The 57,671-nt window shown below is 69.8% G+C and carries 46 protein-coding genes and 1 tRNA gene (2 of these 47 running past the window's edge); 25 read left to right on the top strand and 22 right to left on the bottom strand.

Annotation, left to right across the window (positions count from 1 at the left end; all coding sequences use genetic code 11):
- The 4 genes from FH610_RS25145 to FH610_RS25130 all read left to right on the top strand — a co-directional run.
- Positions 1-360, top strand: the 3' portion of a protein-coding gene (locus FH610_RS25145; protein ID WP_139577288.1) for a cyclodeaminase/cyclohydrolase family protein. Its footprint begins 261 nt before the window's first position; the window shows 360 of its 621 coding nt (coding positions 262-621); its start codon lies beyond the left edge, outside the window; its stop codon occupies positions 358-360.
- Positions 357-1,214 (top strand): bifunctional 5,10-methylenetetrahydrofolate dehydrogenase/5,10-methenyltetrahydrofolate cyclohydrolase, encoded by an 858-nt coding sequence (locus tag FH610_RS25140; protein WP_139577287.1) that lies wholly within the window; start codon positions 357-359, stop codon positions 1,212-1,214. Before FH610_RS25145 ends, FH610_RS25140 begins: the two co-directional genes overlap by 4 nt.
- Positions 1,215-1,514: 300 nt before the next feature.
- Positions 1,515-1,829 (top strand): YciI family protein, encoded by a 315-nt coding sequence (locus tag FH610_RS25135; protein WP_139577286.1) that lies wholly within the window; start codon positions 1,515-1,517, stop codon positions 1,827-1,829.
- Complete coding sequence (locus FH610_RS25130) at positions 1,826-3,064, top strand: RNA polymerase sigma factor (protein WP_139577285.1); 1,239 nt, start codon at positions 1,826-1,828, stop codon at positions 3,062-3,064. The genes FH610_RS25135 and FH610_RS25130 overlap by 4 nt, the downstream gene beginning before the upstream one ends.
- Before the next feature lie 13 nt (positions 3,065-3,077).
- Here FH610_RS25130 and FH610_RS25125 read toward each other — a convergent pair whose 3' ends face one another.
- Positions 3,078-3,896, bottom strand: coding sequence for an alpha/beta fold hydrolase (locus FH610_RS25125; RefSeq protein WP_139577284.1), 819 nt, complete (start codon positions 3,894-3,896; stop codon positions 3,078-3,080).
- Positions 3,897-4,215: 319 nt separating this feature from the next.
- Here FH610_RS25125 and FH610_RS25120 point away from each other — a divergent pair, with 319 nt between their 5' ends.
- On the top strand, positions 4,216-7,611 hold the full coding sequence (locus FH610_RS25120) for a phosphodiester glycosidase family protein (RefSeq protein ID WP_139577283.1): 3,396 nt from the start codon (positions 4,216-4,218) through the stop codon (positions 7,609-7,611).
- 184 nt (positions 7,612-7,795) lie between these two features.
- Positions 7,796-8,170 (top strand): DoxX family protein, encoded by a 375-nt coding sequence (locus FH610_RS25115; protein WP_139577282.1) that lies wholly within the window; start codon positions 7,796-7,798, stop codon positions 8,168-8,170.
- On the opposite strand, the gene FH610_RS25110 is transcribed toward FH610_RS25115, so the two are convergent.
- The 4 genes from FH610_RS25110 to FH610_RS25095 form a co-directional block, all read right to left on the bottom strand.
- Positions 8,103-9,083, bottom strand: coding sequence for a WecB/TagA/CpsF family glycosyltransferase (locus tag FH610_RS25110; RefSeq protein ID WP_139577281.1), 981 nt, complete (start codon positions 9,081-9,083; stop codon positions 8,103-8,105). The genes FH610_RS25115 and FH610_RS25110 overlap by 68 nt on opposite strands.
- Positions 9,083-10,030, bottom strand: coding sequence for a glycosyltransferase family 2 protein (locus FH610_RS25105; protein ID WP_139577280.1), 948 nt, complete (start codon positions 10,028-10,030; stop codon positions 9,083-9,085). The genes FH610_RS25110 and FH610_RS25105 overlap by 1 nt, the downstream gene beginning before the upstream one ends.
- A complete protein-coding gene (locus FH610_RS25100) occupies positions 10,027-10,950 on the bottom strand; it encodes a sulfotransferase family protein (protein WP_240809177.1) in 924 nt (307 codons plus the stop codon). Before FH610_RS25100 ends, FH610_RS25105 begins: the two co-directional genes overlap by 4 nt.
- A gap of 130 nt (positions 10,951-11,080) precedes the next feature.
- Positions 11,081-11,770 (bottom strand): helix-turn-helix transcriptional regulator, encoded by a 690-nt coding sequence (locus FH610_RS25095; protein WP_139577279.1) that lies wholly within the window; start codon positions 11,768-11,770, stop codon positions 11,081-11,083.
- Between the two features lie 128 nt (positions 11,771-11,898).
- Here FH610_RS25095 and FH610_RS25090 point away from each other — a divergent pair, with 128 nt between their 5' ends.
- From FH610_RS25090 to FH610_RS25075, 4 genes are read left to right on the top strand one after another with little or no spacing between them, the layout of a single operon-like run.
- The gene (locus FH610_RS25090; RefSeq protein WP_139577278.1) at positions 11,899-12,432 is read left to right on the top strand and encodes a DUF2231 domain-containing protein; all 534 of its coding nucleotides are present in this window, start codon (positions 11,899-11,901) and stop codon (positions 12,430-12,432) included.
- 34 nt (positions 12,433-12,466) lie between these two features.
- Entirely contained in the window at positions 12,467-12,895 is a 429-nt protein-coding gene (locus FH610_RS25085; RefSeq protein WP_139577277.1) for a hypothetical protein, read from the top strand.
- A 1-nt stretch (position 12,896) separates the two neighbouring features.
- Positions 12,897-13,496: a GTP cyclohydrolase I FolE gene (gene folE / locus FH610_RS25080; RefSeq protein WP_139577276.1), complete on the top strand. Its 600-nt coding sequence runs from the start codon at positions 12,897-12,899 to the stop codon at positions 13,494-13,496.
- 17 nt (positions 13,497-13,513) lie between these two features.
- Complete coding sequence (locus FH610_RS25075) at positions 13,514-14,746, top strand: NAD(P)/FAD-dependent oxidoreductase (protein WP_139577275.1); 1,233 nt, start codon at positions 13,514-13,516, stop codon at positions 14,744-14,746.
- A 227-nt stretch (positions 14,747-14,973) separates the two neighbouring features.
- Here the strand turns inward: FH610_RS25075 and cysN are convergent, their stop codons facing one another.
- Genes cysN through FH610_RS25055 form a run of 4 tightly spaced genes read right to left on the bottom strand, consistent with a single transcriptional unit; the run spans position 14,974 to position 19,402 of the window.
- Complete coding sequence (cysN, locus tag FH610_RS25070; protein ID WP_139577274.1) at positions 14,974-16,236, bottom strand: sulfate adenylyltransferase subunit CysN; 1,263 nt, start codon at positions 16,234-16,236, stop codon at positions 14,974-14,976.
- Entirely contained in the window at positions 16,236-17,150 is a 915-nt protein-coding gene (gene cysD / locus FH610_RS25065) for a sulfate adenylyltransferase subunit CysD (protein ID WP_139577273.1), read from the bottom strand. The genes cysN and cysD overlap by 1 nt, the downstream gene beginning before the upstream one ends.
- Before the next feature lie 11 nt (positions 17,151-17,161).
- Positions 17,162-17,935: a 3'(2'),5'-bisphosphate nucleotidase CysQ gene (locus FH610_RS25060; RefSeq protein ID WP_139577272.1), complete on the bottom strand. Its 774-nt coding sequence runs from the start codon at positions 17,933-17,935 to the stop codon at positions 17,162-17,164.
- A gap of 3 nt (positions 17,936-17,938) precedes the next feature.
- Complete coding sequence (locus FH610_RS25055) at positions 17,939-19,402, bottom strand: sugar transferase (protein WP_420813734.1); 1,464 nt, start codon at positions 19,400-19,402, stop codon at positions 17,939-17,941.
- 75 nt (positions 19,403-19,477) lie between these two features.
- Here FH610_RS25055 and FH610_RS25050 point away from each other — a divergent pair, with 75 nt between their 5' ends.
- On the top strand, positions 19,478-20,125 hold the full coding sequence (locus FH610_RS25050; protein ID WP_205826044.1) for a 3'-5' exonuclease family protein: 648 nt from the start codon (positions 19,478-19,480) through the stop codon (positions 20,123-20,125).
- Here FH610_RS25050 and pth read toward each other — a convergent pair.
- Positions 20,100-20,711 carry an aminoacyl-tRNA hydrolase gene (gene pth, locus FH610_RS25045; protein WP_139577271.1) on the bottom strand — a complete coding sequence of 204 codons (612 nt, stop codon included), beginning with the start codon at positions 20,709-20,711 and terminating at the stop codon, positions 20,100-20,102. The genes FH610_RS25050 and pth overlap by 26 nt on opposite strands.
- Before the next feature lie 81 nt (positions 20,712-20,792).
- Positions 20,793-21,389, bottom strand: coding sequence for a 50S ribosomal protein L25/general stress protein Ctc (locus tag FH610_RS25040; protein ID WP_139577270.1), 597 nt, complete (start codon positions 21,387-21,389; stop codon positions 20,793-20,795).
- A gap of 291 nt (positions 21,390-21,680) precedes the next feature.
- Here FH610_RS25040 and trpS point away from each other — a divergent pair, with 291 nt between their 5' ends.
- Positions 21,681-22,760 (top strand): tryptophan--tRNA ligase, encoded by a 1,080-nt coding sequence (trpS, locus tag FH610_RS25035; protein WP_139577269.1) that lies wholly within the window; start codon positions 21,681-21,683, stop codon positions 22,758-22,760.
- A gap of 55 nt (positions 22,761-22,815) precedes the next feature.
- Here trpS and FH610_RS25030 read toward each other — a convergent pair whose 3' ends face one another.
- From FH610_RS25030 to FH610_RS25020, 3 genes are all read right to left on the bottom strand, one after another.
- A complete protein-coding gene (locus tag FH610_RS25030; protein ID WP_139577268.1) occupies positions 22,816-23,793 on the bottom strand; it encodes a ribose-phosphate diphosphokinase in 978 nt (325 codons plus the stop codon).
- Positions 23,794-24,044: 251 nt separating this feature from the next.
- A complete protein-coding gene (gene glmU / locus FH610_RS25025; RefSeq protein ID WP_139577267.1) occupies positions 24,045-25,523 on the bottom strand; it encodes a bifunctional UDP-N-acetylglucosamine diphosphorylase/glucosamine-1-phosphate N-acetyltransferase GlmU in 1,479 nt (492 codons plus the stop codon).
- 182 nt (positions 25,524-25,705) lie between these two features.
- Positions 25,706-25,776: transfer RNA gene (locus FH610_RS25020), tRNA-Gln, on the bottom strand.
- Positions 25,777-26,338: 562 nt separating this feature from the next.
- Between FH610_RS25020 and FH610_RS25015 the strand changes: the two genes are divergently transcribed.
- The 4 genes from FH610_RS25015 to FH610_RS25000 all read left to right on the top strand — a co-directional run bounded on the left by FH610_RS25015 (position 26,339) and on the right by FH610_RS25000 (position 31,822).
- Positions 26,339-27,277, top strand: a complete 939-nt coding sequence (locus FH610_RS25015) for an acyl-CoA desaturase (protein WP_139577266.1) — start codon at positions 26,339-26,341, stop codon at positions 27,275-27,277.
- Between the two features lie 286 nt (positions 27,278-27,563).
- Entirely contained in the window at positions 27,564-28,541 is a 978-nt protein-coding gene (locus tag FH610_RS25010) for a TetR/AcrR family transcriptional regulator (RefSeq protein WP_205826043.1), read from the top strand.
- 229 nt (positions 28,542-28,770) lie between these two features.
- Positions 28,771-30,867, top strand: coding sequence for an RNA degradosome polyphosphate kinase (locus FH610_RS25005; RefSeq protein ID WP_139577265.1), 2,097 nt, complete (start codon positions 28,771-28,773; stop codon positions 30,865-30,867).
- A 4-nt stretch (positions 30,868-30,871) separates the two neighbouring features.
- Positions 30,872-31,822 (top strand): NUDIX hydrolase, encoded by a 951-nt coding sequence (locus FH610_RS25000; RefSeq protein ID WP_240809176.1) that lies wholly within the window; start codon positions 30,872-30,874, stop codon positions 31,820-31,822.
- A gap of 78 nt (positions 31,823-31,900) precedes the next feature.
- On the opposite strand, the gene FH610_RS24995 is transcribed toward FH610_RS25000, so the two are convergent.
- Together FH610_RS24995 and FH610_RS24990 are read right to left on the bottom strand one after the other, a co-directional pair.
- Positions 31,901-33,370: a CYTH and CHAD domain-containing protein gene (locus FH610_RS24995; protein ID WP_139577264.1), complete on the bottom strand. Its 1,470-nt coding sequence runs from the start codon at positions 33,368-33,370 to the stop codon at positions 31,901-31,903.
- A 57-nt stretch (positions 33,371-33,427) separates the two neighbouring features.
- Complete coding sequence (locus tag FH610_RS24990) at positions 33,428-34,186, bottom strand: trans-aconitate 2-methyltransferase (RefSeq protein WP_240809175.1); 759 nt, start codon at positions 34,184-34,186, stop codon at positions 33,428-33,430.
- A gap of 83 nt (positions 34,187-34,269) precedes the next feature.
- Here FH610_RS24990 and FH610_RS24985 point away from each other — a divergent pair, with 83 nt between their 5' ends.
- The 8 genes from FH610_RS24985 (at position 34,270) to FH610_RS43830 (ending at position 49,968) form a co-directional block, all read left to right on the top strand.
- Positions 34,270-34,794, top strand: coding sequence for a MarR family winged helix-turn-helix transcriptional regulator (locus FH610_RS24985; protein WP_139577263.1), 525 nt, complete (start codon positions 34,270-34,272; stop codon positions 34,792-34,794).
- A gap of 502 nt (positions 34,795-35,296) precedes the next feature.
- Positions 35,297-37,069 (top strand): trypsin-like serine peptidase, encoded by a 1,773-nt coding sequence (locus FH610_RS43850; protein WP_205826042.1) that lies wholly within the window; start codon positions 35,297-35,299, stop codon positions 37,067-37,069.
- Between the two features lie 1,048 nt (positions 37,070-38,117).
- On the top strand, positions 38,118-39,620 hold the full coding sequence (locus FH610_RS43845; RefSeq protein ID WP_205826041.1) for a trypsin-like serine peptidase: 1,503 nt from the start codon (positions 38,118-38,120) through the stop codon (positions 39,618-39,620).
- 416 nt (positions 39,621-40,036) lie between these two features.
- Positions 40,037-41,533 carry a trypsin-like serine peptidase gene (locus tag FH610_RS24965; RefSeq protein WP_139577262.1) on the top strand — a complete coding sequence of 499 codons (1,497 nt, stop codon included), beginning with the start codon at positions 40,037-40,039 and terminating at the stop codon, positions 41,531-41,533.
- Positions 41,534-42,104: 571 nt separating this feature from the next.
- Positions 42,105-43,652, top strand: coding sequence for a trypsin-like serine peptidase (locus FH610_RS43840; RefSeq protein ID WP_205826040.1), 1,548 nt, complete (start codon positions 42,105-42,107; stop codon positions 43,650-43,652).
- A gap of 1,072 nt (positions 43,653-44,724) precedes the next feature.
- Positions 44,725-46,293 (top strand): trypsin-like serine peptidase, encoded by a 1,569-nt coding sequence (locus FH610_RS24950; protein ID WP_139577261.1) that lies wholly within the window; start codon positions 44,725-44,727, stop codon positions 46,291-46,293.
- Between the two features lie 204 nt (positions 46,294-46,497).
- Positions 46,498-48,078 (top strand): trypsin-like serine peptidase, encoded by a 1,581-nt coding sequence (locus tag FH610_RS43835; protein WP_205826039.1) that lies wholly within the window; start codon positions 46,498-46,500, stop codon positions 48,076-48,078.
- 435 nt (positions 48,079-48,513) lie between these two features.
- Positions 48,514-49,968, top strand: a complete 1,455-nt coding sequence (locus FH610_RS43830) for a trypsin-like serine peptidase (protein WP_205826038.1) — start codon at positions 48,514-48,516, stop codon at positions 49,966-49,968.
- Between the two features lie 99 nt (positions 49,969-50,067).
- On the opposite strand, the gene FH610_RS24930 is transcribed toward FH610_RS43830, so the two are convergent.
- The 5 genes from FH610_RS24930 to FH610_RS24910 form a co-directional block, all read right to left on the bottom strand.
- Positions 50,068-51,876: an ABC-F family ATP-binding cassette domain-containing protein gene (locus FH610_RS24930; protein ID WP_139577260.1), complete on the bottom strand. Its 1,809-nt coding sequence runs from the start codon at positions 51,874-51,876 to the stop codon at positions 50,068-50,070.
- A gap of 12 nt (positions 51,877-51,888) precedes the next feature.
- Complete coding sequence (locus tag FH610_RS24925; RefSeq protein ID WP_139577259.1) at positions 51,889-52,815, bottom strand: 4-(cytidine 5'-diphospho)-2-C-methyl-D-erythritol kinase; 927 nt, start codon at positions 52,813-52,815, stop codon at positions 51,889-51,891.
- Between the two features lie 239 nt (positions 52,816-53,054).
- Positions 53,055-54,560 carry a trypsin-like serine peptidase gene (locus FH610_RS43825; protein ID WP_205826037.1) on the bottom strand — a complete coding sequence of 502 codons (1,506 nt, stop codon included), beginning with the start codon at positions 54,558-54,560 and terminating at the stop codon, positions 53,055-53,057.
- Positions 54,561-54,951: 391 nt separating this feature from the next.
- Positions 54,952-55,983, bottom strand: coding sequence for a M4 family metallopeptidase (locus tag FH610_RS24915; RefSeq protein ID WP_139577258.1), 1,032 nt, complete (start codon positions 55,981-55,983; stop codon positions 54,952-54,954).
- Positions 55,984-56,089: 106 nt separating this feature from the next.
- Entirely contained in the window at positions 56,090-56,758 is a 669-nt protein-coding gene (locus tag FH610_RS24910; RefSeq protein WP_240809174.1) for a TetR/AcrR family transcriptional regulator, read from the bottom strand.
- A 96-nt stretch (positions 56,759-56,854) separates the two neighbouring features.
- Here FH610_RS24910 and FH610_RS24905 point away from each other — a divergent pair, with 96 nt between their 5' ends.
- Entirely contained in the window at positions 56,855-57,445 is a 591-nt protein-coding gene (locus tag FH610_RS24905; protein WP_139577257.1) for a TIGR03086 family metal-binding protein, read from the top strand.
- Here the strand turns inward: FH610_RS24905 and rsmA are convergent.
- Positions 57,421-57,671 carry the 3' portion of a 16S rRNA (adenine(1518)-N(6)/adenine(1519)-N(6))-dimethyltransferase RsmA gene (gene rsmA, locus FH610_RS24900; RefSeq protein WP_139577256.1) on the bottom strand. Its footprint extends 637 nt past the window's final position, so 251 of the gene's 888 nt are visible here — the last part of the coding sequence; its start codon lies off the right edge, out of view; the stop codon is at positions 57,421-57,423. The two genes, FH610_RS24905 and rsmA, sit on opposite strands and share 25 nt — an antisense overlap.

The raw sequence follows: 57,671 nt of genomic DNA, 5'->3' as shown, positions 1-57,671 counted from the left end.
TACAAACTGCCCAAGGACACTGACGAGGCGAAGGCGGCCCGATCGGCCGCCATCGCCGAGGCGCTGGTGGGGGCGGGCAAAGTCCCTGCCGAGGTGGTCGCCGTCGCGAGGAAGGTCGTCGGCATCGCCGAGGAACTGCTGCCCATCGGCAACCGCAACGTCGTCTCTGACATCGCCGCCGCCACCGAGGCCGCGCGGGCCGCGGCGACCACCGCCCGGGTGAACATCGAGATCAACCTCGGGGGGATCAAGGACGAGCGGGCCCGCGCCGAACTGGCCGCCGAGGCGGCCGGGGTGGACGAGGTCGCCGCGCGGGCCGAACGCGTCACCGCCGCCGTCCGTGAGGAGATCGCCAAGTGAGCGCCCGGGTTCTGTCCGGCAAGGAGCTCGCGGCGTCGATCCGGACCGAGGCCGCCGAGCGGGCCGCCGCGCTCGCCGCGGCCGGCACGCCGCCGAAGCTCGCGGTCGTCGTCGCCACGGCGGACGAGTCCAGCGCCTGGTATGTCCGCTCGATCGCCCGCGCCGCCGAGAAGGCCGGCATCACCTGCGACATCGTCGACCTCGGCGCGAACGCCGCCCCCGGCCTGATCCGCGACAGGCTGGCGGCGCTGAGCGACGACGACACCGTGCACGGGATCATCCTCCAGACCCCGCTGCCGCAGGGAGCGAAGCTGGAGGACCTGGCCGGCGCGATCGCGTTCGAGAAGGACGTCGACGGCGCCAACCCGCTGTCGCTGGGCCGCCTGGCCGCGGGCCTGCCCGCCTTCGCTCCGGCGACCGCCGAGGCCGTCGTGGCGATCCTCGACCACCACGAAGTCGACCTGGTCGGCAGCCACGTCGCCGTGGTCGGCCGGTCCACCGTGGTCGGCAAGCCCGCCGCCCATCTCCTGCTGGACAGGAACGCCACCGTGACGGTCTGCCACTCCCGTACGCGGGAGCTGGCCGCCGTCACCTCCGCGGCCGACGTGGTCGTGGCCGCGGTCGGCCGCGCCGGGCTGATCACGGCCGAGCACGTGCGGGCCGGGGCGGTGGTCGTGGACGTCGGCACCAACCCCACCGAGGACGGCGGCCTGGTCGGCGACGTCGACGCGGTCGCGGTCGCGGACCAGGCCGGGGCGCTCACGCCCGTGCCCGGCGGGGTCGGCCCGGTCACCACCGCGCTGCTGCTGCGGCACACCGTGAATGCCGCCGTGCAGGCCGCCGGACGCGGCTGAGCGCGCGCCCTGCCCCGGCCCCCGCGCCGTCAGAGCGTGCGCCGCGGCCCCACCGGTGAGCGACCCGGCCACGGAGCCGATGCTCCACGCGGCGAAGGCGTGCGGACCGCCAAGGCGGCGATCAGGGCGCCGTTCACGGCGAACACCGCCGTCACCGCCGCGCGTGCCCGTCGCACGGCTCTCTCCTCCCGGCCCTCTCGTCGTCGCTCCACGGGACCGGATGTCGATTTCGGAGACTCACCGCGTCGTAGAGGAGAGCGGCCGTGCAGGGCGGCCGCCGTGTCCCGGAGGAGAGGACCGATGAAATACCTGCTGTTGATCTGTGCCGAGGAGTCGGTTGAAGTCAGCCCCGAGCAGGCCGACCCCGAGCCGTGGATCGAGGAGACGGAGCGCCGCGGAGTGCGCCTCGACGGGCATCGCCTATGCCCCGTCAGCGACGCCACGACGGTGCGAGCCGGACTGGTGACCCAAGGGCCGTTCGCCGAGACCAAGGAGCAGATCGCCGGATTCGACATCATCGAGTGCACCGACCTGGACGAGGCCATCGAGATCGCCTTGAAGCATCCCGTGGCGTCGTTCGGCTCGATCGAGGTGAGGCCGTTCTGGCCGGAATGAGCGGCGCCGACGTCACCCGGGTCGTCGAGGAGGCGTTCCGCGAGGAGTGGGGCCGCCTCGTCGCCACGCTCATCCGGCTGACCGGCGACTGGGACCTGGCAGAGGAGTGCGCCCAGGACGCCTTCGCCCAGGCACTCGCCCGCTGGCCCCGGGACGGCGTTCCGCGCCGTCCCGGGGCGTGGCTCACCACTGCGGCCCGCAACCGGGCGCTGGACCGGCTCCGCCGCGGCACGACCGAGGTGGCGCGGCTCCGCTCAGTCGCGGCCATGCCGGCCGGCCCTGATCCGGAGCCGGTGGAGGAGGATCACGTGCCCGACGACCGGTTGCGCCTGATGTTCACCTGCTGTCACCCGGCCCTGCCGCTGGAGGCGCAGGTCGCCCTCACCCTCCGTACGCTCGCGGGGCTGACCACGGCCGAGATCGCCGCGGCGTTCATGGTGCCGGAGACGACCATGGCGCAGCGGCTGGTCAGGGCCAAGCGGAAGATCCGCAACGCCGGCATCCCCTACCGGGTGCCGCCCGCGCGCCTGCTGGCGGAGCGGACGGCAGGGGTGCTCGGCGTGCTGTACGTCCTGTTCACCGAGGGATACTCGGCCAGCGGCGGACCGAGCCCCGCCCGGCCGGAACTGACCGCCGAGGCCATCCGGCTGGCCCGGGTGCTCGCCGGGCTCATGCCGGGCGAGCCCGAGGCGCAGGGGCTGCTCGCGCTGATGCTGCTGCAGGACTCGCGGCGCGCGGCACGGTTCGACGCGGCGGGCGACATCGTCACCCTGGAGTTCCAGGATCGCGCGAAGTGGGACCACGACGAGATCGAGGAGGGGCTGCGGCTGCTGGACGACGCGCTGGCGTGCCGCCGCCCCGGGCCCTACCAGGTGCAGGCGGCCATCGCCGCCTGTCACGCCACCGCCCTCGACCCGGACGACACCGACTGGCCGCAGATCGCCGGGCTGTACGCACAGCTCGCACGGCTGACGCCGTCTCCGGTGATCGAGCTGAACCGGGCGGTGGCCGTGGCGATGGCCGACGGCCCCCTCGCCGGTCTGCGACTGGTCGACGAACTGCGGGCCGGCGGCGCGCTGGCCGGGCACCACCTGCTCGCCGCGACCCGTGCCGACCTGCTGCGCCGGCTGGGCCGTACGGCGGACGCGGCGCAGGCCTACGAGGAGGCCCTGGCGCTCGCGCCCACCGACGCGGAGCGCCGCTACCTCGCCCGCAGGCGTGACGAGACCGGGTAGCGGCGGTGGCGTGTCATCGCGCCGTGATGAAGGCGAGCAGGTCGTCGTTGAACTGGTCTCGGTGGCTGACGTACAGGCCGTGCCCGGCGGTCGGGTATTCGTGGTAGACGGCCCCGGGGATCAGTTTGGCGGTGCGGCGGCCGGTGACCTCGACCGGAGCGGAAAAGTCGGCGGCGCCGTGGACGACCAGCGTGGGCACAGCGATCTCGGGCAAGGTGGCCCGGTGGTCGAAGTCGACCACGTTGCGCTGGCACTGGCGGGTCGCCCAGGGCGAGGTGTCCAGGCACTGGCGCAGGGTGAAGTCGATCTGTGCCGGGGAGACGTCGTTGCCCAGGTGCGTGGCGAAGAACGCCTGCGCCTGCCGGGCCAGCCACTTGGGGCGATCGGCGTCGAGTGCGGCCAGCGACGCGTCCAGGAGCACGCCGGGGACGCCTTCGGGGTTGTCGTCGGTCTGCCGGAGGAAGGGCAGCATGGCCGAGACCAGCACGGCATGCGTGATCCGGGCGTCGCCGTGCCGAGCCAGATACCGGGCCACCTCGGCGCCGCCCATCGAGTGGCCGACCAAGGTGACCTCGTGCAGGTCGAGCTGCTCGATCAAGGCGGCCAGGTCATCGGCTCCGGTGTCCAGGTCGTAACCGCTGGAGGGGCGGTCGGAGCGGCCGTGCCCGCGCCGGTCCAGAGCGATGCAGCGGTAGCCCCGCTCCACGAAGTACGGAATCTGGTACTCCCACATATCGGAGCAGAGCATCGAACTGGCCACGAACACGATTGGCCGGCCCTGACCGTAGTCCTCATATGCCAGGCGGGTTCCGTCATGAGTGTGGAAAAACATGGATAGCTCCTTGGTGATGCCGCTCGTTAGTGGCGCCGACGTGGACAATCTTCGCGATGCAGGGGTAGGCGCATCAATTACGTCCGACGTAAGCGGCAGATGCCGGGAGCGGCACCGGCGCACCCGTCCACCTCGCCTGCGCCTCCACCCGCCACCCCAAGGACACCGACAAGGACACCGACGTCCGGGAAGCTCGCCGTTCACGGGGTGGTCATGACGGCGTCATGCCGTGGACGGAAGATCGGTTTCGGGATTGTCTACCTTCAGGCCCGTTATTGCTTGGAGGTACAAAATGCGCAAATTTGCGCACATTGTCGCCGTGGCAGCGGTCGTCGCCGCGGGCTCGGTGGCCGTCGGCGGGACGGCGCGGGCCGAGGCGCCCCCCGGTGACAGGCCGGCCGAACCGCCCGGCTACCAGACCACCGTCTCCGGCGAGTCCGTCGAGGCGGCCCGCACCGACCATGTGATCGCCCCCGGCATCGTGCTGACGTCGTTCGACACCTTCGGCCGTACGGGCTGGACCCGCACCCACGTGCTCAACGCCGACCTGGCGGACGACCGGGTGGACGTGGGCATGGTCGGCGGCGCGCTGACCGAGACGCGGGCGCTGTCGAAGTCGGCGGACGCCGCGGGAGCCGTGGCCGCGGTCAACGGGGACTACTACGACATCAACCAGACCAACGCGGTCATCGGCCCCGAGGTCAGGGACGGCCAGGTGCGCAAGGCGACCACCCAGCCCGCCACGGTCGCCTCGGTGGGCGAGGACAAGATCGCCCGGCTCGCGAGCGCGCTGCTGGAGAGCACGGTGGCGGTGGGCGGCACGGACCATCCGGTCGCCTCGCTCAACTCTGCGTCCCTGCCCGCGAACGCCGTCTCGGTCTTCACCGACCAGTGGGGGCCGGGCCTGCGCACGCTGATCGGCCACGGCGCGCCCGTCACCGAGGTGGTCGTCTCCGGCGGCGTCGTCACGGCGGTGAACGACGCGGTCACCACGACGCCGGTGCCGGCCGGAGGCCTGGTGGTCGTGGGCGTGGGGAGCGCGGCGGCCCCGCTCGCCACCGCCAAGGCCGGCGACCCGGTGACGCTCACCACCGGCCTGCGCACCGACTCCCCCGCGAAGCTGCGCACCGCGCTGGGCAGCGGAGCGGTCCTCGTGCGGGACGGCCAGGCCGTCGACTTCCCGCCCTCGACGGGCAACGACGCGCCGAAGCCGCGTACGGCGATCGGCTGGCGCGACGGCGGCAGGCGGCTCCTGCTCGTGACCGTCGACGGCTCGGCCAACTTCTCGGCCGGTCTGAGCTTCGACGAGACCGCCAAGCTCCTTGTGCGGCTCGGCGCCGACGAGGCGTTCATGCTCGACGGCGGCGGCTCGTCCGATCTCGTCGCCCGCACGCCCGGCGACGCCGGGGTGAGCGTGGTCAACACCCCGTCGGACGGTGGTGAACGGCCCATCCCCAGCGGAGTCGGGCTGTTCGCCGCGAAGGGATCGGGAGCACTCAAGGGCATCGCGGTGCGGACGAGCGCGCCGCGCGTCTTCCCCGGGCTCACCCTCGGCGTCTCCGCCGCCGGGTACGACGAGTCCTACGCCCCGGTCGCCCTCGACGGCGGCAAGAACGACAAGGGCGACAAGGGCGGCAAAGACAGCACGGTCCGCTGGGACGCCGGGAAGCTCGGCACGGTGCGCGACGGCGTCCTGCACGCCGAGCGTTCCGGGGAGGGCGAGATCGAGGCCCGCTCGGGGCGGGCGCACGGCGCGGCGGACGTCCGCGTGCTCGGTGACCTGTCCACCGTCGCGTTCACCGCCACGAGCCTGACCCTGGACGCCGGCGGCTCGGCCGTCGTGGGGGTCACCGGCACCGATGCCGACGGCTTCGACGCGCCGATCGCCGCCCGCGACGTCGACCTGGACTACGACACGGCCGTGGTGAAGGTGGAGCCGCGCGACGACGGATCGTTCACGGTCACCGGGCTGGAGGCGGCCGACGGCCGCGGCGCCGTGATCACCGCGACCGTCCAGGGCAAGGTCGCGCACCTGCCCGTCGCCGTCGGGCTGAAGCGCGGCTCGCTGGCCGAGTTCGACGGCGGCCAGCCCTGGGTCGTCTCGACCGCCAAGGCCACCGCGTCGGTGGCGGCCGTCGACGCGGCGGACCGCCCCGGCGCGGCGGCCGGCAACCAGGCCCTCGCGCTCACCTACGACTTCACCGGCACCTCCGGCACCTCGGCGGCGTACGCGGTGGCCAAGCCCGGGCCGCTGACCCTGCCGACCGGCACCAGGCGGCTCGGCCTGTGGGTGTACGGCGACGGCCGCGGGCACTGGCTGCGTGCCACGCTGCGGTCGCAGGGCACGACGAACGTCCCCTTCACCTTCGCCTCCGTGGTCGACTGGACCGGATGGAAGTGGGTCGAGGGCGCCCTGCCCACCGGCTTCACCGAGCCGATCACGCTGCTCAACGTGTACGTGGTGGAGACCTCCAACCTCGCGAAGGACGCGGGACAGCTCAGGTTCGACGGGCTCACCGCGCTGGTCGGGCAGGATCTCGCCACCGGCGACACCCGGATCCCCGATCCGTTCGTCCTTGAGCAGGCCGACATCGACCGTTCGCGCTGGCGGTTCGCGATCATGTCCGATCTGCACGTGGGCGCGGCCGGGGGCACGACGTCGTTCGCGGCGCAGCAGGCGGCCGCCGCGCTGAAGCAGGCCGTCGCGACGAAGCCCGACTTCATCGTGATCAACGGCGACTTCGTGGACAACAACACGCCGGCCGACTTCGCGCTCGCCGAGGAGATCCTCAAGGCCGACGTGCCGGCGGACCTGCCGGTCTACTGGACGCCGGGCAACCACGAGTCCGGGGCCACCGCGACGGGGACCCTGGACGGCTTCATCGCCACCGGGCGGCCGGCCCACCAGGTGTTCGACCACAAGGGCACCCGATTCGTCCTGCTCAACACCACGCTGGGCGGGCTGCGGACGTCCGACTGGTCGCAGGTGCCGGAGCTGCGGCAGGACCTGGACGCCGCGGCGAAGGACAAATCCGTGAAGTCCGTCGCGGTCGTGTTCCACCACCCCCTCCGCGACCCCTCGGGGGCGGGCGCGTCCCAGTTCTCCGACCAGCGGGAGGCGGACCTCGTCGAGAAGTGGCTCGCCGACTGGCGGGAGTCGTCGGGCAAGCCGGTCGCGTTGTTCACCGGCCACGCCCACACCGCCGCCGCCACCAGGTCGGACGGCGTGCTTGAGGTCACCACGCCGCCGGTGGGCAAGACGCCCTACAGCTCCCCGGACAAGGGCGGGTTCTTCGGGTGGGACCTCGTCGGCGTCGATCCCCGGCCCGGCGAGGTCGAGGCGGGCCGTCCCAGCCCGCAGACCCGCGACTGGGTCGTGGCGCGGACGAACCCGCTGATCGACAAGATCTCCCTGTCGGCGCCCGGCGCGCTCGCCCCGGGCGCCTCGGCGGAGGTCTCGGCGACGGGCACCACCAGCGGCGCGAACCTGACGTTCCCGCTGGCGTACCCGGCCAGCGTGACGTGGAGCGGCGACCGCGCCCTCGCGGTGGCCGAGTCGGCCGCGGACGCGAAGAAGGCGGCACGCCGCCACGGCGTCGTCGCGGTGCTCGACCTGTCCACGCACACGCTGACCGGCGTACGGCCCGGCCAGGCCACCCTCACGGTCACGTCGGGAGGGCAATCCGCCTCGGCCACGATCACGGTGGCCCAGTAGGCCCGATGAGAGCGGGCCGGCAGGCCCGATGAGAGCGGCGGGCCGGTCTCCCTCACCGAGGGCGGCCGCCCGCCGTTCCGTATCCGCACTCGCGGCCGGGACAGCCGTGCCGGCGATCCGCGGCGATGGCCGCGGCTCGCCCATCCGCTACATTTCGCTCTGCTGCCGCAAGAACGGACTCCCCATGAACATCGTCCTGTGGGTCATCGCCGGCCTGCTCACCCTCGCCTTCCTCGTCGCCGGGGTGATGAAACTCGCCCAGCCGAAGGACAGGCTGGCCGTGTCCGGCATGGCCTGGACCGAGGACTTCTCTGCGGGCGCGGTCAAGGGCCTCGGCGCTCTCGAGGTGCTGATCGCCTTCGGCCTCGTCCTGCCCGCCGTCACGGGCATCGTCCCGGTGCTGACGCCGCTCGCCGCGCTCGGCATCGCCCTGCTCATGGCCGGAGCGGCCGTCGTCCACGCCCGCCGCGCGGAATCCCCGGTCATCGTCGTCAACCTGGTGCTCCTGGTGCTGGCCGCCGTGGTCGCCTGGGGCCGCTTCGGCCCGTACGCCTTCTGACCCCTGCTTCCTCGCTCCTGCTTCGCGACCGGAAAGCCCTGCGCAGCAGGGCGCCCGACAGGAGGCGGAGGGCGAAGGGGAGGTCGTCGACCAGGTAGCGGCGGGCGAGCCGCTGGGGCTCGCTGATCAGGCGGAACAGCCATTCGAGCCCGTGGTCGCCCATCCAGCCCGGGGCCCGGCGCACCGAACCGGCGGCGAACGCGATGGCCGCGCCACACCCCACGAACCAGGCGCCCGGCAGGTCGGCCCGCAGCTCCGCCACGAGCCGGTCCTGCCGCGGGAACCCAAGCCCCACGAAGACCAGGGACGGCCGCGCGGCGATGAGCCGCCCCCGCACCTCCGCCAGCGCCGCCGCGCTGGTCTCGAACCCGTACGGCGGGGCGTGGACACCCGCCACGACCAGACCCGGATGCCGCCCGCACAGCGCGTCCCGCGCCGCCTCGGCGACGCCGGGCGGTCCCCCGACCAGGTAGACGGGCAGGCCGCGGGCCGCGGCGGCCCCGGTCAGCGACCAGATCAGGTCGGCTCCCGTCACCCGTTCCGGCAGCGGACGCCCGAGCAGGCGCGACGCCCAGACCAGCGGCATACCGTCGGCCACGGCGAGTTCGGCCGCGTCGATCAGCGCGCGCAAAGCGGGGTCGCGGGCGGCGGCACGGCAGATGTCCACGTTCGGCGTGACGACGTGCCCACCCGTGCCGCGCTCGAGCGCGCCCATCACCCGCGCGACCACCTGTGCCTCGGTGAGCGGATCGAGCAGCACTCCGCCCACGCGAACCCTGTCCCCATGAGCCCTGTCCACACGAACCCTGTCCACACGAACCCCGGCGCCCCATGCCCGGACGGCCTCGGACCACTGCCGCACCGGCGTCGCCGGGTCCACGGCCGCCGTACGCGCCGGCGCGGGCTCGGCCATCAGATGCCGTGGCCGCGACGGTGGAGGGCGTGCAGCACGGCGCGCGGGCTGACCAGCCCTCCGGCGACCGCCAGCGCCACCGCCGCCCTCGGCTCACCCGGCCGGGCGGAGAAGGCGCGCAGCGACCAGCGGGCGGCCTCGCGCCGCCGGCCGAGGGCCGCGTGGCAGAAGGCGAGCTGCCCGTAGACGCGGGCCGCGCCCCGCGGTTCCGCCGCCAGCCCGGGATGCCGGGCGAGCATCCACTCCAGCCCCGCGATCCGGTCGGCCCAGCGCCCCACGTAGTGCGAAGAGCCCCAGCGCACCCGCACGAGCGGCCGGTCGACGTGGACGATCGGATGCCGCCAGGCGGCCCGCAGCGCGAGGTCCCAGTCCTCGTTCTGACCGGACGGCGCGCTCTCGTCCACCCATGTCCAGCCCCGGCGGAACAGGAACGTCGAGGAGTGCACCATCATCATGCGCGAGCGGGTGAGGTGCCGATGGGTCACCCGGCCGGTGCCGGCCAGCCGCGGCACCCTGCGATCGCCGTACTCGACCTCGACGGCGCAACTCGCGAAGCCGGCGTCGGGCTCCTCCGCCAGCGCGGCGACCTGGGCGGCCAGCTTGCCGGGCAGCCAGAGGTCGTCGTCGTCGCAGAAGGCGACGAAGTCCGTGCCGAGCACCGAGATCCCGGTGTTGCGCGCGCCCGGCAGGCCGGCGGCCCGCCGGTTGCCCAGCACGCGGACGCTCCTGACCGCTCCCCCCGCCTCCGATCCGGCCCTGGGGCAGGTCGCGGAACCGGCGACGCCGGACACCTGCTGGGCGACGAGGGAGGCGGACACACCGTCGGCCACGACCACCACCTCAACCGGGCCGGCGTACTCCTGGGCGAGCACCCCGGTCAGCGCGGCCCGCAGCGGGCCGGGCCGGTCGCCCCGGGTGGGGACGACCACGCCGACGGACGGCCTCATCGCCGCGCTCCCGGCCGGTAGACGAGGCGATAGCCGTAGAAGAGAAGAAGGGGGAGGGTGATCGCGGTGACCAGCCACCGCTGGGACCGGGGCAGGGGCGCCGGACGGTGGCGTATCTCGATCGGTCCCACGGAGAAACGCATCGGGTTGCCGGAGACGGTGTGCGCGACGCCGAGCAGCGCTTCGCGGTCGTCCAGGAAGGCGAGCCCGCCGGTGGGAAGTCCGAGCCACGCGGCCAGGCGTCCCAGCGTCGCGCGCGGATCCCGCACCAGGTCCTCGTGACGCACCCGGACGACCTCCACGCCCTTGCGGCGCAGCACCTCGAAGGCCAGGTTCTGGGCCAGCCAGTGGACGGCGGTGCGCGCGGGCGTCCAGCGGGTCATCGGCCGCCCGTCCTCGGGCCTGCGCACCCTGCGCCGCCACGACGCGGCCACCGCCCGCGGGTCGCGCACCACCTGCACGACCCGCATATCCATGATCGCCGTCAGGCAGTACGCCAGGGAGGCGTGCTTGCTGGAGTCGACGACGACCCGGGCGTCGGCCACCTCCGCCGCCGCCGCGTAGATGCGCGCGTACGACCGGACGTATTCGGCCAGTTCGGCCTCACGGGTCGCCAGCCCGAGAGCGAGGACGGGCACGCGGCGGGTCCGGTCGACGCGGGCGCGCAGGCCGGGCAGCCACCCCGCCTGGCTCTGCCGCCACTGTCCGAACGCGCGGGCGCCCACCTTGACCCAGAACGGGCACTGGGAGAACCGCTGCCCGCAGCCGCAGGGCTCGTCGGCGCGTACGCCGCGGTCCCACAGGTGGACGACCTCGCCGAGCGGCGCCACGCCGGGCACCTCGCCGAGGAGGCGTTCGAGCAGAGTGCTACCGCTGCGTCCCAGGCCGCCCACGAAGATCACCGGCTGAGCGTCGGCCACGTGTCCTCCACGGATGGATGCGAAACGTGACGACCCTAGCGCGGAGGGTAATCAGGCGACCCCTGATCGCCAAAGGATCTACGAGGCCGCCGCCCGCGGCGGAACGGGATCACCGGGGGCGGGGGAAGCCTCAGGAGGAGCGCAGTTCGACACAGCACTCCCCCGGCCGCGGCATCAGGACGGCCCGCACCCTGGAGGCGTCCAGGCCGGTGAGCATGCCGTCGAGGAAGGCGTGGTTGACCCCGCAGACCAGTTCGGGGGCTCGCGCCGCCAGTGGATGGAACGGGCAGTTGCGCAGCCGCACACAGGTGGGAGACTCGCGGCCGGGCTCGAAGCCGTGCCGCGCGAGCAGGCTTTCGAGCAGCGTGAGGGCGCGTTCCGCGCCGAGCCGGCCGGGCTTGGCCCGGGCGCGTTCCGCGGCGCCGATCTCTTCGCCGTGCCGACCGGCCACCCGGACCGCCGCCTGGCGGGCGCTTTCGCCTTCGCTCTCCGCGAGAACGGCGTCCATGAGGATGTCGGCCAGCACCTCGTGCCGGCGTTCGGGGATCGTGACGCGGATGTCGGTCTCGGCGGGTTCGTAGACCTTCGGGGTGCGGCCGACCTTGCGGATGCCGCCGACCGCCTCGTAGCGGGCGCGCAGCAGGCCGGCGTCGACCAGTTTGTCCAGATGGAAGGCGGCCAGCTTGCGGGAGATTCCGACCGAGGCGGCGGCCTCGTCCCGGGTCACCGGGCGGCGCGCCCTGCGGATGTAGGCGTACATCCCCTGCCGCAGCACGTCGTCCAGTGCGGCCACCGCACTGATCGCGGGATCCGTTGTCACCCTGCCACGATAACGCCCGCCCGTGCGGTCGAAAACCGTATCCCCTCCGATGTACGCGTACTCCTTGACCGCCGGGCCAAATAAGACCAACATTCTTTGGCGTAAATACGTCGCACGCGGAGGTCCGGATGACCGGTGAGCTGAACGAGGCGAAACGACCGGTGAGCGCGGTGCTGGCCGGGCCGTACGGCCATCCGTTCCACCCGATGCTGGTCGCGGTGCCCATCGGAGCGTGGGTGGCGAGCATGGTCTTCGACCTGGCGTCCCGGTTCGCGCCCAATCCGGGATTCCTCGCCGAGGGCTCGAAGTGGCTGATCGCCATCGGCGTGCTCGGCGCGCTGGCCGCGGCGATGGCCGGGTTCCTCGACCTGTTCGCCATCCCGCCGGGCACCCCGGCGTTCCGCACGGGTCTGCTCCACATGGGCTTGAACCTCGTGATCACCGCCGCGTACGCCGCCGGCTTCCTGTGGCGTCAGACCGGCACGACGGCGGGCACGGCGGCGGGCACGACGACAGGCGCGGTCGCGCTCGGCCCGCTGCTGCTCTCGGCGGGCAGCCTGGCGCTGCTCGTGGTCTCCGGCTACCTGGGCGGCAAGCTCGCCTACCGCTACGGCGTGCGGGTGGCCGACGAGGCCACCCAGGCCGACGGTTTCCGGCGCTGACCCTCATCCCACCATCACAGAAGGAGAATTCATCATGGGTATCGCGGCACTGGTCACCTGGTTGCTCACCGCGGTGGGCGGCTTCGTGATGCTGGGCGTCTGGATCGCCAGAGGCGGCCGGCGCACCAGCCGCTTCTCACCAGGGCTGATCTTCGGTCACTTCGCGCTGGCCGCCGCCGGGCTGGTCGTGTGGATCGCATACCTGTTCGCCGGCATCGCCGCCCTGGCGTGGGTCGCGCTGGTCCTGCTGGTCCCGGTCGCGCTGCTGGGCTTCGCGATGTTCGCCCGGTGGATCCCCGCCTACCGCGGCCGTACGGCGGTGGCCGGCGGGCCCGGCGCCACCGGCTCGGCGGGACCGCCCGAGCGGCACTTCCCAGTCGCGGTCGTGGCCGGACACGGTCTGCTGGCGGTGGCCACCGTGGTGCTGGTGCTGCTGACCGCGCTCGGCATGAGCGGCGGCTGAGATGCGTTCCGGTAACGCCCTGCGGGTGATCGACGAGCCGCGCGACGGTGTGGACCTGGCCGCCGCCGAGCGCGCGGCCGGCGAGTTCCTGGAGGCGCTGGGCATCTCGACGGACTCCGAGAGCCTGCGGGAGACTCCGGCGCGGATGGCCAAGGCGTATGCCGAGCTGTTCACGCCACGCCCGTTCGACCTCACCACCTTCCCCAACGAGGAGGGCTACGACGAGCTCGTGCTGGCCCGGGCGATCCCGGTCCGCTCGGTCTGCGAGCATCATCTGCTGCCCTTCGCCGGAGTCGCGCATGTCGGCTACCTTCCCGGCGACCGCATCCTCGGGCTGTCCAAGCTGGCCCGCGTCGTCGAGCACTTCGCCCGCCGGCCGCAGGTGCAGGAACGGCTCACCAAACAGGTGGCCGACTGGCTCGCCGACCGGTTGCGACCCGCGGGGGTCGGCGTCGTGATCGAGGCCGAGCACACCTGCATGACTCTGCGGGGCGTACGGGCCGTCGGCTCGACCACCGTCACCTCGACGCTGCTGGGCATCCTCCGGGAGGACGCCCGATCCCGTCAGGAGTTCTTCGCCCTCACCGGCACCCGCACCTGAACAAGGAGACCATCGCCGTGACACAGCAGAGGTTCGTGATCGTCGGAGCCGGCCTGGCCGGCGCCAAAGCCGCCGAAGCCCTGCGCGAGCAGGGATTCGACGGGCGGATCACGCTGATCGGCGCCGAGCCGCACCGCCCCTATGAGCGGCCCCCGCTGTCCAAGGGCTACCTGACGGGCAAGACCGACCGGGCCGGCGTCTTCGTCCACCAGGAAGGCTGGTACGCCGACCACGACGTCGAGCTGCGGCTCGGCATCGCCGCGGTCGGCCTCGACCGCGGCGCCCACCGCGTCGAACTGGCCGACGGCAGCGTGATCGAATACGACAGACTGCTGCTGGCCACCGGGGCCCGGCCGCGAAAGCCTCCGATCCCCGGCGCGGAGGCGCCGCACGTGCACTACCTGCGCCGGATCGAGGACTGCGAGGCGCTCAGGGACGTCCTCGGGAGCGTGTCCCGGCTGGCGGTGATCGGGGCCGGCTGGATCGGGCTGGAGGTCACCGCCGCCGCCCGGCAGGCCGGCGTCGCGGTCACGGTGCTGGAGACGGCGCGGCTTCCCCTGCTGCGCGCGCTCGGGCCCGAGGCGGCCCAGGTCTTCGCCGATCTGCACCGCGACCACGGCGTCGACCTCCGGCTCGGGGTCACCGTCAGCGAGATCACGCCCTCGGGCGTACGTCTGGGCGACGGCGGCGAGATCGACGCCGACGCCGTCCTCGTCGGTGTCGGCGCCGAACCCGACGTGCGGCTCGCCCTGAGCGCCGGGTTGCACGTGGACAACGGCATCGTGGTGGACGCGACCCTGCGGACCGGCGACCCGGACATCGTCGCCGCCGGGGACGTCGCCAATGCCTACCACCCTCTGCTGGGCACGCACGTACGGGTCGAACACTGGGCCAACGCGCTCAAACAGCCCGCGGTCGCCGCCGCCACCATGCTGGGCCGGGAGGCGGTCTACGAGGAGCTGCCCTACTTCTACACGGACCAGTACGACCTCGGCATGGAGTACGTCGGCCACGTCGAGCCCGGCGGCTACGACCAGGTCGTCTTCCGGGGCGACGTCGCGGCCCGGGAGTTCGTCGCCTTATGGCTCAGCGGCGATCGCGTCCTGGCCGGCATGAACGTCAACGTCTGGGACGTCGTCGAGCCGATCAAGACGTTGATACGCACCGGAACACCCGTCACGCCCCAAGCGCTGGCCGACACCGGCCGGCCACTGGAGACCCTCGCCGCTCCTCAGAGCGGGGAAGCCTGACCTTGATCAGACACCCTGCCGACGGTCTCCACGGGGCCTGAACACGGGGCCTGAACACGGGGCCTGAAGGGCGGGCACGGGCAGCGCCGCCGATTTTGAGCTGAAGCGCTGCCCTGTGTCGCCTCGTGCCGCCTCGTGCCGCCCTGTGCTGCCGCGCTGTGCCGCCCTGTGCCTCGCCCTCGCAGGCCGTCCGAGCGGGACTTCCCAGGTCCTTCGAGAAGCGCCGGTCAGCGCGCGTCGACGATCATCCCGGCGCCGACGGTGCCGTTGGTGGCCTCGTCGATCAGGATGAAGCCGCCGGTGAGGCGGTTGCGGGCGTAGTCGTCCACGAACAACGGCTGGGTCGTCCGCAGCGACACCCGGCCGATCTCGTTCAGGCCGAGAGCGGTGGCCGACTCGTCCCGGTGCAGGGTGTTGACGTCGAGCCGGTAGTGCAGGTCCCGCACGAGAGCCCGGGCCGTACGGGTGGTGTGCTTGATGATCAGTTTGGAGCGCGGCTGGAGCTTCAGGCCGTCGGCCATCCAGCAGATCATCGCGTCGATCTCCTGGGCGGCCTGCGGCTGGTTGTTCGGCCGGCAGATCATGTCGCCCCGGGAGATGTCGATGTCGTCGCCCAGGCGCAGCGTGACCGACATCGGCGCGAACGCCTCCTCCACCGGGCCGTCGAAGGTGTCGATCCCGGTGATCGTCGTGGTCAGGCCGGAGGGCAGGTGCAGCACCTCGTCGCCCGGCTTGAGCACGCCGCCCGCGACCTGCCCTGCGTAGCCCCGGTAGTCGTGCAGCTCCTGGCTGGTCGCGCTGTGCGGGCGGATGACGTACTGCACGGGGAAGCGCACGTCGACCAGGTTGCGGTCGGAGGCGATGTGCACGTTCTCCAAATGGTGCAGCAGCGAGGAGCCCTCGTACCACGGCATGTTCTCCGAGCGGGAGACCACGTTGTCGCCGTGCAGCGCCGAGATCGGGATGAACGTGAGGTCGGACGCGTTCAGCTTGCTGGCGAACGCGGTGAACTCCTCGCGGATCTCCTCGAACCGGGCCTCGGAGTAGTCGACGAGGTCCATCTTGTTCACCGCGAGCACGAGGTGCGGCACCCGCAGCAGCGTCGTGAGGAAGGCGTGCCGCCGCGACTGCTCCAGCACGCCCTTGCGCGCGTCGATCAGGATGATCGCCAGGTCGGCCGTGGAGGCGCCGGTGACCATGTTCCGGGTGTACTGGATGTGCCCGGGGGTGTCGGCGATGATGAACTTCCGCTTGGGCGTGGCGAAGTAGCGGTAGGCCACGTCGATCGTGATGCCCTGCTCGCGCTCGGCCCGCAGGCCGTCGGTGAGCAGCGACAGGTCGGTGTACTCCGTGCCCCGATCGCGGGAGGTGCGCTCGACCGCTTCGAGCTGGTCCTCGAAGATCGCCTTGGAGTCGAACAGCAGCCGCCCGATCAGCGTCGACTTGCCGTCGTCGACGCTGCCCGCCGTCGCGAAACGAAGGATGTCCATCAGAAGTAGCCTTCCTTCTTGCGATCTTCCATGGCGGCCTCGGAGGCCCGGTCGTCGGCGCGGGTGGCGCCGCGCTCGGTGATCCGGGTGGCGGCGATCTCGTCGATGATCTGGTCGATCGTGGTGGCGGTCGAGGCGACCGCGCCGGTGCAGGTCATGTCGCCGACCGTGCGGTAGCGGACGACGGCCTCGAACGTGGGCTCGTCGTCGCCCCGCTGGACCACCTCGGAGTCGGCCAGCAGCATGGCGTCGCGCTCGAAGACCGTGCGGGTGTGGGAGAAGTAGATCGACGGGATCTCGATGCCCTCACGCCGGATGTAGTGCCACACGTCCAGCTCGGTCCAGTTCGACAGCGGGAACACGCGGATGTGCTCGCCCCTGCTGATCTTGGTGTTGTAGAGGTTCCAGAGCTCGGGGCGCTGGTTCTTCGGGTCCCACTGGCCGAACTCGTCGCGGAAGGAGAACACCCGCTCCTTGGCCCGGGCCTTCTCCTCGTCGCGCCGAGCCCCGCCGAACACCGCGTCGAACTCGTGCTCCTCGATGGCGTCCAGCAGCGTCGTCGTCTGCAGCCGGTTGCGGGAGGCCCGCCGCCCGGTCTGCTCGACCACCCGCCCGGCGTCGATCGACGCCTGGACCGACGCGACCACCAGCCGCGCGCCCAGCTCGGCGACCCGCCGGTCGCGGAACTCGATGACCTCGGGGAAGTTGTGCCCGGTGTCGACGTGCATCAGGGGGAAGGGGATCGGCGCCGGCCAGAAGGCCTTCTCGGCGACCCGCAGCATGACGATGGAGTCCTTGCCGCCGGAGAAGAGCAGACACGGGCGCTCGAACTCGGCCGCGACCTCACGCATGATGTGGATCGCCTCGGCCTCGAGCACGTCGAGCTGTGACGTGGTGTAGTCACGCTGAAGCATGGGGACTTCCTTCACGGAGTCTGGCGATGCAGGTCACGGATTCCGGCGAGCAACGTTGGCGCCAGATCCGGTAGGGAGACCAGGATATCCGGCAGCCAGGGGTCCCCCTGGTTGTAGGTCAGGGGTGAGCCGTCGATCCTGCTCGCGTGGGCCCCCGCCGCGACCGCCACCGCGACCGGCGCGGCCGAGTCCCACTCGTACTGGCCCCCGGCGTGCACGTACGCCTCGACCTCTCCGGTGAGGACCGCGGCGATCTTGGCACCGGCCGAGCCGATGGGGACGAGTTCCCCGCCGTGGCGGGCGGCCAGCTCACGGACGAACTCAGGCGGCCGGGTGCGGCTGACCGCGATGCGGAACGGCTCGCGCACCTTCTCCGGCAGCTCGGGCGGCGCCGCCGTCGTCAGCGTACGCCCCTGGGCCGGCAGGGCGACCGCTCCGGCGGTGAGGGCGCCGCGTTCCCACAGGGCCACGTGGACGGCCCAGTCGGTGCGGCCCTGCTCGGAGAACTCACGGGTGCCGTCGAGAGGATCGACGATCCAGACGCGCTCGGCCGACAGCCGCCGGGGGTCCATCCGCTCCTCGCGGGTCGCCTCCTCCGACAGCACGGCGTCGTCCGGCCGCAGCCGCCTCAGGGCGTCCATGAGGAACTCGTGGGACGCGCGGTCCCCGGCGTCCTTCAGCGCCCGGCCGTCCTCGAACCCGAGACGGGCGCGCAGCTCCAGGAGCCGCTCCCCCGCCTCCGTCGCCAGCTCACCGGCGAGGGAATGGTCGTCCCGCATCGTCATTTCTCAGTACGCTCCCGCCCCGCCGGCGACCGCAGACCACGTCTTCCATAAGATCTGCAGATCCAGCATGAGAGACCAGTTCTCGACATAACGTAGGTCCAACCGTACCGATTCCTCCCAGGAGAGGTCGGATCGGCCGTTTACCTGCCAGAGCCCGGTCATCCCGGGCCGCACCACGAGCCTGCGGCGCACGTCGTCGCCATACCGCGCGACCTCCTCGGGCAGCGGCGGGCGCGGTCCGACGAGCGACATGTCGCCCCGCAGCACGTTGAACAGCTGCGGCAGCTCGTCGAGCGAGTAACGCCGCAGCGCGGCGCCGAGCCGGGTCACCCGCGGGTCCCTGCGCACCTTGAACAGCACGCCGTCGGCGTCGCTGACCAGCTCGACCTTGCGGGCCTCCGCGTCCCGGCGCATCGTGCGGAACTTCAGGATCGTGAACTCCACGCCGTCCCTGCCGACCCGCCGCTGGCGGAACAGGACGGGCCCCGGGCCGGTCGCCCGCACGGCCACGGCGACGGCGGCCAGCAGCGGGGCGAGCACGACCAGCGCGGCGGCGGCGACCAGCCGGTCGAACACGCCCTTGACCAGCCGGCGCCCTCCTGCCAGCTCGGGATGCTCCACGTGCAGCAGCGGGAGCCCGGCGATGGGGCGGATCGCGATCCGCGGGCCGGCCACCTCCATCAGCGCGGGCGCCACCACGAGGTCGGTGCGCGTCCGCTCCAGCCGCCAGGCCAGCCTGCGCAGCGCCGTGCCGTCCAGCTCGGGGCAGGCGAGCACCGCCACCGTGTCCGCCCGGACCTGCTCGACCACCAGCGGCACGTCGGTGAAGTCGCCGAGCACCGGCACGTCCGCGACCCGGCCGGCGGCGCCGGTGGGCACGCAGGCGGCCACCACCTCCATCCCGTGGTAGCGCTCCCTGCGGAAGGTGCCGACCAGCTCGGCGATCGCCGCCCGGTGGCCCACCACCACGACCCTGCGCATGCAGCCCTCGCCCCTGGCCCGCCTGCGGTGCAGCCGCTGCCGCAGGCCGTACCTCGCCCCGAGGGTGAGCACGGTGGCGAGCGGCAGCGCGATCAGCACGTAGCCGCGGGCTATCTCGGTCTTCGACGCGTACGCCGCGATCGCCACACCCGCGATCAACGTGAAGCCGCCCCGTGCGACCCGGCGGAACTCCTCGGCCCCCACGCCGATCAGGCGCGGCTCGTACGCCCGGCTCAGCACCAGGATCACCGTCCAGACGGCGGGCAGCGCGGCGCTCGCCATCACATAGGGCATCACGTACGGAGTAACCTCGCCGAACCGGATCACCACGGCGGTGACCCCCGCGAGAAGGGCGCCCACGATGTCGCAGACGGCCGCGGTGAGCCGATACCGGACGGCCCACTCGGGAGGCCGCGGCATCGGATGGGCGGGCGAGTCCCGGGACGTGCCGACGGCGACCGAGGACGTGTCACCGTCCAGCACCATCGCCCCCCGTAATCCTGTCAATACCGACGGTGATGGAATGCTAGCGGCCTCACCCCGGCGTCTCAGGGAGATTCGTTGAAAGCCGAAACGTACATATCGGTTGATGTCGAGGCGGACGGCCCGATTCCGGGGCCGTACTCGATGGTCAGCTTCGGCATGACCGTGGCCGGCCGGATGACCGGGCGGCGGTTCGAGCGGACCGACCCGGAGTCCCTGACGTTCTACGCGGAGTTACGGCCGATCAGCGACGACTGGGTGGCGGAGGCGCTGGCGGTGAGCGGCCTCGACCGGACGACGCTGCTGCGCGAGGGACGCGACCCGGCCGAGGCGATGACGGAGGCGGCGGCCTGGGTGCGCGAGGTCTGCGGCGACGACCTGCCGGTGCTCGCGGCCTTCCCGCTGTCGTACGACTGGATGTGGATGTACTGGTACTTCCTCCGCTTCACCGGGCAGTCGCCCTTCGGCCACTCCCGGTGCATCGACATCAAGACGCTGTACGCCGCCAAGGCCGTGGTGCCGGTGGCCTGGGCGACAAAGCGCCAGATGCCGCGCGAGGTGCGGGCGCGGCGCCCGCACACCCACAACGCGCTCGACGACGCCATCGAGCAGGCGGAACTGCTGCAGAACCTCATGCTGTGGCCGGGCGCCGCCCGCGGGCGCGACGCGAGCGGCGTCGGCGGGGCGGCCTCGCCGGATCTCAGCGGGGAGGCTTCGCCGGATTGAGGTCGGCGGCGTGGAAGCGGTTCTGCGTCGCCTCCAGACCGGCGGTCATCAGCGACTCCACCATGTCGGCCGCCCGGTCGACGAGGAACGGCAGGTCCTTGCGCTCGGCCGTGGCGAAGTCGCGCAGCACGAACGTCGCCGCGTCCATGCGGCCCGGCGGGCGGCCGATGCCGAACCTGATCCGCGGGTAGTCGCGCGTGCCGAGCGACTTCGTGATCGACTTCAGCCCGTTGTGGCCGTTGTCCCCGCCGCCGGTCTTCGCGCGCAGCGCCCCGTACGGGATGTCCAGCTCGTCGTGGACCACGATCACCCGGTCGGGGGTGACCTTGTAGAAGTCGGCCAGCGCCTTCACCGGGCCGCCCGACAGGTTCATGAACGACAGCGGCTTGGCCAGCACGACCGGGAGCGCGGCCAGGCGGCCCTCGACCACCTCGGCCCGCGATTTGTGCGCCTTGAACCGCCCGCCCACCCGGGCCGCCAGCTCGTCGAGCACCATGAAGCCCGCGTTGTGCCGGTTTCCGGCGTACTCCGGCCCGGGGTTGCCCAAGCCCGCCACCAGCCACCGCTGCGCGGACGTGTCGGACATCGCTGTCTCCTCCGCTGTCTTTCCCCACATGGAAGAGTCCTCCACAGGACACCCTGTGGAGGACTCTCTCACGAACAGGTCCTACTCGGCGGCCTCGGCGCTCTCGCCCTCGGCGGCCTCGCCCTCCTCGGGCAGCTCGGCGGCCGGGGCGCCGATCACCTGCAGCACCAGGGCCTCGGGGTCGCCCGCCAGCGTGGTGCCGTTCGGCAGCTTCAGGTCGCTCGCGTGCACCGCGAAGCCGGCGTCCTTGCCGTCCACGTCCACCTCGACGCCGGTCGGGATGTGGGTCGCCTCGGTCTCGACCGAGATCGTGACGAGCTGCTGCTCGACGATGGCGCTGCCGATCGTGTCGCCGGTGACGGTGACCGGGATCTCGACGGTGACCTTCTCGCCGCGCTTGACCAGCAGCAGGTCGACGTGCTCCAGGAAGCCCTTGATCGGGTCGCGCTGGACGCCCTTGGGCAGCGCGATCTCGTCCACGCCCTCGCCCTGCAGGCGGATGAGCACGTTGGGCGTGCGCAGCGCGAGCAGCAGCTCGTGGCCGGGGAGGGTCAGGTGCTTGGGCTCGGTGCCGTGGCCGTAGAGAACGGCGGGGACCTTGTTCCCCCGGCGGATCTTGCGGGCGGCGCCCTTGCCGAACTCGTTGCGAAGCTCGGCGGCGATACGTACTTCGGACACGGCACATCTCCTAGGGATGCTCGTCGGCGGATTGACGCGCTCCCCCTCACCCGCCCTAGCGGAAGGCGTTACGAGCGCAACCCCACCACTCTACCGTCTTGCCGGCAGTCCCTCGGTGGCCGTTACACTGGCCGCATGATTCGTACGTTGTGTCAGGGCTGGTGGCGCTCCACGTAGGAGCGGCCATCTCACACGCGTACGACCGGGCCGTTCGGATGGACGGCCCTTTTTCGTGCTCCCTGGACGAGGGGTCGCCGTCGGAACGGCGGACCACCTGCCAAGGGAGAACACATGACCGCGATCCTCGACACCACTCCGGACGACGACGAGCTCGGCGTGCCGGCCGCCCGGCGCCGCAGCGCCGAGCTGGAGAGACAGATCCACGAGCGGCCCGGAAGATTCCGCGCGCTGACCGGGGACCGCCCGACCGGGCGGCTGCACCTGGGGCACTATTTCGGCACCCTGCACAACCGCGTCCGCCTCCAGAACCTGGGCGTGGACATGATGGTGCTCGTCGCGGACTACCAGGTCCTGACCGACCGCGACGTCGCCGACCGGCTCGCGGAGCACGTGGAGGACCTGGTGCTCGACTACCTGGCCGTGGGCATCGACCCGGACCGGGCCACCGTTTTCACGCACAGCGCGGTCCCCGCGCTGAACCAGCTGCTGCTGCCGTTCCTCAGCCTGGTCTCCGTCGCGGAGCTGGGCCGCAACCCCACGGTCAAGGATGAGATCGCCCACTCGAGTCAGTCGGCGGTCAGCGGGCTGATGTTCACCTATCCGGTCCACCAGGCCGCCGACATCCTGTTCTGCAAGGCCGGGCTCGTGCCTGTCGGTCAGGATCAGCTGCCTCATCTGGAGGTGGCCCGCACCGTCGCACGCCGCTTCAACAGCCGCTACGGTCCGGTGTTCCCCGAGCCGGAGGCTCTGCTGTCCGCGGCCCCGCTGTTGCTCGGCACCGACGGAGGCAAGATGAGCAAGAGCCGGGGCAACGCCATCGCCCTGGCCGCGACCGCCGACGAGACCGCCCGGATGATCCGCGGCGCCAAGACCGACGCGGACCGCCACATCACGTACGACCCGGTGGCCCGGCCCGAAGTCTCCAGCCTGGTCCTTCTGGCTGCGCTGTGCCTGGACCGCGACCCGCACGAGGTGGCCGAGGAGATCGGCGGCCGGGGAGCGGCCGCGCTGAAGGCCGTCGTCACCGACGCGGTCAACGATCACTTCGCGCCCATCCGGGCACGGCGCGCCGAGCTGGCCCTGGACCGCGCCCACATCCGCCGGGTGCTTCGCGACGGCAACGAGTGGGCGAACGCCATCGCCGACGACACCCTCAAGGAGGTGCGGGAGGCGATGAAGGCCCTCTACTGAAGGGCGCGCGCGGGCCCCCGGACGGCCGTCCGACCAGACCGGGGGCCCGCACCGCTCAGCTGTCGCCCTCGAAGAGGCTGGTGACGGAGCCGTCGGTGAAGACCTCGGTGATCGCCCGGGCGATCAGCGGGGCGATCGACAGGACCGTGAGGCTGTCGAACCTCTTCTCCTCCGGGATGGGCAGCGTGTTGGTCACGACCACCTCGGAGATGCGGGAGTTCTTGAGCCGGTCCACGGCCGGGTCGGAGAAGATGGCGTGGGTGGCGGCCACGATGACGTCGGTCGCGCCGTGCTCGTAGAGCGCGTCGGCCGCCTTGCAGATCGAGCCGCCCGTGTCGATCATGTCGTCGATCAGCACGCAGGTCCTGCCGCGCACCTTGCCGACCACCTCGTGCACCTTCACCTGGTTGGCCACGTCGAGGTCGCGCCGCTTGTGGATGAACGCCACCGGCGTGCCCAGGCTGTCGGACCAGCGCTCGGCCAGCCGTACGCGGCCGGTGTCGGGAGAGACGATCGTGGTGGTCTCCGGGTCGAGCTTGCCGCGCAGATAGTTGATCAGGACCGGCAGGGCGAACAGGTGGTCCACCGGACCGTCGAAGAAGCCCTGGATCTGCGAGGTGTGCAGGTCGATGGACATCATCCGGTCGGCGCCCGCCTGCTTGAACAGGTCGGCCATCAGCCTGGCGGTGATGGGCTCGCGGCCGCGGCCCTTCTTGTCCTGCCGGCTGTAGCCGTAGAACGGCATGATCACGGTGACCCGCTTGGCGGAGGCCCGCTTGAGGGCGTCCACCATGATCAACTGTTCCATGATCCACTGGTTGATCGGCGCGGTGTGGCTCTGCATGACGAAGGCGTCGCAGCCGCGCACGGACTCCAGGTATCGCACGTAGATCTCGCCGTTGGCGAAGTCGCGCAGCGCCGTGGGCGTGATCTCGACGCCGAGGGCTTTCGCGACCTCGTCGGCCAGTTCGGGGTGGGACCGGCCGGAGAAGAACATCAGGTTCCGCTCACCGGTCGTCTTCTTGCCGCTCATGCCGCGCTCCTCGCGTGTCGAGCCTGTTCGCCGTACCGGGCCTGGTTCTGGGGCCGGGCCGGCCATAACGCCGTTCCCTCGCCTCGCCCGGGGCTCGCAAACCCCTTCGCCCGGTCGATGTGGTCGGTCACGGTGTCCTCCTGGCCTGGCCCTTCGGCGCTACGCGGTCAGACCGCGCCTCGTACTCTTACCTGTCCCCGTACGGCCCGCGGGGAGGCGGGCCGCAGGTGGTCCTAGTCGCCGGTCCTAATTCACCGGCTCTGATCACCGGCGGGGTCTCCGCCGTTCGCGGCGGCCGCGTCGCGGGCTTCGATCGCCCGCCGGGCCGCCTCCGCCGACTTGGTGCCGGCGCGGCGGCGCGTCACCCAGCCCTCGACGTTGCGCTGTTTGCCGCGGGCGACCGCCATCGCCCCGGGCGGCACGTCGGATGTGATCACGGATCCGGCGGCCGTGTACGCTCCGTCGCCGATCGTGACCGGGGCGACGAGCATGTTGTCGCTGCCCACGCGCACGTGGTCGCCCACGACCGTGTGGTGCTTGGAGACGCCGTCGTAGTTGACGAAGACGCAGGCGGCACCGATGTTCGAGCCGACCCCGATGGTCGCGTCGCCGACGTACGTCAGGTGCGGGACCTTGGAGCCCTCGCCGATCCGCGCGTTCTTGGTCTCGACGAACGCGCCGATCTTGCCCTTGGCGCCGAGCACCGTGCCGGGGCGCAGGTAGGCGAAGGGGCCCACGGCGGCGCCGGGACCGATCTCCGCGCCGTCGGCGACGGTGTTGCGCACGATCGCGTCCTCGCCGACGACCGTGTCGGTCAGCGTGCTGCCCGGCCCGACCTCGGCTCCCGCCCCGATCCTGGTGGCGCCCTTGAGCTGGGTGCCGGGGTGGATCACGGCGTCGGGCTCCATCTCGACCCCGGCGTCGACCCATGTGCTGGGCGGGTCGACGACGGTCACCCCGGCGCGCATGTGCGCCTGCAGGATGCGGTCGTTGAGCACGCGCCGGACGAAGGCGAGCTGGACGCGGTCGTTGACGCCCTCGACCTCGGCGTGGTCGGCGGCCACGTGCGCGCCCACCCGGTGGCCGTCCTCGCGGAGGATGGCCAGCACGTCGGTCAGGTACTCCTCGCCTTGGGCGTTGGCGGCGCCGATCCGCTTCAGACCGTCGGCCAGGAGCGCGCCGTCGAAGGCGTACACACCCGAGTTCATCTCGGCGATCGCACGCTGCTCGGGGGTCGCGTCCTTCTCCTCGACGATCTCCAGCACCGCGCCGTCCTCGGCACGCACGATCCGGCCGTAGCCGGCCGGGTCGGGGACGACGGCGGTCAGCACCGTGACGGCGTTGCCGTCGGCGGCGTGCCGTTCGAGCAGGGCCGCCAGGGTCTCGGTGCGCAGCAGCGGCGTGTCGCCGTACGTCACCAGGACGGTGCCGTCGATCGGGCCCTCGGCTTCGAGCGCGGTGCGCACGGCGTGGCCGGTGCCGTTCTGCTTGTCCTGGACGACCGTACGGGCGTCCACGGAGGTCGTCGCGAGATGGGCGCCGACCTGCTCGCGCGCGTGCCCGATGACCACGATCAGCCGCTCGGGCGACAGGCCGCGCGCGGCGGCGAGCATGTGGTCGACGAGCGTTCGGCCGCAGACCTCGTGCAGGACTTTGGGGGTTTTCGATTTCATCCGGGTGCCCTCGCCGGCGGCGAGGACGATCACGGCTGCCGGGCGCGGCACACTCACGGACTGAGGCTCCCTCGGCGTCGCGGCTTACTACACGGATCGTGACTGTACAAATCGGGTGCGGCTTCCCACGCGTCCACTACCCAGGAACCGCACGGTCACCCGCTCGACAAGGTGAGCTTACCTGCCGTACCCCGGAAGGGAACCAGCCCCCCTGGGGCTCCTACGGCCGAATGAACAGGCTCCCGGGGGAGGATTCGAACCTCCGTTGACAGAACCAAAATCTGTAGTCTTGCCCCTAGACGACCCGGGAAGGGCGCGAAGTGCCGTTTTGCCGGGTTCCGGCAGCCGCCGGAATCCGCACTCAGGATACAGAGCCGTCCCCCTGGCGCGCGCCCCCAAAATTCAGCGCGTACGGAGCGGGCCGGGCCGGCGCGCGCGTCCTCACCGCCGGATCGAACTCCCTCGACGAGCCGGCCACGTGGGCCGCACACCTCGGCGTCCCCTTCGAGGCGCACGAAACCGCCCGAACTCGTCGAGCACATCCGCGCGCTCGGCGCCCGCCTCGTCGACGCGGCCCGGCATCACCCGCCCGCCTCACACGCCCACGTATGGCCTGAAGTACGGCGAATCTGGATGTTACCGAGACACCATTCGGGGCAGGTCGGCGTGGACGCCGCGGCATCGGCGACGCGGCCGGAAGTGAGTAAGAGGCACTACCAGATGGCCGACCGTTGGTGCAAGGCGTGGATTCGCCACCAGATGTGGCCCGGAGCGTCACCTTCCACACATTCGCTCTTAGGGATTCCTAACTTACGATGGCGTAGGTTACGGTTCCGTAGCCAGACATTCTTCCCCATCTCGTGAGGTAGCCCATGACCGTCCTGACCGAACGTCCCTCACCACAGCCGAAGCCGGAGTTCGAGCCGGAAGGCAAGAGCAAAGCCGATCTGGTCGTCTTCGCACTCGTCGTCGGTCTTCCGATCCTCGCGGTGATCGCCGCGGTGCCGTTCGCCTGGGGATGGGGCCTGGGCTGGACGGACATCGCGATCGCCGCCGTGTTCTACGTCGTGTCCGGCTTGGGGGTCACGGTCGGGTTCCACCGCTATTTCACCCACGGCTCGTTCAAGGCCAACCGGCCTCTGAAGATCGCCCTCGGGATCGCCGGCAGCCTCTCGCTGGAGATGTCGGTGCTGGACTGGGTCGCCGCCCACCGCAAGCACCACAAGTTCTCCGACAAGGAGGGCGACCCGCACTCGCCGTGGCGGTTCGGGCCCGGCTTCAAGTCGATGTGCAAGGGCCTGCTGTACGCGCACGTGGGCTGGCTCTTCGAGGTCGAGCGCGTCAACCGCGCCAAGTACGCCCCGGACCTGCTCAAGGACCCGGACATCATGAAGCTGCACCGGTGGTTCCCCCCGTTGGCGATCACCTCCCTGCTGCTCCCGGCGGTCCTGGGCGGCCTCATCACCTGGTCGTGGCAGGGCGCGCTGACCGCCTTCTTCTGGGGCACGCTGATGCGGATCGGGCTGCTGCACCACGTGACCTGGTCGATCAACTCCATCTGCCACGTGTTCGGCGAGGAGGTGTTCGAGTCGCGCGACAAGTCCCGCAACGTCTGGTGGCTGGCCATCCCGTCGTTCGGCGAGTCGTGGCACAACCTGCACCACTCCGACCCCACCTGCGCCCGGCACGGCGCACTCAAGGGCCAGATCGACCTCAGCGCGGGCATGATCCGCTGGTTCGAGAAGGCCGGATGGGCCCACGACGTGCGCTGGCCGACCCCGGAGCGGCTGGCGGCGAAGCGAATTGCCTGACGACTCAGTCAGCGCTGACGGCAGGGCCGCTCGACGAAACGCGGCGGCCCTGACCCTCACACCGACGCCCCCCGCATCGGCACCGTCTTCTGCGGTGGTGCCCGCCACATCCGCCCTCCCGGCACTCGCCGGCACCGGCACTCGTACGGCCCCCGCCTCGGCGGTGGCCGTACCGGCGCGTCCGGCGCCTTCTCCCCGTAAGACGGCAACCGGCCCGAGCCGGGTCCGGGCCGCCGCACCCGCCATGATGGAACCCGTGAGCGAGTCCTCTCGATCCCGAAGACGCATGACCGGCGCGGAACGCCGCGAGCAGCTGATCCAGGTCGGCCGTGCCCTGTTCGCGGACAAGGGCTTCGACGGCACCTCGGTCGAGGAGATCGCGGCCAGCGCCAAGGTGTCCAAGCCCGTGGTTTACGAGCACTTCGGCGGCAAGGAGGGCATCTACGCCGTCGTCATCGACCGGGAGATGCAGCGCCTGCTCAGCCTGGTCACCCAGGCTCTGTCGGCCTCGCATGCCCGCGTCAAGCTGGAGCGGGCCGCGCTCGCCCTCCTTCAGTACATCGAGGAGAGCAGCGAGGGCTTCCGCATCCTGGTCCGCGACTCCCACGCCGCCTCGGGTACGGGCACCTTCGCCAGCCTGATCAGCGACATCGCCAGCCAGGTGGAGGACGTCCTGGCGGACGAGTTCATGGAGCGCGGCTACGACCCCAAGCTCGCGCCGATGTACGCCCAGATGCTCGTGGGGATGACCGCTCTCACCGGCCAGTGGTGGCTCGAGGTGCGCAAGCCGCGCCGCGAGGAGGTCGCCGCCCACCTGGTGAACCTGTCCTGGAACGGCCTGACCGGCCTCGATCCCAATCCCGCGCTCACCGCCGCGACACGCGGCCTGGTCCTGTCCCCCGCCGCGGAGACCCGTACGGCGAGACCCGCCGAGCGCGATTCGAAGGAGCAGGAGAAGCTCCGCCGCGAGCAGGAGAAGGCGCAGGAGCGAGAGCAGCGCGAACGCGCCAAGCAGCTCGAACGCCAGCAGCGCGAGCTGGAGAAGGCCAAGGAACGCGAGCAGCGCGAACGCGCCAAGGAGCTCGAACGGCAGACGAAGGAGCAGGAGAAGCTCCGCCGCGAGCAGGAGAAGGCGCAGGAGCGAGAGCAGCGCGAACGCGCCAAGGAACTCGAACGCCGCCAGCGCGAGCGGGCCAAGGAACTGGAACGCCTGCAGCGCGAGCGGGCCAAGGAATTCGACCGGCAGCAGCACGGGGAGATCTGACCGTCCCGCCTGCGACTCGGGGGAGCTCGCCGGGAAACCGCGGAAAGCCGCTCGTGACGGCGGTCGCCGATGCGCGGGAAGCGGCTCGCGGGAGGCGGTTCGGGGCGGCGGTCGCCGATGCGCGGGAGGCGCGGCGATCAGGGAGAACGCGGCCCGCCGAAACCGGCCTGACGCTTTCGTTGCGGTGAAGTTAACGTTCCGTTCAACGACTTAGGGCATATTTCGTTATATGTCCGCCCAAAGCTCCCCTGCCCATGAGCCGGAAGAGGCCGACCTCCCCGCGCGCGCCCCGCTGCCCAACGAGCGATTCCTCAACCGGGAGGAGAGCTGGCTCCAGTTCAACGAGCGCGTCCTGGAGCTGGCGGAGGACTCCTCGGTGCCGCTGCTCGAACGCGTCAGGTTCCTCGCCATCTTCGCGAGCAACCTGGACGAGTTCTTCCGCGTACGGGTGGCCGGGCTCAAACGGCGGATGGCGACCGGCCTGCTGCTGCGGACGACGGGCGGGCTGAAGCCGAGCGAGGCGCTGTCGCGGATCGCGACGGTCGCCGACGAGCTCGCGCGCAGGCACGCGGCGGTCTTCCACGACCGCATCTGCCCGGAGCTCGCGGAGGAGGGCATCGCGATCGTCCGCTGGGACGACCTCGCCAGGGACGAGCGGACGGCGCTGCGCAAGCTCTTCCGTGAGCGGATCCGGCCGGTCCTGACCCCGCTGGCCGTCGACCCCGCCCACCCGTTCCCGTACATCTCGGGTCTTTCGCTGAACCTGGCCGTGACCGTGCGGAACCCGGAGGACGGCCACACGGTGTTCGCGCGGGTGAAGGTCCCCTCGCAGCTCCCGCGGTTCGTGACGGCCTCGCCGAACCGGTTCGTCCCGCTGGAGGACGTGATCGCGGCCCACCTGGGCGAGCTGTTCAAGGGCATGCAGGTCGTGCAGCACCACGTCTTCCGGGTGACCAGGAACGAGGACCTCGAGGTCGACGAGGACGTCACGGAGAACCTCATGAAGGCGCTGGAACGCGAGCTGCTGCGCCGCCGGTTCGGGCCGCCGGTGCGGCTGGAGGTCGAGGACACCATCACCCCTCAGGTGCTGGAACTGCTCGTGGACGAGCTCGGCGTGTCCGACAACGAGATCTACCGCCTGCCCGGGCCGCTCGACTTGACCGGGCTGCACGCCATCGCCGACCTCGACCGCCCGGAGCTGCACTACCGGCCGTTCGTCCCGGCGGAGGCGATCAGCGCCGAGGACGACCTGTTCGCCGTCCTGCGCGAGCGCGACATCCTCATCCACCACCCGTACGACTCGTTCGCGACGAGCGTGCAGCGGTTCGTGGAGGAGGCGGCGGCCGACCCGGACGTGCTGGCGATCAAGCAGACCCTCTACCGCACCAGCGGCGACTCGCCGATCGTGGACGCGCTGATCGACGCGGCCGAGGCGGGCAAGCAGGTCGTGGTCGTGGTGGAGATCAAGGCGAGGTTCGACGAGCACGCGAACATCTCCTGGGCGCGCAAGCTGGAGACGGCCGGGTGCCATGTGGTCTACGGCGTGCTCGGCCTCAAGACGCACTGCAAGCTGTCGATGGTGGTCCGCCAGGAGGCGGGCGGCGAGTTGCGGCGCTACTGCCACATCGGCACCGGCAACTACAACCCGAAGACGGCCCGGCAGTACGAGGACTTCGGCCTGCTCACTGCCGACCCGCAGGTGGGCGAGGACGTCACCGACCTGTTCATCCACCTGACCGGCTACTCCCACCAGTCCGAGTATCGCCGGCTGCTGGTCGCGCCCGACTCGCTGCGCCGGGGCCTGCTCGCCCGGATCGAGCAGGAGATCGCCCACCGCGGAGCGGGCCGCGCGGCCCGGATCCGGATCAAGACCAACTCGATGGTGGACGAGCCGATCATCGACGCGCTGTATCGCGCCTCGCAGGCGGGAGTGCCGGTGGACCTGTGGGTGCGCGGCATCTGCACGCTTCGCCCGGGTGTGCCCGGCCTGTCGGAGAACATTCGCGTACGCAGCGTGCTCGGCCGCTTCCTCGAACACTCCCGGGTGTACGAGTTCGGCGGAGGACGGCGGCCGGAGATCTGGATCGGCAGCGCCGACCTGATGCGCCGCAACCTGGACCGGCGGGTCGAGGCGCTGGTCAAGGTCACCAGTCCGCAGCAGCGCAGGTATCTGTCCGATCTGCTCGACCTGGCGTTCCTGGACACCACCACCGCCTGGACGCTGCACTCCGACGGCAAGTGGCTGCGTCACCGGGGCGAGGTCGATCTGCAGCACCACCTGATCGCCGGGAGGCGCTGGCGAACCGTGGACGACGTGACGGAGTGACGGAGTGACCGCCGAGGGCATGGTCAGGGGTATGGCCAAGGGCATGATCAGGGCGGCCGGGGCGGTCGTCTGGCGGGGGGACGAGGACGACCCGGAGGTCGCCCTCGTGCATCGCCCGGCGTACGACGACTGGAGCCTGCCCAAGGGGAAGCTCAAGCACGGCGAGCACGTGATCGCGGGGGCCCTGCGCGAGGTGCGGGAGGAGACCGGCCTGCGGGTCGTGCTCGGCCGCGCGCTCCCGCCCGTGCACTACCTGCACGACGGCCGGCTCAAGCGGGTGGACTACTGGCTCGCCCACGCTCTCGACGACCAGGTCGCGACCGATGGCGACGAGGTCGACGAGGTGGCGTGGCTGCCGATCGAGGAGGCACGACGGCGCCTCACCTACGCCTGGGACCGCAGCCTGCTGCGCGCCGTCGGCGCCGCTCCCCTCGTCACCACGCCGCTGATCCTGCTGCGGCACGCGCTGGCGGGCTCCCGGCAGGAGTGGAAGGGCGACGACGACCGGCGCCCGCTGGACGAGCGCGGCCGCGCCCAGGCCGAGGTCCTGGCCACGGTGCTCGGGGCCTATCGCCCGGCCGTCCTGGTCAGCTCGCACAGCAGGCGCTGCACGCAGACGCTCAAGCCGTACGCCGAGCGGCACGGGCTGGAGATGCGCGAGCAGACGGCGCTGTCGGAGAGCGGCTACGACCCGCGCGAAGCGGAACGAACCATGCGCGGTCTGCTGGCCGCGCCCGTGCCCGCGGTGCTGTGCAGCCACGGCAAGGTCCTGCCCGAGCTGCTGGGCATGGCCGGCGAGGCGCTGCGCGGGGTGCGGACCGCCGACCACACCCTCGCCAAGGGCGGCTTCGCCGTGCTCCACCGCGCCGTCGGCAGAGACCGCGCCGCCGATCCGGGCGACGGCACCGTCGGCGCGGGCGACCACGTCGTGAGCCTGGAGCGTTACGCGACCTGAGACCGGCAGCGCGGTAGGCGACCTGAGACCGGCAGCGCGGTCAGGCGGCAGGGTAAGTCGGCAGGGTCAGGCGGGGTGTCAGGCGAGACGGGACCAGACTGCGGGGAACTCCTCCTGAGCCCGGGCCGCCTCGGCGCTCTCGATGCCCGCCAGCACGCCGTAGGTGAAGGTGTCCTCCCCGGCCTGCCGTGCCCTTCCGGCCTCCTCAAGCAGCACGCCCTGGGCGACGACGCCGTCCTGGTGCCGTCCGAGCACCTCCTGCACCTGCTTGGCGCGCTCGGCCGCGCCAGACATGCCGGCGGCCTCGGCCGTGTATCGGGCGCGCTTGGCGGCCTTGCGCACGTCGTGCATGGCCGTCTCCCGTTCCTCGCCCTCCTCCATGCGCCGCGCCGCTTCGTAGGCGTCGGTCACCCGCCGCCAGTTCCTGTCCACGATCTTCGGCAGGGCCTTGTCCGCGTTCTTGGCCGCCGTGGCCGTCAACGGCGGGTCGGCGGCCAGCGCGTCGAGGGCGTCGAGCAGCGCGAAGTAACGGTCCTCGCTGAGCGCCCGCCGGATGCGCTCGTACGCGTCGTGCTCCCTGGCCAGCAGGTCGTCGCCCAGCCTGCGGCGCGCGTCGGCGGTGACGAAGCGGGGGTCGAGACCGTCGAGACGGGTGGCGAAGCGGGCCCGGATGACCTCCAGGTCACGGGCCTCGCCCAGCACCTCGCCGAGCCACTTGAGCTCCTCCTGGAGGTCCCCCTGGATGTGCTCGGTGCCGGCGACGATCCGCTTGAACGCCTTGAGCGCGCTGCGCAGGCGGCGGCAGGCGACCCTGGCCTTGTGGACGGCGTCCTCCTCGCCCAGCCGTACGTGCGGGTCCTGCGCGATCAGCGCGTCGGCGTGAGCGCGGAGGTAGGCGACGACGACCTCTCCTGCCGAACCGGGCTCGGGCCGGGTCCTCGGCGGCGGCGCGGCTATGCGGTCGCCCAGGACGCGCGCGAGTTTGCTCGCGCTGTCCGCGGGAGCGGCCCCCGCCTTGCGCAGCCGCTTGGCCACCTTCTTGAGGAGGTCGCGCTCGCCCTCCTTGAGCTCGGCCTCGACCTCGCGCCAGCGCCGCACCACCGGCTCGTCACCGAGCACCGTGCCCTTCACCCGGTCGTCGGCGATCTCCACGAGCACCGCGCCGGACGGACCGAGCAGCCGGGTGACTCCCCGGCGGGTCTCCAGCTGGGCCACCGGCGCGAGCGGCGCGCCCCGCGTGTACGCGAGGACGAGGCTCGCCAGCTCGGCGGGCACCACCTTGGCGCTGCGGGTGAGCGGCCGGGTGATCTCCTGACGGGCGCCCTTGGCCTTGGGCAGCTTGAGGTGCCAGCCCTCGTCGTCTCCGCCGCGCCGCCGGCGCAGGGTGACGCCCCGGGCCGCCAGCCGCAGGTCGGGGGTGTCGAAGTAGACCGCGGTCAGCCGGTGGGAGAGCGGCTCGGACACCCCCTCACATCCCGGCACGCCGCCGAGGTCGGGCAGGGCGAAGCCCTCCGGAACGTCGAACTTGTCCTCGATCTCCAGCGCCACCGTTCCCCCTGGATATCCCGGTCGGCGGTCATACTGCCACGCGAAGATGAACAAACCTCACAGATGCGCGGCCACGAAGATCCGCCGGAACGGGAACGGCGTGCCGTACGGCCTGGGCGGGTAGGCGGCCCGCAGGGCCCGGGCGCAGTCGGCGAGGAAGTCGGCGTGGCGCTCAGGCGGCAGCCGGTCGAGCATGGGCCGCAGAGCCGTGCCCTTGATCCAGCCGAGCACCGGGTCGCCCCCGGGCAGGACATGCACATAGGTCGTCTCCCACGCGTCCACGGTGAAGCCCAGACCGGCGAGCAGGTCCACGTAGTCGGCGGGATCCCCGACCGGCTCGCCCCGCGGCACGTCGCCCAGCTCCTCCCGCCAGGTCGTACGGCACAGCTCGCGCACGACGGCGTGACTGGGCGCGTGGAAGTTGCCTGGCACCTGGAAGGCGAGCCAGCCGCCCTCGGTCAGGTGGCTCCTCCACCGGCGCAGCAGGTCGGGGTGCTCCGGGATCCACTGCAGCAGCGCGTTCGAGACGATCACGTCGACCGGGCGCGGTGGGCGCCAGTCGCGGACGTCGGCCACCTCGAACGTCGGCCCGGGCGGCGTCTTGGCGATCATCGCGGGTGAGGAGTCGACGCCGTGCACCCGGGCACCGGGCCAGCGATCACACAGGGTCGCCGTGAGCTCTCCGGTGCCGCAGCCGAGATCGACGACATACTCGGGCGACCTGGCGCCCACCCGGGCCACGAGCTCGTGGAAGGGGCGGCCACGCTCGGCCGCGTACCGCTCGTAGACCTCCGGATCCCAGATGTCCGCGCCCATGCGGCCTCCTTCATTATCTTGACGTCGAGATAAATCGATATCGCGCGAGATATCTCGATGTCAAGAGAAGCTAGACTCGGCCCATGACCTTCTCTAGGCCCGTCGAGGACGAGGTGGACCGGCTGGTCGCGGCCTGGAAGCAGGAGCGCCCCGACCTGGACGTGACGCCTCTCGAGGTGCTGAGCCGGGTCTCCCGGTTGAGCCGGCACCTGGAGCGCGAGCGCCGCGCGGCCTTCGCGTCGCACGACATGGAGTCGTGGGAGTTCGACGTGCTGACGGCCCTGCGCCGCGCGGGCGAGCCGTACGAGCTGAGCCCGGGGGCACTGCTGCGCGCCACTCTGGTGACCTCGGGCACGATGACGAACCGCATCGACAGGCTGGCCGCCGCCGGGCTGGTCACCCGGCGCCCCGACCCGGAGGACCGGCGCGGTGTGCTGGTGCGACTGACCCCCGCCGGGATGCACCGCGTGGACGCCGCCTTCGCCGACCTGTTGCGGCGCGAACGCGAACTGCTCGCAGGTCTCGAGCAGCACGAACAGCAGGCCCTCGCCGCACTGCTGCGCACACTTCTGGTCCCCTTCGACACCTCCGACGCGGCCACCCACTGATCCGGCAGGCTTCCCGCGCCCCCGGTTCGGCCGCCAGGGGGGTCGAGACTCAGATGGCCGTCGCCATGGAGGCGGAAACCGATCGGACCCTGGCGGGATTTGAGGCTGACAAACGCCCTCATCAGGGCCAAGTCCTGCCCATCTCTGCCATTTGTCGCTTTTGACGCTTTCGACGGCCCATTGGACGCCACGTCAACCCGCCACTGACTCATTCACAACCGGTATCGATATGCCAATTTAGATGTGATTTTCGTCACACTTTTTCTTGGATCGGTCCATGTGCGCCCAAAGCCGGAGACGCGCGGATGCTGCGTGATCAGCGGAGACAAGGCGGACGATGCGCACCGGCACCGCCGTCGGCGAAGTATGGAGACCCTGTGGGCACGAAGAGGAAATTCTGAAATATCTGTTTTCAGAGGGTTTCTTCGTTATAACTTCCCTAGTTCCTTCACTGACGCATGGGGCGCAAGTGGCGCCTCACGACAGACCAGGGAGATCCACCTTGAAGCGCACTCTCGCCCTCGGCGGTGTGTCGGCCGGCCTCCTGGCCTCCGCCATCGTCGCCTCACCGGCCCACGCCGCCGACCAAATCCCCGCCATCAACCTCGCGAACACCAACTTCGCGGCCCAGCAGGTGGCGGCGTTCTGGTTCGGCGAGGCTCGGGCCAACCTGATCAACGCCACGCCGTACAACGTCGAGACCAAGCTCCCCGCGAAGCACGTCTCGACCGGTGGGACGTCCGCCAGCAGCAAGCCCGGCGTCGTCGGGTCGAGCGGCGACCAGAAGGCCGCCACCGGCAACCTGAAGAACGTCAACCTCCCCCGCACCGTGGGCAAGGTGTTCTTCATCGGCGCCGACCACAGGCCGCACTGGTGCTCGGCCACCTCGGTGCAGAACGGCTACAAGAACCTGGTCGCGACCGCCGGTCACTGCGTCTACGACACCGACAGCAACCGGGCCACGCTGGACAAGTGGGTCTTCATCCCCGGTTACTACCAGGGCAAGACCCCGTGGGGCATCTACGTGGGCAAGACCGCGTACACCCACTACGACTACGACGTCTACGAGGACGGCGACCGCGACTACGCGTTCGTCACCGTCTACAACGGCGTCCAGGTCACCGGCGTCAGCTACGACAGGTACGACAGGTACGGCCGGGACGACCACCGTGGACACGACCACGGGCGTGACGACCACCACGGCCGCGACGACCGCTACGGCCGCGACGACTACCACGGCCGTGACGACCACCGCACGTCCATCGAGCGCCTGTCCGTGCGCGAGTTCCAGGCCCTGAACAGGGGCAGGGACCTCACCGGCAACGGCCCTTGGGCCAAGGGCACGGGTGTCCAGACCCGCGAGATCAGCGAGCGGCAGTACAGCAGCCGCTTCGACTCGTACGTCAGCGGTGACGGCAAGACCCTGTACTTCCGCAAGAAGGTCTGGGACAACGACGACCACGGCCACGGTGGCCCGGGTCACCACGACCACGGCAGGCCCGCCGCGGACGACGTCGTCCTCTTCAAGGGCGGCCCCGGCGACGGCCCCGGTGGCCCCGGTGGTCACGGCCCCAAGCCGTCCCCGTCCCCGTCGGCCTCCCCCAGCCCGAGCCCGTCGGCCTCCCCGTCCCCGTCGCCGTCCCCCTCGCCGACCGGCAAGCCCGACTGGTGCGACGACGACCGCGGCCCCCGCGACACCTTCTCCGCCGACAACGACCGTCGGGGCGGCGGCAGGGACCACTGCGACGACAACGACCACCGGACGAAGTACAAGTACTACGCCCGGACGTTCTGGGCGATGTACGGCCGTCACGACCACAGGCCGCACGGCACGCTGAAGATCGCCCTGAAGGACGTGGGTCGTCTCGGCGACAACGTGGGCGGTCAGGGCCTGGCCTACAACCAGAAGATCGGGACGAACATCTTCATGTTCGGCTACCCGAGCGGGTCGGAGCCGGACGGCAACTACCAGTTCACCGGCAAGACCATGAAGTGGGCCTACGGCAAGACCTTCAAGGCGAGCGCCGCGGCCATCAAGGGCGAGGAGCTCGTGGGCGTCAAGTCCTCCTTCACCGGTGAGGGCTCGATCGGTTCGCCGTGGCTCTACCGCTACAGCAACGCCAAGCGGCTCGGCTACCTCAACGGTGTGACCATCGGTCTCGCCGACGTGGACGGCAACGACCGCATCGACACCAGCATCTCCCCGTACTTCGACGGTGAGACCCTGGCCGTCTACCAGTACGCCGCGAAGTTCGCTTCCGGCCGCATCGTCTGAGTCTTCTGACTCCTGACGGCTTCAGGAAGGGCCCGGATGGCTTGTCCATCCGGGCCCTTTCGTTTCCTCCGGAACGCCGCACCGGGCGAGGAACATCGCCCTCGCCGTACGGCGCGCGTGTCTCCTCCACGCAAGCGCCGTCGCCCCTGCGCCTCTGCTCCTTGCCCGGGCGCGGGAGCGACCCCACTCGACCGGCGATAGCCGGATGCCGCGTGCGAGGGCCCCATACGCCCGGTCCCGTCGCTGCGGCGCCGGCGTAGGAAGACGGACGCCGCCCTGCCCGCCTGCCCGCGGCGTCGCCCTGGTGATTCGAGGCCCTTCCGCACCGCCCAACCGCTCGGTCCGAGCTGAAGCGCACGTGAGTGATCTTCCCCGTACGAGCGCTCGCATCATTCCTTCACGATGTCAGGGCCCCGCTCCTCCCTATCCGCCTTGACAAGGTGCCGACAAATGCCGGGCGGAGAATGACATCCAAGCCCCCTGATTGGACCGATTCAATTCCCGCCACTGCTTGAACGGATCGTTCCAAATGCCATCGCCGTCGACGGTGTGGGCCAGGTAGATACCGGCTTCATCGGCGGAGACGGGGGTCATGCGGGACGACAGAGCCGCGAACGCGGTAGCCACGCGTAGGCCGGTGCCGCCTCTCGCCGAGGGGGCGGGAGCTCGCCTCCCCCCTCGGCGCAAGCTCCGGAGACGGAAGAAGTGGACGATTCCGGGCATGCGGGGAGCGAGCCGACCCAGCAGCGCCCAGCGTCCGGAGGAGCCGAGTTTTGACGGGAACGGCGCCCCCACGGTTTCACCGCAACCTGTGATCTGCGTCACATCTACAGCTGTTCCGGTCGGTCAAGAAGTTTGCGGTACCCCGTAAATGATCAGCGGAAACGCACCGGAAGGCTTGAACGACGGGTTGACGCGGGGTCGGCATCGAGCGAACAGAAGCCACGAATGCCCTTACACCACCCTTAACTCTCCTATACCTTTCTCCTCGTCTCTTACTGACGGATGGGGCGCAAGTGACGTCCCACGACAGACCAGGGAGAAATCCATGAAGCGCACTCTCGCTCTCGGCGGGATCGCAGCGGGTCTGCTGGCCGCTGCCGCCGTCGCCGCGCCGGCCCACGCCGACACCGACGTCGCCCCGCCCGTGAACCTGGCCAACACGAACTACGCGGCCAAGCAGGTCGCGGCGTTCTGGTACGGCCAGAACAAGGCGAACCTGATCAACGCCACGCCGTACAACGTCGAGACGACCATCCCCACGCGTCACGTCTCGACCGGTGGTGCTTCGGCCGACAGCAAGGCCGGCGTCGTCGGCTCCAGCGGCGACCAGAAGCCCTCCACGGCGACCCTGAAGAACGTCAACCTGCCGAAGACCACCGGCAAGGTGTTCTTCATCGGCGGCGACAACAAGCCGCACTGGTGCTCGGCCACCGCCGTGCAGAGCCAGTGGAAGAACCTGGTCGCGACCGCGGGTCACTGCGTCTACGACACGGTGAGCAACAAGGACACCCTCGGCAACTGGGTGTTCATCCCGGGTTACTACCAGGGCAAGACCCCGTGGGGCATCTACGTGGGTAAGACCGCGTACACCCACTACGACTACGACGTCTACGAGGACGGCGACCGCGACTACGCGTTCGTGACGGTCTACAACGGCGTCCAGGTCACCGACGTGGCCGTTGACCACGTCAAGAACTGGGTGGACAACCGCACGTTCGAGACCATGGCCGACGCGGAGAAGGCCCAGAAGGAGCTGGAGCTCAAGAGCACCGGCTTCGCGGGCAAGATCGTGCCGGTGGTGGACTACACCAAGCGGGTCCCCCTGCGCACGCCGGACTCGGCGAAGGCGCCCGCCACTCGCGACCAGCTCGGCGGCAACACCGACGCGAACCGGACCACCCTGGAGAACCAGGCCAAGAACAACGGCACCTCCACGTACCAGGACAGGACGTGGGGCACCATCGTCAGCCGGGTCTCCAAGGAGGAGTTCGGCAACGGTGGCTGGTCGTCCGACGGCAAGGCCTTCTACTTCGCCAAGGACAACGGCTGGTACAAGGCGACCTACTGGGGCAACTTCGACGTCGACTACAGGCTGCGTGGCCACCTCGTGGACATCGCGCTGAAGGACGTCGGCTCCCTGGGCGCCAACGTCGGTGGGCAGGGCCTGGCCTACAACCAGAAGATCGGCACCGGGATCTTCGTCTTCGGTTACCCGAGCGGGTCGCACCCGGACGGCAACTACGCCTTCACCGGCAAGACCCTCAAGTGGGCCTACGGCAAGACCTTCAAGGCGGCCGCGCCGTCCATGAAGGCCGAGGAGCTCGTCGGGATCAAGTCCTCCTTCACCGGTGAGGGCTCGATCGGCTCGTCCTGGCTGTACCGCTACAGCAGCACCAAGCGTCTTGGTTACCTGAACGGTGTGACCATCGCGGTCTCCGACACCGACGGCAACAAGCGCATCGACACCAGCGTCTCCCCGTACTTCGACGGTGAGACCCTGGCCGTCTACCAGTACGCCGCGAAGTTCGCTTCCGGCAAGATCGTCTGAGACTAGTTCTCTGACGCTCTGACTGGACCATAAAGGGAAGGGCCCGGCCTCCAGCCGGGCCCTTTTCGCATGTCCGGAAACCGCCCCGCCTCCTCGTGGGGGCGACCTGTCAGCGCGTCGAGCGTCCCGAGAGGCCCGCTTTGACGGAAGCGAGCCTCATCCGGTTTCACTCATAAGTGTGATTTAGGTCACACACAGCACTCATCGCCCGTATAGGGAAGACCGGAACTCACCCTTGGTGATCAGCCAAAACGTCGCCGGGCGCAGCCGGACGAGGGATCGGCACAGCGGAGGCGGCTGCGAGCGCACGCCGCCGATCACTTACGCCTCAGAAAACTCTCCTATAGCTTTCTCCTCGATCCTTCACTGACGAATGGGGCGCAAGCGGCGTCCCACGACAGACCTGGGAGAAACCCATGAAGCGCACCCTCGCTCTTGGCGGGATCGCGGCGGGCCTGCTGGCCTCTGCCGTCGTCGCCGCGCCGGCTCACGCCGCCGACGAGATCCCGGCCGTCAACCTGGCCAACACGAACTTCGCCGCCAAGCAGGTGGCGGCGTTCTGGTACGGCCAGAACAAGGCCAACCTGATCAACGCCACGCCGTACAACGTCGAGACCACGATCCCGACCAAGCACGTCTCCACGGGCGGTGCTTCGGCCGACAGCAAGGCCGGCGTCGTGGGCTCCAGCGGTGACCAGAAGGCCTCCACTGCGACCCTGAAGAACGTCAACCTGCCGAAGACCACCGGCAAGGTGTTCTTCATCGGCGGCGACAACAAGCCGCACTGGTGCTCGGCCACCGCCGTGCAGAGCCAGTGGAAGAACCTGGTCGCGACCGCCGGTCACTGCGTCTACGACACGGCGACCAACAAGGCCACGCTGGACAAGTGGGTCTTCATCCCCGGCTACTACCAGGGCAAGACCCCGTGGGGCATCTACGTGGGCAAGACCGCCTACACCCACTACGACTACGACGTCTACGAGGACGGCGACCGCGACTACGCGTTCGTGACCGTCTACAACGGCGTCCTGCCCACCAGCGTGTCGACCGACAAGGTCAAGAACTGGGTGGACAACCGCACGTTCGAGACCAAGGCCGAGGCGGAGAAGGCCCGTCACGACCTCGAGCTCAAGACCACCGGCTGGGCCGGCGACATCGTGGCCGTTCCCGACCGCTGGCACCTGGCCCAGAAGGGCGAGGAGTCGGTCAAGGGCTACGTCAGCTGGGACGACTTCTGCAGGCTGACCGGCTGGGCGAAGGAGAACACCGAGGCGCTCGTCCGCGGCGAGAGCACCGACGTCAAGCTGGGCAGGCGGGCCGGCTTCACCATCACCCGTGTCAGCAAGCAGGAGTACGGCGACGGCGGCTTCTCGTCGGACGGCAAGTCCTTCTACTACACGAAGGACAACGGCTACTACAAGGCCCAGTTCTGGGTCCTGTTCGACGTCGACTACAAGCTGCGTGGCCACATCGTGGACATCGCGCTGAAGGACGTCGGCTCCCTGGGCGCCAACGTCGGTGGGCAGGGCCTGGCCTACAACCAGAAGATCGGCACCGGGATCTTCGTCTTCGGTTACCCGAGCGGGTCGCACCCGGACGGCAACTACGCCTTCACCGGCAAGACCCTCAAGTGGAGCTACGGCAAGACCTTCAAGGCGGCCGCTCCGTCCATGAAGGCCGAGGAGCTGGTGGGCATCAAGTCCTCCTTCACCGGTGAGGGCTCGATCGGCTCGTCCTGGCTGTACCGCTACAGCAGCACCAAGCGTCTCGGTTACCTGAACGGTGTGACCATCGCGGTCTCCGACACCGACGGCAACGACCGCATCGACACCAGCGTCTCCCCGTACTTCGACGGTGAGACCCTGGCCGTCTACCAGTACGCCGCGAAGTTCGCTTCCGGCAAGATCGTCTGAGACTAGTTCTCTGACGCTCTGACTGGACCACAGGAAAGGGCCCGGCCTCCCGCCGGGCCCTTTTCGCATGCCCGGAGGTCACATGGCCGTCAAGGTCGGCTGACTGATCAAACGGCGGGTCGGTGGCCCGATCGATCTCGATGGTCAGGACGCCGAGGGCCTGCCTGATCCGGTCCGCAGGCGGCATCCGCGGCGCCGACGCGGCATGCGGTTCGGAAGTGCGGCGCGCTCGCCCGGGGGGACGGCTCGAGCGGCTTCAGCGACCCCTTGGCAATGTGACCGTTTTGACGGCATTAGGACCTTTCCCGGTTTCACCGCAAACTGTGATTTGCGTCACATCCGTCCTGAACCGTTCCATTACCCAAGGTAAGGACGGTCGGACCGGTCCATAGATGATCAGCCAAAACGTCGCGCGAGCCACCCGACGCGCCCATGGCGCGGGGTTGGCGGCTGGAGAACGAACCCCGCGAGACCACTTACACCACCCTTATTCCTCCTATACCTTTCTCCTCGTTCCTTCACTGACGCATGGGGCGCAAGTGACGTCCCACGACAGACCAGGGAGAAATCCATGAAGCGCACTCTCGCCCTCGGCGGGATCGCGGCGGGCCTGCTGGCCTCCGCCGCCATCGCCGCGCCGGCTCACGCCGCCGACGAGATCCCGGCCATCAACCTCGCGAACACGAACTTCGCCGCCAAGCAGGTGGCGGCGTTCTGGTTCGGCGAGGCCCGGGCAAACCTGATCAACGCGACGCCGTACAACGTCGAGACGACGCTGCCCACCAAGCACGTCTCGACCGGTGGTGCTTCGGCCGACAGCAAGGCCGGCGTTGTCGGCTCCAGCGGCGACCAGAAGCCCTCCACGGCGACCCTGAAGAACGTCAACCTGCCGAAGACCACCGGCAAGGTGTTCTTCATCGGCGGCGACGGCAAGCCTCACTGGTGCTCGGCCACCTCGGTGCAGAGCGGCTACAAGAACCTGGTGGCGACCGCCGGTCACTGTGTCTACGACACGGTGAGCAACCGCGAGACCCTCGACAAGTGGGTCTTCGTGCCCGGCTACTACCAGGGCAAGACCCCGTGGGGCATCTACGTCGGTAAGACCGCCTACACCCACTACGACTACGACGTGTACGAGGACGGCGACCGCGACTACGCGTTCGTCACCGTGTACAACGGCGTCCAGGTCACCGACGTGGCCGTCGACCACGTCAAGAACTGGGTGGACAACCGCTTCTTCGACACCCGCGAGGCGGCGGAGAAGGCCCGCAAGGACCTTGAGCTCAAGACCACCGGCTGGGCCGGCGAGATCGTGGCCTTCGGCCCGAACGACGTCAAGAACCCCTGGGACGAGCGCTGGGACTGGCGTATCGCCAGGCACGGCGAGGAGTCCCAGAAGGTCTACTTCGGCCTCGACGAGTGGTGCCAGTTCCTCCACCTGGACAAGGCGGGAGACGTTCCGGCGCTGGTCCGTGGTGGGACCCTGGACCTCAACACCTGGCACGGCAAGGCCGGCTACGAGGTCACTCGGATCACGAGGGACGAGTACATCGCGGCCGTCGGCGACAAGGACAGCGGCGTCAAGGACGGTGTCCTCTACTACAAGAAGGACAACGGCTTCTACAAGGCCACCTTCTGGGTGAACGTGGCCAAGAAGTACAAGCTGCGTGGCCACATCGTCGACATCGCCCTGAAGGACGTCGGCACCCTCGGCAGCAACGTGGGTGGGCAGGGCCTGGCCTACAACCAGAAGATCGGCACCGGGGTCTTCGTCTTCGGTTACCCGAGCGGGTCGCACCCGGACGGCAACTACGCCTTCACCGGCAAGACCCTCAAGTGGGCCTACGGCAAGACCTTCAAGGCCGCCGCTCCGGCGATGAAGGCCGAGGAGCTGGTGGGCATCAAGTCCTCCTTCACCGGTGAGGGCTCGATCGGTTCCTCGTGGCTGTACCGCTACAGCAACACCAAGCGTCTTGGCTACCTGAACGGTGTGACCATCGCGGTCTCCGACACCGACGGCAACAAGCGCATCGACACCAGCGTCTCCCCGTACTTCGACGGTGAGACCCTGGCCGTCTACCAGTACGCCGCGAAGTTCGCTTCCGGCAAGATCGTCTGAGACTAGCTCTCTGACGCTCTGACTGGACTGTAAAGGGAAGGGCCCGGCCTCAAGCCGGGCCCTTTTCCTATTCCTCGCCCGCTTTCGCCGAATGCCGAATGGGCGCGGCGACCGGTGCGGCCGCATGAGCGGTCATAAAGAACCCGGCCGCGCCTGCGAAACAGCGGAGAGCCGAGGCTCCGCCGCCTTGCGGTGAAGGGGGCCATTCGGCTCAGGCGTCGCAGGCACGCCGGCTCGCCGTCCCATCCGGCGGCGAAGCGACGGTGTGTGCCGCCAGGTCACGCTCGCCCCACCGCCAGGGACGCGGTATCTCACGGCCTGCGTCAGACGAACGGGAGACATCTCTGCCGTCCACGTCGACAGCACGCTCCACGCCCGCCACGCCGACGCACGAGCCTTCCGTCTCCGGCGCCGGCATCTCGAGTCCCGCGTCGGCTCAGACTCCGCCCGCGCGTATCCGGCTCAGGCCTGCTACGGCACTATCCACGACGGTGTTAGGGGTCGCCTCCCGCAGGGGAGCGCGCGACACCTTGGCCCTGGGCCTCGTCGGCGAGATCTTCGCCGACGGCCGCCGGAAGATTGTCAGACACACACCACGGCGCCAGCCGACCACCGCTTGAGGGGCAGCCGCCAGCCTGCTCCCGGGCCGTTTCTCAGGAGAATCGGCCCGGGAGGATCGGCACGGACGCGGTGTCATCCCGCATGCCCTCCGGGCGCGCTCTCGGCTTCCTCCGCAACGATACGGAGCGTCTCCTCCGGCACGCGCCCGGTAGCGAGACCGATTTTGACGGGACTCGGCCGCCCACTGGTTTCATCCAATAGATGTGATTTGCGTCACACCGCATCCTAAACCGTTCCATGACTCGAGGTGAGGAGGATCGGAGAATGCGTATGTGATCAGCGAAAACGCTGTCAACCAGGACAGATCGAGCATCGACGCGTCATTAGTGCCTTGCGAATAGGCCACTCGAATCGTCTTACGTACCCCTTCTTCCTCCTATAGCTTTCTCCTCGATCCTTCACTGACGCATGGGGCGCAAGTGTCGTCCCACGACAGACCTGGGAGAAATCCATGAAGCGCACCCTCGCTCTCGGCGGGATCGCGGCGGGCCTGCTGGCCTCTGCCGTCGTCGCCGCGCCGGCTCACGCCGCCGACGAGATCCCGGCCGTCAACCTCGCGAACACGAACTTCGCCGCCAAGCAGGTGGCGGCGTTCTGGTTCGGCGAGGCCCGGGCAAACCTGATCAACGCGACGCCGTACAACGTCGAGACGACGCTGCCCACCAAGCACGTCTCCACGGGTGGTGCTTCGGCCGACAGCAAGGCCGGCGTTGTCGGCTCCAGCGGCGACCAGAAGCCCTCCACGGCGACCCTGAAGAACGTCAACCTGCCGAAGACCACCGGCAAGGTGTTCTTCATCGGCGGCGACGGCAAGCCTCACTGGTGCTCGGCCACCTCGGTGCAGAGCGGCTACAAGAACCTGGTCGCGACCGCGGGTCACTGTGTCTACGACACGGCGACCAACAAGGAGACCCTCGACAAGTGGGTGTTCATCCCGGGTTACTACCAGGGCAAGACCCCGTGGGGCATCTACGTCGGTAAGACCGCCTACACCCACTACGACTACGACGTCTACGAGGACGGCGACCGCGACTACGCGTTCGTCACCGTGTACAACGGCGTCCAGGTCACCGACGTGGCCGTCGACCACGTCAAGAACTGGGTCGACAACCGCCGGTTCGAGACCAAGGCCGAGGCGGAGAAGGCCCGCAAGGACCTCGAGCTCAAGACCACCGGCTGGGCCGGCGACATCGTCCCCGTCGTGGACTACGGCACCGTGGTTCGCAACCGGCACGACGAGTCGAAGAGGGAGTACGTCAACCTCTGCCAGTTCGCTTGGGCGCAGGGCTGGGGCGAGCAGTACCAGACCCTCAGCAACCCCTCCCAGCAGGACATCGAGGCGCTGGCGGCCAAGCTCGACCAGACTCGCGGTGGCACGACGGACTTCAAGGTGTCTCCCGGCACCGGCGTCACCGTCACTCGTATCAGCCACGACGAGTTCAACGGCGCCAAGTGGCACGACGACAAGGTCGGCGTCTCGGAGGACCTGAAGACCTTCTACTTCGCCTACAACAACGGCTGGTACAAGGTCACCCTCTGGGTGAACTACGACGTCGACTACAAGCTGCGTGGCCACATCGTGGACATCGCGCTGAAGGACGTCGGCTCCCTGGGTGCCAACGTCGGTGGGCAGGGCCTGGCCTACAACCAGAAGATCGGCACCGGGATCTTCGTCTTCGGTTACCCGAGCGGCTCGCACCCGGACGGCAACTACGCCTTCACCGGCAAGACCCTCAAGTGGGCCTACGGCAAGACCTTCAAGGCCGCCGCTCCGGCGATGAAGGCCGAGGAGCTCGTCGGGATCAAGTCCTCCTTCACCGGTGAGGGCTCGATCGGCTCGTCCTGGCTGTACCGCTACAGCAACACCAAGCGTCTCGGTTACCTCAACGGTGTGACCATCGCGGTCTCCGACACCGACGGCAACAAGCGCATCGACACCAGCGTCTCCCCGTACTTCGACGGTGAGACCCTGGCCGTCTACCAGTACGCCGCGAAGTTCGCTTCCGGCAAGATCGTCTGAGACTAGTTCTCTGACGCTCTGACTGGACCATAAAGGGAAGGGCCCGGCCTCCAGCCGGGCCCTTTTCCTATATCGCGGGTGGCTGTCACGCATCGCTCCAGTAACAGCCCTTACGCCCCAATGATCTCCTCCGATAACTTTATTCCCATCCTTTACTGACGCATGGGGCAATAGTCACGCCCCACGCCAGACCTGGGAGAAAAAGTGAAGCGCACCCTCGCTCTTGGCGGCGTGGCGGCCGGCCTGCTGGCTTCCGCCGTCGTCGCCTCCCCCGCCCAGGCGGAGAAGGTTCCGGCCAAGCCCCTGGCCGAGACCAACTTCGCCGCCAAGCAGGTGGCCGCGTTCTGGTACGGCGAGAAGATGGCCAACCTGATCAACGCCACGCCGTACAACGTCGAGACCAAGGTCTCGTCCAAGGTCGTCGCCCACCTGCCGAAGGAGCCCACCTCCGTCAAGCCGGGCGTCGTCGGGTCCAGCGGCGAACAGAAGCCCACCGGCACCTCGAAGAACGTCAACCTGCCCCGGTCCTCCGGCAAGGTCTTCTTCGTCGGCGCCGACAACAAGCCGCACTGGTGCACCGCCACCGCCATTCAGAGCGGGCACAAGAACCTCGTGGCCACCGCCGGTCACTGTGTCTTCAGCACAGTGAAGGAGAGGGACACGATGAGCAAGTGGGTCTTCGTGCCCGGCTACTACCAGGGCAAGACCCCGTGGGGCATCTACGTCGGCAAGACGGCCTTCACCCACTTCGACTACGAGGTCTACGGGGACGGCGACTTCGACTACGCGTTCGTGGCCGTCTACAACGGCGTCCAGGTCACCGACGTGAAGACCGACAGCGTCAAGAACTGGGTCGACAAGCGGGTCTTCAAGACTCTGGCCGAGGCCGAGAAGGCCCAGAAGGACGTCGAGATCAAGGAGACGGGCTGGGCCGGCAAGATCGTGCCGTTCGTGTCCAAGCCCGAGACGGTCGTCAGGGACAAGAAGAACACGGAATACCAGCAGGCGTGGGTCGACGTCTGCACCTGGGCGCACTGGCAGAACCTCCAGGCGGCGGCTCTGACGGCTGAGAACAAGGCCCCCGCGACCAAGGACGCGGTGGACATCCTGAACAAGGGCCGCGGGGAGACGACCGACTTCAAGACCGCGCCCGGCACCGGGATCAAGGTCACCCGCGTCTCGCTCACCGAGTATGACTCGGCCAAGGACGAGGTGAAGCTCGGCGACCTCGTGTTCCGCGTCTCCGAGGACGGGAAGAGCGTCTACTTCATCTACGACCACGGCTACTACAAGGTCAACTTCTGGGCCAAGTTCGACCTGGACTACAAGCTGGTCGGCAAGATCGTGGATATCACGCTGAAGGACGTCGGCCCCCTCGGCGACAACGTCCCCGGCCAGGGCCTCGCGTACAACCAGAAGGTCGGCCAGCCGACCTACGTGTTCGGCTACCCGAGCGGGTCGCACCCGGACGGCAACTACGCCTTCACCGGCAAGACCCTCAAGTACAGCTACGGCAAGACCTTCCCCGCCGTGGCGCCGTCCATCAAGGGCGAGGCGCTCCAGGGCATCAAGTCCTCCTTCACCGGTGAGGGCGCGCTCGGCTCCGGCTGGCTGTACAGGTACGACAACAAGAAGCGGTTCGGCTACCTCAACGGCGTGACCATCGGCGTCTCGGACACCGACGGCAACGACCGGTACGACACCAGCATCTCGCCGTACTTCGACGGCGAGACCCTGGGCGTCTACAAGGTCGCCGCGACCGCCGCGTCCGGCAAGATCGTCTAAGCGCTCGACCTCACGCGAAGGGCCCGGCAGTCTGCCGGGCCCTTCTTTCGTTTCCCGGCTCTCCGGCGCCCTCCGGGCCGCCCCCGCGCTCTCCCTATGCTCTGCGCCCCGTCGGGATCGCTGCCGGCGCGCGCACGGGTGAAATCAGACGTGATCACGTCACCCCACGGTTCCATCCGATAAATGTGATTTGCATCACATTATCGCCTTGGACGATCAGTGACGCAACGTGATCGTGACCTCTCGAAATCAGCATCTCATCAGCGGAAACACAGGAACCTTTCAGGTTCGGATCCGACCTCGATCATCTCTGGTGCGCCGACGGAGCGGTTTTCAGCGCTACTTTCCGCCTGACTCCTCCGATAGCTTGCTTACCGTCCCTTTACTGACGTGTGGGCGAACTTTGTGCCCCCGACAGACCGAGGAGAACACCCCTTGAAGCGCACCCTCGCATTCGGTGGCGTAGCCGCGGGCCTGCTGGCCTCCGCGGTCGTCGCCGCCCCCGCACACGCGGACTCCGTACCGCACGACACCCTGGCCAGCTCCAACTTCGCCGCCAAGCAGGTCGCCGCCTTCTGGTTCGGCGAGCGTATGGCCAACCTCCGCAACGCCAAGCCGTACAACGTGGAGACGCGAGTCTCGGCCAAGCACGTGTCGACCGGCGGGGCGTCCGCGGACAGCAAGCCCGGCGTCGTCGGGTCCAGCGGCGACAAGAAGGCGACCACCAGCACGAAGAACGTCAACCTGCCCCGCACCACGGGCAAGGTGTTCTTCATCGGCGCCGACCACAGACCGCACTGGTGCACTGCGACCGCGGTCCAGTCGCACTACAAGAACCTGGTGGCGACCGCCGGCCATTGCGTGTACGACACCAAGAGCAACAAGGCGACCCTCGACAAGTGGGTCTTCGTCCCCGGCTACTACCAGGGCAAGACCCCGTGGGGCATCTACGTGGGTAAGACCGCGTACACCCACTACGACTACGACGTCTACGAGGACGGCGACCGCGACTACGCGTTCGTGACCGTCTACAACGGCGTCCTGCCCACCGGCGGTTCCAGCAAGCACTACGCCCGCACCTTCGAGACCTACCGTCAGGCGCGGTGGGCCAAGGCCAGGCTCGACAGGGACAACGCCTACTCCCACCTGCGTATCCGGCCCGTCCTCGACACCGACCACGTGGTCAAGGAGGGCACCCGCGAGTCGGAGAAGGTCTACGTCAAGCGGGACGAGTGGAAGAAGCTCAACCCCGAGGGCACTCCGGCGAACGGGCCGTTCAAGGAGGGCACCGGCGTCACGGACAAGGAGTACACCTCCAAGCCCGACGGCTGGGACGAGGGCAAGGCGTCGGCCGACGGCAAGGCCTTCTACCTCAAGAAGGGCGACAAGTACGTCGTCCGCACCTACTGGATCAACTACGACGTCGACTACCGCCTGACCGGCCGGACCCTGTCGATCGGTCTCAAGGACGTCGGCACCCTCGGCTCCAACGTCGGCGGCCAGGGCCTGGCCTACAACCAGAAGATCGGCAGCGGCACCTTCGTCTTCGGCTACCCGAGCGGCTCGCACCCGGACGGCAACCACGCCTTCTCCGGCAACACCCTCAAGTGGTCGTACGGCAAGACCTTCAAGGCCAGCTCCCCCACCATCAACGCCCAGGAGCTCGTGGGGATCAAGTCGTCGTTCACCGGTGAGGGCGCGCTCGGCTCGGCGTGGCTGTACCGCTACAGCAACACCAAGCGGCTCGGCTACCTCAACGGCGTGACCATCGGCGTCGCCGACCGCGACGGCAACCAGCGCTACGACACCAGCGTCTCCCCGTACTTCGACGGCGAGACCTACGGCGTGTACAAGGTCGCCGCGAACAACTGGTCCGGCAAGATCGTCTGATCCGCCACCGCGCACGCGAAGGGGCCCGGCACCGCGCCGGGCCCCTTTTGCGTTCCTCATCGCATGGCGACGTCGAGACCGTGGCCGGCCGACGCCGCTCTACTGCCCTTCGAGGCGCTCGGCCGCCGTCATCCACTCGAGCTCGGCCGACTCCTTCTGCGCGGCGATCTCCCGCAGCTCGGCGTCGAGCTTGGCCAGACGTTCGAAGTCGCTCGCCGCCTCGGCCATCTCGGCGTGCAGCTTCGCCTCACGCTCGCCGAACTTGTCGATCTGCCGTTCCAGCCGGTTGAGCTCCTTCTGCAGCTCCCGCAGCTCCTTGGCGGACAGCCCGCCCGCGGGCGCCGGCTGGTCGTCCTGGCCGGCCCGCTCGGGAACGCTCGCGGCGGAGGCCGCCCGGGCCGACAGGGCCGCGCCCGCCGCACGGCGTTCCAGGTATTCGTCCACGCCGCCCGGCAGCATCGAGAGCCTGCCGTCCCCCAGGAGCGCGACGCAGCGGTCGGCCACCCTCTCCAGGAAGTACCTGTCGTGGCTGACCACCACGAGCGTGCCCGGCCAGGCGTCGAGGAGGTCCTCCAGCTCGGTGAGCGTCTCGATGTCGAGGTCGTTGGTCGGCTCGTCGAGCAGCAGGACGTTCGGCTCGTCCATGATCAGTCTGAGGAGCTGAAGTCGCCGCCGCTCGCCGCCCGACAGGTCGCCGACGACCTTCCACTGCGCCTCGCCCCGGAAGCCGAGGCGTTCGAGCAGCTGGGAGGCCGACCACTCCTTCTTGCCCACCTGGACGTACTTGCGGATCTCCTCGACCGTCTCCAGCACCCGCCGCGTGGGGTCCAGCTCGGCCAGCTCCTGCGACAGGTGCGCGAGCCGCACCGTCTTGCCGCGCACCATACGGCCGGAGTCGGGCTCGACCGTGCCGGACAGCAGGCGCAGCACCGACGACTTGCCCGAGCCGTTCACCCCGATCAGGCCGATCCGGTCCCCCGGGCCGAACTGGTAGGTGCAGTGGTCGAGCACCAGCGGACCCGATGCCGGGCCGCCCGCGTGGAGCGTCACGTCCTCCAGGTCCGCGACGGTCTTGCCGAGCCGCGCCGAGGCGAAGTTCAGCAGCTCGACGGTCTCCCGCGGCGGCGGCTCGTTCGCGATCAGCGCCTCGGCCGCGTTGATCCGGAACTTGGGCTTGGAGGTCCGGGCCGGCGGTCCGCGCCGCAGCCAGGCGATCTCCTTGCGCATGAGGTTCTGCCGGCGCTCCTCCGCGGCCTGCGCGATCCGCGCCCGCTCGGCCTTGGCCAGCACGTACGCCGCGTAGCCGCCCTCGTATCGCTCGACGGAGCCGTCCACGACCTCCCACGTGCGGGTGGAGACCGCGTCGAGGAACCACCGGTCGTGGGTGACGACGAGCAGCGCGGACTTACGCTGGACGAGATGCCCGGCGAGCCAGGCGATGGCCTCGATGTCGAGGTGGTTGGTGGGCTCGTCGAGGATCAGCAGGTCGTGCTTCTCGATCAGCAGCCGCGCCAGGGCCGTACGGCGACGCTCACCGCCCGACAGCGCGCCCGCGGGAGCCGCGAGGTCGATGTCGGCGAGCAGGTTGGCGAGGATCTCCCTGATCGCGGCGTCACCGGCCCACTCGTGCTCGGCCCGGCCGGCCAGGACGATGTCCTTCACCGCGGTGTCCGGGTCGAACTGGTCACGCTGGGAGAGCGTGCCGACACGCAGGCCGCGGGTATGCGTGACCCGGCCGCTGTCGGGCTTCAGCGCCCCGGCGATGATCGAGATGAGCGTGGTCTTGCCGCCGCCGTTGCGGCCGACGACGCCGATCCGGTCGCCTTCCTCCAGCCCGAGAGAGACGTCGGCGAGCAGGGGCTTGGGCCCGAAGGCGTGGGAGACGGACTCCAGATTGACCAGATTCATCGCCCGTCAAGCTTATCCGGCCACGGTGGCCCCGGGGACGGGCCCGTGGGCGGTGACGACGGCGCGGCAGCCGTCCACGTCCTTGATCAGGGCGGCCAGCTCGTGCGCCCGCTCGGCCGACTCGGCCAGGAAGGCGCAGGTGGGACCGGACCCGGAGACGATCGCGCCGAGCGCCCCGTGCTCACGCCCCAGGGCGAGCGTGCCCGCGAGCGAGGGGCGCAGCGCCAGGGCGGCGGGCTGGAGGTCGTTGGACAGCGCCTGCCCGAGCGACTTCGCGTCGCCCTCGCGCAGGGCGGCGAGCAGGGCCTCGCTCACCGCGGGCGTGGGCGCGGCCACCCCCGCCTCCTCGCGCAGCCGGTCGCACTCGCCGTACACCCTCGGGGTGGACAGACCGCCGTCGGCGAGCGCGAAGACCCAGTGGAAGACCCCGGCGGTCTCCAGCGGAGCGAGCCGCTCGCCGCGTCCGGTGCCCACGGCGGTGCCGCCGAGCAGCGCGAACGGCACGTCGCTACCGATATCGGCGGCGATCTCCATCAGGTCTTCGACGGGCAGGCCGAGGCCCCACAGCTCGTTGCAGGCCACCAGCGCCGCGGCGGCGTCGGCGCTCCCCCCGGCCATGCCGCCCGCCACCGGGATCGACTTGCGGATCAGCAGATCGGCCCGGTAGGAACGGCCCGCCCGATCGGCCAGCGCCCTGGCGGCCCGGACGGCGAGGTTGTCGTCGCTCACCGGAACCTCTCCGGTGAGGTCCCCCTCGACCCTGACCCCCAGCGGGGCGGCGGAGGGGTCCCCGTCGAGCGGCTCGGCGGCGGTGACCTCGTCGAACAGCGAGACCGCATGGAAGACGTTCACCAGGTCGTGGTAGCCGTCATCGCGCAGCGGGCCGACCGCGAGCTGGAGGTTGACCTTCGCCGGCACGCGCACGCTGATCGCGCTCATCGCCCGTTCACCGACTCGTGCCGTCCTCGCGCGTGTCGTCCCGGTGCGTGTCGTCCTGGTTTTGGGCGACGGGCGGGGCCACGTCGTCTGTGCCTGACCATGAGATCCGAGCTTAGCGTCACACGCCCCTGGGGACATCTCGCGAGTTTCCGCTGATCAACCGTGCCCGCACGCGAAAAGGGCCCGGCGGGAGGCCGGGCCCTTTCCTGTGGTCCAGTCAGACCGTCAGAGAGCTAGTCTCAGACGATCTTGCCGGAAGCGAACTTCGCGGCGTACTGGTAGACGGCCAGGGTCTCACCGTCGAAGTACGGGGAGACGCTGGTGTCGATGCGCTTGTTGCCGTCGGTGTCGGAGACCGCGATGGTCACACCGTTCAGGTAACCGAGACGCTTGGTGCTGCTGTAGCGGTACAGCCAGGACGAGCCGATCGAGCCCTCACCGGTGAAGGAGGACTTGATGCCCACCAGCTCCTCGGCCTTCATGGACGGAGCGGCCGCCTTGAAGGTCTTGCCGTAGCTCCACTTGAGGGTCTTGCCGGTGAAGGCGTAGTTGCCGTCCGGGTGCGACCCGCTCGGGTAACCGAACACGAAGACGGACGTGCCGATCTTCTGGTTGTAGGCCAGGCCCTGCCCACCGACGTTGGCGCCCAGGGTGCCGACGTCCTTGAGGGCGATGTCGACCAGCCTGCCGCGCAGCTTGTAGTCGACGTCGAAGTTGCCCCAGTAGGTCGCCTTGTACCAGCCGTTGTCCTTGGCGAAGTAGAAGGCCTTGCCGTCGGACGACCAGCCACCGTTGCCGAACTCGCCCTTGGAGACCCGGCTGACGACCGTGCCCCACGTCTTGTCGGCGTAGGTGGAGGTGCCGTTGTTCTTGGCCTGGTTCTCCAGGGTGGTCCGGTTCGCGTCGGTGTTGCCGCCGAGCTGGTCGCGAGTGGCGGGCGCCTTCGTCGAGTCCGGCGTGCGGAGGGGGACCCGCTTGGTGTAGTCCACCACCGGCACGATCTTGCCCGCGAAGCCGGTGCTCTTGAGCTCCAGCTCCTTCTGGGCCTTCTCGGCCTCGGCCCTGGTCTCGAACGTGCGGTTGTCCACCCAGTTCTTGACCTTGTCGGTCGAGACGCTGGTGGGCAGGACGCCGTTGTACACGGTGACGAACGCGTAGTCGCGGTCGCCGTCCTCGTACACGTCGAAGTCGTAGTGGGTGTACGCGGTCTTACCCACGTAGATGCCCCACGGGGTCTTGCCCTGGTAGTAACCCGGGATGAACACCCACTTGTCGAGGGTGTCCTTGTTGCTCACCGTGTCGTAGACACAGTGACCCGCGGTCGCGACCAGGTTCTTGTACTGGCTCTGCACGGCGGTGGCCGAGCACCAGTGCGGCTTGTGGTCGGCGCCGATGAAGAACACCTTGCCGGTGGTCTTCGGCAGGTTGACGTTCTTCGACGTGCCGCTGGTGGCCTTCTTGTCACCGCTGGAGCCGACGACGCCGGCCTTGCTGTCCGCGGAGGCGCCACCGGTCGAGACGTGCTTGGTGGGCAGCGTCGTCTCGACGTTGTACGGCGTGGCGTTGACGAGGTTGGCCTTGTTCTGGCCGTACCAGAACGCCGCCACCTGCTTGGCCGCGAAGTTCGTGTTGGCCAGGTTGATGGGCGGGGCGACGTCGGTGTCGGCCTGTGCAGCGGGGGTGGCGACAGCGGCGGCGGCCAGCATGCCGACCGCGATGCCGCCGAGGGTGAGGGTGCGCTTCAACTTACTACTCCCTGGTCTGATCGTCGGGCGCCACTTGCGCCCCATCCGTCAGTAAAGGACGAGTAAGAAGCTATCTGAGGATTTGTGGCTTGTGACCGCCTTAAGTCGTTTCAGTCTGGTCGGTCGGTCAAGATCGCGACTTCCGTCGCCGCCCGAATCCCTCACAGCACCGTCACGTTTTCGCTGATCACAGAGGCCGCCGTCGCAGACCCGTCACTGATCGTCACTGATCCAGCCAGGGTTCCAGTGTGATGTAAATCACACTGATCCGACGGAACGGGAAGGCTAGTTGATCACGTCAAAGTCGCTCCGCCGGAGCACCCGCACCCCCGTCGGAAGTGCCCCCGGGGCGTGCCCCGCCCGAAATGCCCGACCGGGCGGGGCACGGCGCTCAGAGGATGCCGCGGTCGGCGAACGCACCGGTGACGGCGCTCGCCGCACTCGCGCCGTAGAGACGCCGAGCAGCGGCGACGGTCGCCTCGGCGGCCGCCTTGAACGTGGTGCCGGGGGCGAAGTCGAACTGCGCCTCGATGATCAGGGTGCTCGCCTTCCGGTCGCCGAGCACCCGGCGGATGTCCCACAGGGCGCGGGACCAGATCTCGCCGTCGGCGTGGACCTCGCCCCTGACGTCCTCGGGGTAGTGCTTGGTCCCGTCCAGCCGGCGCAGGCAGTGCGGGGCACTCGAGTAGCTCACCGAGTCCCAATCGGCCACGCAGGCCTCGTCCGTCCTGGTCGGAACACCGGTCGCCCAGCTGCTCACGGCCACGGCCAGATAGTCGCCGAAGGCCTCGCCGATCGCGCCGGACTCCAGCGTGGTGCCGAAACCGGGCACCTGGCCGTCCTGGACGCTGTGGCCGTACTCGTGGACGATCACCTCGGCGTCCTCGCCGTCGTCGATGCCGCCCTTGCCGAGGGTGATGTTGGCCTTGTCCTCGCGGAAGAAGGAGTTGTCGCCGCCGTACTGGTTGATGCGCAACTCGATCTGCCGCTGGTTCACCGGCCGCAGCGTGCTGCCGAAGCCGAGCGACTGGATGTAGTGCTGCGCGGTGGTCACCCAGTGGTAGCCCATGACCTGCTCGAACTGGTCCACGTCACGGTGGTAGGCCGGGAAGGCGCCGTCGGCGGCCTTGGCGGCGCCGCCGGTCGAGCTCTTCACGACGACGTACCGGCCGGTGAGCGTGCCGGAGCCGTCGAGGTCGGTCAGCGTGACCTTCGTGTACGCCGGCCCCAGCTCGGGCAGGTCGGCGTCCTTGGCGTCGGTGAGGTCCTGCAGGCCGAGCTGCTGCACGGGGTTGGGGGCGAAAACGGTCGCCGTCGCGGTCGCCGTGTACGCACCGGTCCGCGCGGCGGCGGGCGTGACGGGCGCGCTCACGACGGCGGTGGCGAGGGCGGCGGCCAGGGCGGCGGAACGTTTGGGGAGCATGAGTCCTCCGGAGAAAAGTGCACAAGTACCGGAGATCGTCGTCTCACCCCAGATAGGCCGCAAGAGCCGATACACGTCCGCAATGATCAATTTCGGTCAGATCCGACTAACCCGACCGTCGCCATCGCCAGTTCAGCTCGCCCGGCTGCGGAGCCGGGCCGGGGAGAGCCGCCACGTCGTCCCCGGTCACATCGGCTCCGGCGACACCGTCGAGCACCATCGACAGGAAGCGCCGCCGCAGCTCCCGCGTACGCTCCGGATCGGGCAGGCGGACGGCGGCGCACCCCTCCAGCACGAGACCGAAGTCGTCGGCGACGACGTCACGGCGCAACCGCCCGGTCGCGTGGGCCCGCTCCACCAGCCGGCCCATCATCTCCCCGGCCCGCTGCGCGTCGCGTCCCATCTCCTCGGTCGGCGTGAAGGTGCCGGCAAGGTGGACCGTGAGCGAGTGCACGTCGGCGTCGACGATCCGTTCGAGGAAGACGACGAGGGCCTTCCAGGCATCCGGCTCGGTCTCGACGGCCTCCGCCTCCTCGATCCAGCGACGCAGACCGTCGTGGCACAACCTGCGCAGCAGGTCCTCCTTGCCGGGATATCTCCGGTAGAGCGCACTCATTCCGACCCCGGCCCGCTCCGCGACGGCCGCGACCGGCGCCTTCGGATCGGCGAGGAAGACCTCCCTGGCGGCGTCGAGGATGGCGGCGTCGTTGCGCGCCGCCTGGCCCCGCCGTCCGGCGAGGCCGCTGGAACCGTGGTCGTCCATCTGCTTCGGCATGCGCTCACAGTAGCAGTGGAACAGAACATTCCGTTCTGCTATAGTCCTCAGTAGCGGAACGGAACATTCCGGTCTGAACGAGGAGAGGAAACACCGATGAACGAGACCACGACGGCGAGCTGGCGGACCCTGCTGACCCAGGCGCACGACGCGTTGCGCGACGCCGTCGCGGGCGTCGGCGACGAGGCGTGGGACTCCCCCACTCCGTGCGAGAAGTGGTCGGTCACCCAGGTGCTGCAGCACGCGACCGGGGACCAGATCGCCTTCGCCGCCGCGATCACCGGTGGGGCGTGGCCCTCCGAGGACCCGTTCTCGCCCTCCGGCCGCATCGAGGGCGACCCCCGAGCGCACCTGGCCGCGGGGCTGGACGCTTCGGCCCGCGCCTGGGCGACGGTGGACGACGACGCCGAGCAGGTGCCGGTGCCGCTCCCCCAGGGCCCCATGCCCGCATGGCTCGCGGCCGGCGCGTGCGCGCTCGACGCGGCGGTGCACGCCTGGGACATCGCCGTGGCCACGGGGCAGCCCTCGCCGCTCACCCCGGAGATGGCCCTGCCGCTGATGGAGGTCGCCACCCGGATCGTCGAACCGCTGCGGGCCTACGGCGCGTACGCTCCCGCGTTGGAAACCGGCGACGACGCCGGCGAAGTGGCCGTGCTGCTGGCCTACCTCGGCCGCCGGCCGATCTGACCCGGCTGGTGCGCCGCCGGCGCGACCCGCTGTTCGGCGATGCGGGCGAAGTCCTCGACCCTCAGCTGCTCCCCACGCGCCGAGGGGTCGATCCCGGCCCCGAGCAGGGCCTTCTCCGCGGCGGCCGCCGTTCCGGCCCAGGAGGCGAGCGCGGCGCGCAGCGTCTTGCGGCGCTGGGCGAACGCCGCGTCGACGGCGGCGAACACCTCCTCGCGGGTCGCCGTCG

Source organism: Microbispora catharanthi (genome assembly GCF_006334915.2).
GTDB classification, from domain to species: Bacteria; Actinomycetota; Actinomycetes; order Streptosporangiales; family Streptosporangiaceae; genus Microbispora; species Microbispora catharanthi.
Note: the sequence above shows the minus strand (reverse complement) of the source record. Positions and strands in the feature narration are given on the sequence as shown.

Coding starts and splice junctions, on each gene's coding strand:
- FH610_RS25115 (WP_139577282.1), top strand. CDS start 7,796: ATGAACATCGTCCTGTGGGTCATCGCCGGCCTGCTCACCCTCGCCTTC.
- FH610_RS25110 (WP_139577281.1), bottom strand. CDS start 9,083: ATGGCCGAGCCCGCGCCGGCGCGTACGGCGGCCGTGGACCCGGCGACG.
- FH610_RS24985 (WP_139577263.1), top strand. CDS start 34,270: ATGACCTTCTCTAGGCCCGTCGAGGACGAGGTGGACCGGCTGGTCGCG.
- FH610_RS25055 (WP_420813734.1), bottom strand. CDS start 19,402: ATGGTGCTGGACGGTGACACGTCCTCGGTCGCCGTCGGCACGTCCCGG.
- FH610_RS24990 (WP_240809175.1), bottom strand. CDS start 34,186: ATGGGCGCGGACATCTGGGATCCGGAGGTCTACGAGCGGTACGCGGCC.
- FH610_RS25135 (WP_139577286.1), top strand. CDS start 1,515: ATGAAATACCTGCTGTTGATCTGTGCCGAGGAGTCGGTTGAAGTCAGC.
- cysD (WP_139577273.1), bottom strand. CDS start 17,150: ATGCTTCAGCGTGACTACACCACGTCACAGCTCGACGTGCTCGAGGCC.
- FH610_RS24905 (WP_139577257.1), top strand. CDS start 56,855: ATGAACGAGACCACGACGGCGAGCTGGCGGACCCTGCTGACCCAGGCG.
- FH610_RS43840 (WP_205826040.1), top strand. CDS start 42,105: ATGAAGCGCACTCTCGCCCTCGGCGGGATCGCGGCGGGCCTGCTGGCC.
- FH610_RS24910 (WP_240809174.1), bottom strand. CDS start 56,758: ATGCCGAAGCAGATGGACGACCACGGTTCCAGCGGCCTCGCCGGACGG.
- folE (WP_139577276.1), top strand. CDS start 12,897: ATGCGTTCCGGTAACGCCCTGCGGGTGATCGACGAGCCGCGCGACGGT.
- FH610_RS25085 (WP_139577277.1), top strand. CDS start 12,467: ATGGGTATCGCGGCACTGGTCACCTGGTTGCTCACCGCGGTGGGCGGC.
- FH610_RS24950 (WP_139577261.1), top strand. CDS start 44,725: ATGAAGCGCACCCTCGCTCTCGGCGGGATCGCGGCGGGCCTGCTGGCC.
- FH610_RS25125 (WP_139577284.1), bottom strand. CDS start 3,896: ATGTTTTTCCACACTCATGACGGAACCCGCCTGGCATATGAGGACTAC.
- FH610_RS25015 (WP_139577266.1), top strand. CDS start 26,339: ATGACCGTCCTGACCGAACGTCCCTCACCACAGCCGAAGCCGGAGTTC.
- FH610_RS25005 (WP_139577265.1), top strand. CDS start 28,771: ATGTCCGCCCAAAGCTCCCCTGCCCATGAGCCGGAAGAGGCCGACCTC.
- trpS (WP_139577269.1), top strand. CDS start 21,681: ATGACCGCGATCCTCGACACCACTCCGGACGACGACGAGCTCGGCGTG.
- pth (WP_139577271.1), bottom strand. CDS start 20,711: ATGTCCGACACGTCCGCGCAGCGGTGGCTGGTGGCGGGCTTGGGCAAC.
- FH610_RS25130 (WP_139577285.1), top strand. CDS start 1,826: ATGAGCGGCGCCGACGTCACCCGGGTCGTCGAGGAGGCGTTCCGCGAG.
- FH610_RS24965 (WP_139577262.1), top strand. CDS start 40,037: ATGAAGCGCACCCTCGCTCTTGGCGGGATCGCGGCGGGCCTGCTGGCC.
- FH610_RS24930 (WP_139577260.1), bottom strand. CDS start 51,876: ATGAATCTGGTCAATCTGGAGTCCGTCTCCCACGCCTTCGGGCCCAAG.
- FH610_RS25010 (WP_205826043.1), top strand. CDS start 27,564: ATGACCGGCGCGGAACGCCGCGAGCAGCTGATCCAGGTCGGCCGTGCC.
- cysN (WP_139577274.1), bottom strand. CDS start 16,236: ATGGACATCCTTCGTTTCGCGACGGCGGGCAGCGTCGACGACGGCAAG.
- FH610_RS25060 (WP_139577272.1), bottom strand. CDS start 17,935: ATGACGATGCGGGACGACCATTCCCTCGCCGGTGAGCTGGCGACGGAG.
- FH610_RS25105 (WP_139577280.1), bottom strand. CDS start 10,030: ATGAGGCCGTCCGTCGGCGTGGTCGTCCCCACCCGGGGCGACCGGCCC.
- FH610_RS43845 (WP_205826041.1), top strand. CDS start 38,118: ATGAAGCGCACTCTCGCTCTCGGCGGGATCGCAGCGGGTCTGCTGGCC.
- FH610_RS25030 (WP_139577268.1), bottom strand. CDS start 23,793: ATGAGCGGCAAGAAGACGACCGGTGAGCGGAACCTGATGTTCTTCTCC.
- FH610_RS25090 (WP_139577278.1), top strand. CDS start 11,899: ATGACCGGTGAGCTGAACGAGGCGAAACGACCGGTGAGCGCGGTGCTG.
- FH610_RS24915 (WP_139577258.1), bottom strand. CDS start 55,983: ATGCTCCCCAAACGTTCCGCCGCCCTGGCCGCCGCCCTCGCCACCGCC.
- FH610_RS24925 (WP_139577259.1), bottom strand. CDS start 52,815: ATGAGCGCGATCAGCGTGCGCGTGCCGGCGAAGGTCAACCTCCAGCTC.